The sequence below is a fragment of the Pseudoalteromonas sp. LC2018020214 genome (genome assembly GCF_016598755.1).
GTDB classification, from domain to species: Bacteria; Pseudomonadota; Gammaproteobacteria; order Enterobacterales; family Alteromonadaceae; genus Pseudoalteromonas; species Pseudoalteromonas distincta.
The window spans coordinates 115,344-173,014 of sequence record NZ_CP066805.1 but is presented as its reverse complement, the minus strand read 5'-3'; the positions used below and the strand labels follow the sequence as shown (position 1 = coordinate 173,014).

Below are 57,671 nucleotides of genomic sequence, written 5' to 3'. Positions count from 1 at the left end.
TAGTACCTTTAGAAAAAAAAGTGAACTTTAAAAAGGTTTTTTCCGTATCACCTTTTATGAATCTAGATATGAACTATCATTGGCATGTTAAGCAATCGCTTGATAAAACATTGATACACATTGAAAATAAGCGAAATGAAGAGCTATTATTTGATGCTACACTTCGCTTAAAACGTAAAGAGCTTACTAAAGAAGAAGTTAATAAGTTATTTAAACGTTTTCCGGCCATGACATGGTCTATTTTCAAAGGTATTTATTATCAAGCGTTAAAGTTGTTTATAAAACGAGTTCCTTTTTTAGGTCACTCAGGCAAGCCATAAAGCACATAGATAGTCAGGACAATTAATAGGTATTTCAATGGATAAAGTGTCGAGCTTAAATTGCGAACAAAGCACAAACTGGTTAACTAACATATATAAAAAATTAGTGACTAAAGCCTTTTCGTCAATTGAAACAGGCCAAGTTGTTTTAGTAGATGCAAACGAGCGTACAGTTTTTGGTGACCCATCTTCAGTGCTAAAAGCAACGATTATAGTAAACGATAAAGCTATGTATAAGGCATTTGCATTATCTGGGAGCGTTGGCGCTGGTGAAGCCTATATTTTGGGGCATTGGTCTTGTGACAACTTAACCTCTTTCATTGAGATATTTGCTATAAATGAGAAGCAACTTGATGAGTTTGAGAAGAAATTCGCATTTTTTAGTAATATCGCGCACCGGTTTAATCACATAAAAAACAAAAATTCTGAATCGGGCTCTAAGAAAAACATCGTTGCTCATTACGACCTAGGTAATGATTTGTACGAATCATTTTTGAGTAAAGAAATGCTTTACTCCAGTGCTGTATATCCTACAAAAGAAGCCACACTTGAAGAGGCTCAACAATACAAGCTTAAACGCATTTGTGAGCAAGTTGAGCTTCAAAAAAATGATTCAGTAATTGAAATTGGTACAGGGTGGGGGGCTTTTGCTATATATGCAGCCACACATTACGATTGCCATGTAACAACAACAACCATATCTGATGAGCAACATGATTATGTCGCTAATAAAATTTCAGAGCTTGGTCTTGAAAGTAAAATTACATTACTTAAGCTTGATTACAGACAATTGAAAGGAAAATACGACAAGCTTGTTTCTATCGAAATGATAGAAGCGGTGGGCCATGAGTACTTACCTAGCTTTTTTAGCCAATGTGGTGAATTGTTAAAAGACGACGGTGCAATGCTCATACAAGCTATAACTATTGGCGATCAGCGTTATAAGCACTACTTAAAAAACTCTGACTTTATCCAGCAGTATATTTTTCCAGGCGGGTGTTTGCCATCACTTAATGAGATGAGTGAGCAGATTAAAAATAATACCGACATGGTAATTCATACTGTTAATGATATTGGTGCTCACTACGCAAGAACATTAGCAGACTGGCGAAGCCGTTTTATAAAAAGCTGGCCTGATTTGGACCGCTCAAAATTTGATGAACGTTTTTATCGTTTATGGTTGTTTTATTTTGCTTACTGCGAAGGTGCGTTTAGAGCTAGAGCAACAAGTACGGTGCATTTAATGGCGCGTAAACCACGTTTTGTTAGCGATAACGATGATATTGCGCTCGGTTACTAATTTTGTTTTATTTCAAGCAGTGTGGTTTTTATCCTTGCTGCTTGAAGCTGATTCGCTACTTTTTAGCGGATTGATTATTGTTTTAATGTTTTGGTTGTCAAAACAAAAAAAACAAGACACCTTACTTCTAATTAAAGCCCTACCTTTAGCACTATTGTTAGAATTCATAGCAGTAAAGTCAGGCTTGTTAGAATTTAAAGTTTATCCCTTCCCTCTATGGCTCGTCTTTTTATGGGCTGCGTTATTACTTTCTTTAAATACTTCTATGGTTTTTTTGAGTAAATTAAAGCTTTGGCAGGCCTTTTTAGTATGCATGGCTTTTGCGCCAGCAAGTTATTGGGCTGGGGCGCGCTTTGAAGTAATAAGCTTAGGCTTACCTTTATGGCAGTTTTGGCTCGTTTACGGTGCGCTTTGGTCTACAGTGTTTACTGTTATTCTTTTTATAAACCAAAAAATCAAGTTATTCATCAATCGCTGATCGCCCACAATTCCCATTTCGTAACATTACCCATTGACTCGAGGGAGCTTATTTTGAAATTTTTACTAAAGGCAGTTACTTTTTATTTGCTTACAACTTCAATTGTTTTAGCTGACACACAATTTAATAAAGTAGGCGAAGCACGAATGGAGTATTTATTTTGGGATGTATATGACGCGGTTTTATTTACCCCTTCAGGTAATTACAGCGCAGGAACGCATCCTATTAAATTTAAACTTACCTATTTACGTGACTTTGAAGCTAAAGAAATCGTAAAAGCAACAAATGAGCAGTGGGAGCATATTGGAAAAAAAGAGCTAGCAGACAAATACGACAGTAAATTATTGTCTATTTGGCCTGATATTAGACAAGGTGATTCGCTAACGTTAGTCACAAATGAGCAGGGTATGAGTACTTTTTATCATAATGATGAAAAAATTGGCGAAATAAATGAACCTCAATTTTCGAGTGATTTTTTAGCCATTTGGCTGGATGAAAAAACGTCTGAGCCGAAACTACGAAAGCAACTATTAGGGAATTAATATGAATGTATTTAACGCGTTTAAAACAGCTCTTGTAAGCTTATCTGCTTTGTTGCTGATAAGCTGTTCGGCACCAAATGTAGAGCATTATAAAAATACATCGCCAAACTTTGACTTTAAAACATTTTTTAGTGGAAATTTGAAAGCCTACGGTGTTGTACAAGACTTTAAGGGTGAATTGACCCGCAAGCTTGTCGTAGATATGAATGCGAGCTGGGAAGGTAACCAGGGCGTTATTGAAGAAGACTTTGTTTATGACGATGGCGAAACTCAAAAGCGTATTTGGAAAATAACGTTAAATGAAGACAATAGTTTAACGGGTGTGGCAGATGATGTTATAGGTACAGCAAAAGGTAGAAGTGATGGCAGCGTATTTCATTGGAATTACGATGTAGAGCTTCCATACGATGGCAGTACTTTAAAAGTGAATTTTGATGATTGGATGTACCTGGTTACACAATCGCGCTTGATAAACCGCACATCTATTGTTAAGTTTGGAGTCGAGGTCGGGGAAGTGACCTTAGTGATCGAAAAAATATAGCTTATTTACCCAGTTGCTTAACTTGCGCCAAAATTGTACTCAAATTAAGTCTTTGTTAACCCAACACGCTGTATTTTACAGAGAATTATTTAAATTTTACTCATTTTTTAAGAATTTAAGCAAAAAATGCAATTTGCTGTTGCTAACTCTTTAAAAATGCATAAAGATAGGTTTTGCGAAGGCAAAATAATAACGAATAGGAATCTAACAATGAATAAAGCTCAATTAGTTGAAAAAATTGCTACTGATGCAGAAATCTCTAAAGCCGCTGCTACTCGTGCTCTTGACGCGTTTACAGGTGCTGTAACTTCTTCTTTAAAAGAAGGTGATTCAGTAGCATTAGTTGGTTTTGGTACTTTCTCAGTAAAAGAACGTGCAGCTCGCACTGGCCGTAACCCACAAACGGGTGCTGAGATCCAAATCGCAGCGGCAACTATCCCAAGCTTTAAAGCAGGTAAAGGTCTTAAAGACCAAGTAAACCCTTAATAGGTTTAACGAATTAAATTAAAAAAAGAGCTATTTAGCTCTTTTTTTTTATGTTTAATAAAGACATCAGTTGATGCCTTTATATTATAAATTTACGCTTTTAAGGCTTTATCGCCTCGACCAATGCCAACAGCGCCAGAACGTACAACTTCAATAATATCGGTTTCATGACGAAGAGTGTCTAAAAACGACTCTATTTTGTCTGTGCTGCTCACTAATTGTAGACTATAGCTTTGTCGGCCCATATCTAAAATAGCACCTTGGAACACATCAACTACTCGCGTAACCGCTGCACGAGTCGTCTCGTCTTGAGCAAATACCTTAACAAGCAATAGCTCACGTTCAATGTGACTCATTTCTGTTAAATCGATAATTTTAAGCACGTCGACTAATTTGTTAACCTGCTTTGTAATTTGCTCTACAACTCTGTCATCACCCATTGTGGTAATGGTAATACGCGACAATGATTGATCGTCTGTTGTGCCCACAGTTAGGCTGTCGATGTTATATGCACGTTGTGAAAAAAGCCCAACAATACGTGATAGGGCACCTGGTTCGTTTTCTAATAAAATAGATAAAATACGACGCATTATGCTTTTACTCCTTTACGTAACCACATCTCATCAATGCCGCCTAACTTAATTTGCATTGGGTATACATGTTCTTTTTCATCAACGTTTATATCTAAAAAGACTAATCGGTCGTTAATTGACATTGCTTTATCGATAGCAGGTTGTAACTCATCTAGTGTGTTTACTTGTATGCCTACATGGCCGTAGCTTTCAACTAACTTAACAAAATCAGGTAGTGAATCCATATAAGATGATGAATGACGTCCACCGTAAACCATGTCTTGCCATTGGCGTACCATACCTAAAGAGCGGTTATTAAGTGATACAACTTTTACCGCTAGGTTGTACTGTAAACAGGTTGATAGTTCTTGAATATTCATTTGAATAGAGCCATCACCCGTAATACACACAGACTCTTTATCAGGAAAGGCTAGCTTTACGCCCATTGCAGCAGGTAAACCAAAGCCCATGGTGCCTAAGCCGCCTGAGTTGATCCATTGACGAGGATGCTTAAATGGATAATATTGCGCTGCAAACATTTGATGCTGACCAACGTCAGAACTTACGTAAGCGTCGCCATTAGTAGCTTTATAAACCGCTTCAATTACAGCTTGTGGCTTAATTTTGTCGCCATCAGTGTTGTAGCTTAAGCACTTTTGTTCGCGCCAGCTGATAATTTGTCGCCACCAATCTTCTTGCGCGCTGCGGTCTATTTTAATTGGGCTTTTATCAATACCCGCTTGTAGTTGTTCAAGTACGGTTGCTAAACAACCTACAACTGGTATGTGTGCTTTAATTGTTTTAGAAATTGAAGTTGGGTCAACATCAACATGAACAATTGTGGCATTAGGGCAAAACTTTTGAACATTATTAGTTACCCTGTCATCAAATCGGGCACCAAGCGCTAAAATTACATCGGCGTTAGCCATTGCTTTGTTTGCCTCAAGCGTGCCGTGCATGCCTAACATACCTACAAAGTTTGGATGCACACCTGAAATACCACCCAATCCCATTAGTGTATTTGTAATGGGGGCATTTAATGATTCAACTAAATGCGTTAATTGCTCTGATGTATTTGAAATAACAATACCACCACCAGAGTAGATAACCAGTTTTTTGGCCTCTAAAATAGCTGTTACGGCTTTGCGAATTTGTTTTGAGTGCCCTTTAGTATTAGGGCTGTAAGTTCTCAGCTCGGTGGTTTTAGGAAATTCGTATTCAAACTTAATAGCAGGGTTAAGCATATCTTTTGGAAGCTCAACAACGACAGGACCTGGGCGACCAGTGCTAGCAATATAAAAAGCTTTAGCTAAGATTGTAGGGATGTCTTTAGCACTTCTACAGTTAAAACTGTGTTTAACTACAGGGCGAGAACAACCCACAATATCGGTTTCTTGGAATGCGTCGTCGCCAATCAAATTTGTAGGCACTTGGCCTGATAACACAACCATAGGAATTGAATCCATGTAGGCCGTTGCAATACCTGTAATACAGTTTGTAGCGCCAGGGCCTGAGGTTGCAAGTACAACACCAACATCTCCAGTAGCGCGGGCATAGCCGTCAGCCATATGTGTTGCAGCTTGTTCGTGACGTACTAATATATGTTCAATGTCATCTTGCTGAAAAAGTGCATCATATAAGTCTAAAACCGAACCACCGGGATAGCCAAATATGTATTTTACCTTTAACTCTTTTAATGCCTGAACTACTAGTTCAGAACCATTATATTCTTGTTTGCTCATCCTCATTCCTCTGTGCGCTTTTTTATGCATAAAAAAACCCCCGCGTATTGCGAGGGTTTTTAAAAAGCAGTATCACCTTTTAATACATCCCCGCTGGGCTTATAACTAAGACCAGTACGAGTACGACTAAAAGATTAATGTGTGTGTTCATAGTTTTTACTCTACTTAGCAAAACACTGCTTTTAAATTAAAGATTTTGTATAGGTTTATTTTTAAGGGTTTTAAGCCCTCATGTCAACCTTGAAAGCTGCTTTTTGCATTTTAAATTCGTTTTATGGCTTTTTTTAATTTAAACCTGCAGAAAACCTATGTTTAATTGAGTTTACTGGCAGAGATTATGCATTTTAGGTTGTAAGTTCGATTTTAGATATAAAAGAGTGTGAGAGACCATTAGCTTTAATTGCATATGTTAACTATATGTTTTTATCGCATGTTTAAATTTCTATTATTAGGTATGATTGCTACATAATTATGTTTGAGGAAAACACAGTGAAAAAAGTGACGTTAATTGCGCTTTTAACTACGCTATTAAGCCCTATGGTGGCGGCTAATAACTTAAGTCCGCATGATGTTGGTATAACTAACGAAGAGCGTATTTTATATTGGCTAAAAAAAAGAGACCAAATATCTTCAAGTGAGTTAGATAGTTCATTTAAGTCATATATGAGTAACAAAGACGTTGCCAATCACTCTATTAAAAATGGCTTTAGGCAATTTAAATCCTCTTCCAACGTTTTTTCAAACACAAATAAAAAACAGGTCGCTTTTTCAACGTCGCTAGTGCCAGATCAAAGCGTTAATGATGTAAAAGTGTTAGCTATTTTAATTGATTTTCCTGATCTTAAACATGACGACAATCAACTTGTAGAGCAAGACACCGATATGTTTTACGCTGATTATTCAACTGAGCACTATCAGCAAATGCTTTTTAATACTCAAGGTTATACAGGCCCTGATGGACAAAGCTTAAAAACGGCTGCTGATTATTATAAAGCGGCTTCGGGGAACAGCTTAAACTTTAGCGGGCAGGTATATGGCTGGGTAACCGCTAATAGCAATGCAAAAATATATGGTGAGCGCCAAGGCAGTACACGGGATATAAATGCACCTGCTTTAATTAAAGAGGCAGTGGAGAAGGCGGTTGCAAAGTTTAATATTAATTTAGCCGATTACGATTTAACTGATTTAGATGATATTGATGGCGACGGTATCCTTAATGAACCTAATGGCATTATTGACCATGTAATGGTATTTCATTCAAGTATTGGCGAAGAAGCGGGTGGCGGTTACCTAAGCACCGATGCTATTTGGTCGCACCGCTACTATGTATTTGATGAAAATAGCGGGCCGAGCGAGATTGCAGGCAGTAACATTAAGCTATTTGGTTATACCATTAACCCTATTGATGCCGGGATTGGTGTGGTTGTGCATGAGTTTGGGCATGATTTAGGATTATTAGATGAATACGACTTACAATCTAACACGGTAGGTGAGCCTGTCGCGTCTTGGTCAGTTATGTCGACAGGAAGTTGGGCTGGTTCGCCAAGAGGCTCAGAGCCAGTTATGTTTAGCCCTTATGCGCTTGAATATTTACAAAAGCGGTACCAGGGTAACTGGGTTAACCAGCTTACGCTTGATATGGATGAGATAGAGGCTAATTCACAGCAAACATTAATTAATACTGCGAGTACTTCACAACAGCAAAATCAAATAAAAATAACACTACCACCAAGGCTCGAAAAATTTAGGGCTCCAGTTGAAGGTGATTTTCAATACTATTCAAATACGGGCGACAATATTAGCAACAGCTTAGCTAATACAATAGCGCTACCAAGCACAACTGAGACACTTACTTTAAGCTTTATTGCTTATTACAGTATTGAGCGCGATTACGATTTAGTTCAAGTAAAAGTAAATGGCGAGCCAATCGCGAGTAATTATACGCAAGCGCTTAATCCATACTACGGTGATATTGGTCCGTATATCTCAGGTGATTCATTTCTTAATAGTGATGCTAAGCAACCTAACGGCTATTTGACCCATAAGTTTGATTTATCAGCTTATGCTGGGCAAACAATTGATTTAAAAATTGAATACATAACAGATGCGAACACACATTATTATGGTTTTGTTGTTGATGATATGCGCATTGAGCAAAGTGATACTTTAATTTGGCAAAATAATGCACAAGATCAAGTTAACACTGAGTTTAATGGCTTTGAAAAAGTAGGTAGTTACACATATGCATCGCCATCACATTACTATTTACAACTGCGTTCATACACAGGCGTTGACAGTAGTTTGCAAGCAGAGCAGTACTCACCGGGGTTATTATTGTGGTACAGCAATGAATCTCAAGCAGATAATAACACTACCGAGCATCCAGGCAGTGGTTTTGCATTAGTGGTAGATGCTGATCAGCGCTCGATAAATAAAGGCAGTACGCAAACTCCGGCTGCTTCAGCAATTCAAATACGTGATGCTGCTTTTAGCCTATATCAACAAAGGGCAGGGTTAGGTGATGATGATTTATCAGCTATCACCGGGTTTACTGATAAAACCGATTATAGCTTTGCAGCGCAAAAACCATCGGGTGTTGTGCTTCCACAGGTTGGTTTTGGGTTTAGTATTATAAGCCAGTCAGCAGACAGTGAAGATATAGAAGTAGAGCTTACTTACGATGTTACTAAGGGTATTAATTTTACTAAAAACGGCTTAACCGTTAATTTTAATGTAGAAGGCTTTGCACTTACTCCTGCGGACAAATTTACGTGGAGTTTTGACGATGGAAGCTCCAGCACAGAGTTAACGCCTACTCATGAATACCAAGACTATGGCACTTATAACGTTGAGTTTATGGCAGATAATGGTACTTCACAGCAAGTCGCTGTAGCACAAGTTACATTAGTTGAACCATTAACTGTAAATGAAATTGAATATGTAATAAACCAAGGAACTTTAACAGCTGACGCATCGCTTACAGGTGGAGTCGCACCGTATACTTATAATTGGCAGCTAGGAGATGGAAGTACTTTAGCGACTCAATCGCTCTCGTATAATTATTTGTACTCTGGTGATTACCAAGTAACGCTTACAGTGACAGATAACGAAGGCACTGAACAATCAAAAGAGATTGATGTAACTGCTAATGTTCCGCTTAGCATAAACGCAAACGCTACAGTTAGTGATTTAAGCGCACAATTTAATGCCCAAGTAACCGGCGGCTTTAATAGTTATACTTACAGTTGGGATTTTGGTGATGGCAGTGCGTTATCAAATTTACAAAACCCAAGGCATACTTATCAAGCTGACGGGACTTATAACGTAACGTTGAATGTTACTGATACTCAAACCAATGATACTTTTACTCAAGAGTTATCTGCTACTGTACAAAAACAACAAAGTAGTTCGGGTTCAAGTGGGGGATCTCTGGCGGGTTTATTAGGATTACTACTGTTAAGTTTATTTAGGTTTAATACTAATACCAATCCGCAATAATACTTAATCATTTTGCGGGGCTAAACGTGTCGCTACCTGTGTTAAAAAATTCTCATATAGAACAACTAAATAGCGAATTTTTTGCCTGGCTATCAACACGTTTTTCCATCCTCAAAATAGATCACTTAATTAAGCGAATTGGTATAACTTGCATAAATACATTAGGTAGTAAACGCAGTTAGCAAACACAAAAAAGCCCGCTAAATTAGCGGGCTATTTAAATTAATAACAAATATTAATTATAAACGGTCAATTACTGATTGAGTGAAATCAGTTGTACCGTGGCTGCCACCTAAATCGCGAGTTGTACGGTCGCCTGATTTAATTACATCAGCAACAGCACTACGAATACGCTCTGCAGTATCGCCCATATTTAAATGCTCAAGCATTTGAATAGACGCTAAAATTACAGATGTTGGGTTAGCAAGGTTTTTGCCAGCAATATCTGGTGCACTACCGTGTACAGCTTCAAAAATTGCTGCGTCTTCACCAATGTTAGCACCAGGTGCCATACCTAAACCGCCAACTAAACCAGCACAAAGGTCAGATAAAATATCACCAAATAAGTTAGTCGTAACAATTACGTCAAACTCTTCAGGTGTCATTACCAGTTTCATACATGTTGCATCAACAATCATTTCATTTGATTCAATTTGTGGGTAACGCTCAGCTACTTCACGTGCTACTTTTAAAAACAAACCAGATGTTGATTTTAAAATGTTAGCTTTATGAACTGCAGTTACTTTTTTACGACCTTCGCGTACGGCTAGCTCGTATGCAAAAGTTACGATTTTTTCTGCGCCTTCACGCGTAATGATCGATTTTGCTTGTGCTTCATTACCGTCTTCACTTACTACTTGGCCAGCACCTGAGTACATACCTTGCGTATTTTCACGAATAGTAATGATATCAATATCGTCGTAACGTGCTTTAGTACCAACAAATGATTTAACTGGACGTACGTTAGCGTATAAACCAAATTGCTTACGAAGTGTTACGTTAATAGATGTAAAACCTTCACCTACAGGCGTAGTTAATGGGCCTTTAAGAGTGATTTTGTTTTTAGCAATTGTATCAACTGTTTCTTGCGGTAATAACTCACCTGTTTTTTCAAGTGCAGCTAGGCCAGCATCAACAAATTCATAATCAAAGTCGCAACCTGCGGCTTTTAATATTTCAAGTGCTGAGTCGATAATGCTCGGACCGATGCCGTCGCCTTTGATCACTGTGATGGTTTGTTTGGCCATTGACTTTTCCTTTAAAGAGTTTGATTTGCACATAAATTATTACTCTGAGAGAGTAACCGCTTGTTAGAACATTTATGTGAACGTGCTTGAAAATTTAAGGGCGCATTTATACCAATTTATTACCCATTTTGCTAGTTTATACAAAAAATACTGGGTATACACGAAAGTTATAATGGGTATAAAGACATAAAATAGCTTCTAATATACTAAATACTATTAAACAACTCGAGAGATTCTAATTGTTGATAAAAATCAGCTTGGTTATGCCACTTGAGTATTTTTAGCTGTTCATTTAACGTTTGCTGCTGCCACGGAGTTAGCGAAAGTTCTGGTTTAAACACATTTTGAGCAACAATTTTAAGTGTAATCCAAAGTTTATGGGCATCAGTTAAGTGCTTTTTAGGTGTTTGCTCTGCCTCTAAGAGTGCTGCAGTCCATGGGTTATCACTCAATAAATGAGTAAGCTGTTGTGTTAGTTGTTCAGTGTTAATTGAATTTACCCCAAAATAGGAGCAGATAGGGGCACTCAATGTTTTATTTGGTGTGTCGTCAATCAGCGTTTTACGAGAAAGTTGTGTACTGCATTGCGTTAATAAAAAATGGGCGTAAGCGTATAAAGGTAAAGTGATGTGCTCAAACTGGTCGTGATCATTTTTACTAACCAATAAAGCTATTATTTTTACTAATCCATTTAATCTGTTAGTCACGTAGGCTTGCAATGGATGTGGGGTAACATTAACTAATTGTTCAAAAACAACCCGTTGAATTATTGCAGGTGCATTATAATAACCGACCATAGATAAACTATGTTTTAAGTCTTTTGCGGGCTGATGTTCTTTATTATATGGTTTTACAGCCTCGCATAAATTAGCAATTACGAGAGGGTGAGGCGCCATCAGCAGGCTTAATCCTTTATAGCTGTATTCGTGCTGTAACTTAATATTACTTATTAGCTCAAGTAAAGATTGTGCCTTATCAACCTCAAGCTCACTTTGTGGTTTTACATGTTCACTGTTAAATACTTTGAAGCTAATGGTTTTATCAGTGCAATGCCATTGTTTTGGATTATCGTTAAGCGTTGCTTTTACTCTGTACCAAGTTAATTTATTTGGATTTGCTGTACTAATTAAAACATGCCGTTGTTGTGCATCAGTTGCTAAATAAATCATGGTTTGCTCAGCGTATAAAACGCGGCTTCCCGGTAATAATGGCCCTAAATGCGCTATTAGTGATTTAATTAATTGCAGTGCGAACAAGTTAGGTGTGCGAATGTACAAATCGGTAAGTGCTTTATATAAGCTAATATGTTTATTAGCCGTGTTGCTCGTAATGTTCATGCTAATAATATTTGCTAAAGCAATTAGCGTTATGCCTCCATCGTAAAGCATTATTTTAGGAGTACTTACCAATGCTTGTTTATACTTATTTAATTTAGCTAGTAACTGCGTAACAGGTTTGGCTGAATCACCACTAGCTAACATTACTTTTGCTGCTAACTGATGACGCATTTTCCAAATTTTTTTATCAGAATCTTGAAAAGGTGTTTGCTCGCAAAGCTTGTTTAATTGCGCTCCAACACATAAATGCTCAATGAGAGTAGCGGTTATGTATAGCTCACTTAAGGCACTATTATAATTTTGAGATTTACACAGGGCAGCAGTTATGACGCTCTGACTAACGACTAAATTTGTTGCATAAGAATAACTTGGGTTATAAAGCGTCAATCGAGATTGTAATGCGAATGGCTGTTTGCTGTAGAGCACTCTATATTGCTCAGCTAGCTTACTTGCCATTGGATATAGAGCTGTCCATTTTTGTTTATTGTTATAATAGCTTAAAAACAGCTGCGTATTATTAAGCAGCTGCTCTAAGGTAGTTGAAACAGCTTCATCCATTAAACCTTCACCTAATTTTGTTCTTGGTATTTATTGTATGCACTCGGACCCCATAAAAACAGCTGCCCATTTTTAAATAATAGGCCAGTACATTCATCCATAGTGGTAATACCGTCAGATGTTTTATGTTGTGTACGATAAAAAACTATCTGAAATACTTGTTCACCATCTCGTTTGGCATAAGTAAGATCGGGGCTGCCTAAGTAATCAAGAACACTATTTAGTGTTGTTGGCTGCTCAAGTGATAGTTTTTCGATGTAACGTTTATTGAAAGCCTCTCGGTCTTGCCAAATCATAGCTTGAGGATCGTCTTTATAAAAGGTAATCACCAATGCAGCTATCAGTGCATATAGCCCTAAACCTAAAATTAAATATCGGATAAATTTTTTCAATATGGCTTACTCTGACTCCGGTAACTAATATCAGTATACGTTTTGTAATGTTTAGAGGCTATTAACTTGCGACTAATTAAGTCTTAACTGCTTTAAACTAAAACCTAAATTTATATCGGTGCGTAAACTAACCAAGTGCTTTGAAATTACGTACATATCCATATTAGCGGCTAACTTTGTTTTAATACTCGGGCTTAGAGACTCATCTTCGGCTGCTTGTTCAATTGAATTATAGTTATTAACTATTTGCTGCGCAGACTTAGTACCTATTCCTTTAACTCCCGGAATATCATTTGTTTTATCGCCCGCTAATGCCCAAAAATCAACGAGTTTATTTTGCTCAACACCAAAACGCTCTTTTATACTTGTCTCATCTAGATAGAGCTTTTTAAAGTAATCGTAAACTGTAATGTAAGGGCCAATATAAGGTAAAAAGCCTTTATCAGTAGAAACAACAGTGCTCGTTATTTGATTATTTGATGCCTTAAAGGCAAGCGTTGCAATAATATCATCAGCTTCATCGTTAATAGGCTCAAATACTACAATACCTGTTTCTTCAATTGCGGCTTTAAAATGCAATAGAGCATCTTTTAATACTTGGGGCATTGGCGCGCGTGAGTGTTTGTAGTCTTTATAAAAATGATAACGCCAGCTTTTGTCACCATCGAACACAGCAATGGCATGGGTTGCATTACTCGTATCTAAAAGCTTTTTACAGGCGTGGGCTACACGTGCACAGCACGTTTGTATCATTTGCTCGTCGCTATGATGTTTTTGATTCGCGTCAACGGCGTAAATGCGCCTAATTAAATTAAGCGCATCAATAAGAAGTAAATGGGGTTTCAAACTATAAAACTCATGCTTTTATTTTGTAACATGGAACATATTTACTACCAGGGAGCTTCATGCGACCTTGAAGAACAAATGCCTGTAATAATTTATCCATATTTGTCATAAGGGCAGGTTCGCCACTTAAAATGTATGGACCGTTTTGTTTAATGGCTCTAACGCCTTCGTCTTTTACATTACCAGCAACAATACCAGAGAAAGCTCTACGCAAATTAGCCGCGAGTAGCTGTTTAGGCTGATCAAGGTGTAAATCTAGACTTGCCATATTTTCATGTGTTGGTGCAAAGGGTTGTTGAAAGTCGTTATCTATTTTTAATGTCCAGTTAAAGTAGTAGGCATCACCTTCACTTTTACGGTAATCACGAACATTAGCCATCGATGACTTTAGTTTTTGACCGACTAATTCAGGATTATCGATAATTACTTCAAACTTATCCAACGCTTCCTTACCAAGTGTCATTTCAACGAACTCGCATAGCTCTTTAAAGTACGCCTCGCTTTGTTTGGGGCCAGTTAAAATAACAGGTAAACATTGTTTAGTATTATCTGGGTGCAACAATATGCCTAATAAATATAACAACTCTTCAGCAGTGCCTGCGCCACCAGGAAAAATGATAATAGCGTGAGCTGTTCTAATAAAAGCTTCAAGGCGTTTTTCAATATCAGGTAAAATAACGAGTTCGTTTACAATAGGATTTGGTGGCTCGGCAGCAATAATGCTTGGCTCTGTTAAACCTAAGTAGCGATTATCGGAGTTACGTTGCTTTGCGTGGCCAATAGTTGCGCCTTTCATTGGGCCTTTCATGGCACCAGGACCACAACCGGTACAAATATTTAATCCACGTAAACCAAGTTCGTAACCTACTTGTTTTGTGTACTTATATTCAACCTCGTTTATTGAATGTCCGCCCCAGCAAACAACCATGTTAGGCTCGCTTTTAACATGTAGTGCACCTGCATTTCTGAGCATATCGAACACCATATGGGTTATGGCTTTTTGCTCTTTTAAATCTTTTTCGTATTTTTGACAAATAAACAAAATATCACGAATAACAGAAAATATATGTTCGTGAATACCGGTAATTATTTCGCCATCAACAAATGCGGTTTCGGGTGGGTTTTCAAGCTCAATTTTAATACCTCGTTCGCGGCTTACTAAACGAATATCAAAATCTTTGTATTTGTCGTATATATCGTTACTGTCGTCGGTATGGCTACCTACATTAAGCACTGCTAGTACGCAGTTTCTAAATAATTTATAACGCTCACTAGCAGACGATTGCTCTAATAAATCAACTTCTAATTGCGACAGTAAATCTAAAACACCAGTTGGGTTTAACTGTATTAACATAGACGTGCTCCTACTACTAAATCGTAAAACTACTTGTCATAAAAGTTATAATAGCTATGACATTATTTACTGGTACAAAGTCTATCTCGCCCTGAATTTTTGGCTTCGTAAAGTGCATCATCAGCTCTATCAAATGCCTTTAATAGGGTATCGCCTTTTTTAAATTGAGTTGCACCTACCGAAATAGTGATCTCAATTTGTTTTTCTCTAAATTTAAAAGGTATATTTTTAATTACCTTTCTTACTTTATCCAGGGGTAATGTTGCGTTTTCTAGCGACACACCTGGCATTAATAGTACAAATTCTTCACCGCCATAACGCGCTATAAAATCAGACTTTCTTACCGATTTTTGCAACGCTTTTGATATAACTTGTAAGGTAATATCACCTGCGGTGTGGCCAAATCTATCATTGATAGATTTAAAGTGGTCAACATCAATAACTGCAAGCGTAACATCTGATGGCTGCACATTAAACAAATGCATTTCGTGATTGTAACGTTCGTCAAATGCAGCCCGGTTAGGCAGTTTTGTAAGCCCATCTAGTAAGCTTTTAAAGCGCTGTTCATTTAAGCGTTTTTTATACGTTGTTAACTTATCTTCTAAAGTAACAATTCGAGTATTTATTTCATTAAAGCTAGCGCTAAGCATTTCTCTGTCTTTTCGTTCTAACTTTTCTTTTGCTATAAAATCTTCGTTTATTGATTTTAATTCGTTATCTACGAGTTCTTTTAAAGATGAGATTGATGTAGCTTTTTGCGTTTGCTCATTAAGATTTTTTATTTTTAGTTCAATGCTTTTATTAAGTGAGTCAAACTCAACCTCCATAGACTCAGAGTGCTTGCTAGTTGAGACGATAGAGTTATGAAGATCTTCGAGGGTTTGATTTAATGAAACTAAAAAGCTTTGCGCGGATTTACGCTCTTTACTTATATTTTTTACCACTACATCAATAATACTAATTGCAACATCGAGTAATGTATCGATTGAGTCACTTTCTGTAATATTATTTTTTATATTATTAATTTGTAGCGTAGCTTCTTCTTCAAGTATAAGTTCATTAGCGAGCTCAAGCAGTTTTTTTGCACGCGCCTGTTTTACTGGGCGCTGCTGATCAACTTGAGGGTCTTGTTTGGTAAGCAATGCTTCATGATAAAAGCTAATAAGTTGATCAAGTAGCGGAATGTAACCATGAGTTGAATGAACGTTATTAATCTCTTGATCGAGTAAATTTCTTAGAGTCCTACGAGTATCGTCAGGTAAACCTTTGGTTTTTTGTAATTGTTTACCGGCACTTTGCACAGTGTTGTATAAATTACGTTGCTGAGCTTGTTGAATCGATTCTTGCTTTTTAAGTAGGACTAAAGTTTCACTAATAAGGGGAGCAAGGTTTTCAAAACTCATGCCTTTATTAAGCGCACTTCTAAATTTGGCGAGGCGATTATCTAACTCGATATCTAGTCCTTTACAGCTCAACGATAGTTTAGCTGTAAAGTCACATAGAACATCTACTTGATGTTTACGAGCACTCTCAACAGCCATACGCGCATCAATTGCTTGTTTTAGCTTTTTATCTGTTGCGTTAGATCTTTGTGACACCTAAGCATACCGCCATCAAATTAATTTCATTATCTTCAGTTTACAACAAATTTTTATTATGTGTAGTTATCTAGTAAAAAACTTAGAAATTTTAATAAGCTACTACTTATAAACTCGTATATAGGGTCATTTATCGTATTTAATTCACTTTTAAATAGGGGCTTGTTAGTCTTGTAAGCAATTAAGTTTCCACTAAGAGTCTCTATGAAAAAGTTATTAGCCCTTTCAATTTTAGCTGCATGTTCTGCACCTGTATTTGCCGATGTAAATTATTCTTTAGAAATTTCGCAGCCACAGCATCATTTAGGTGATGTAAGTGTTGAATTTCCAAAAACAGCGCAAGCACATCTTGATATAAAACTTCCTGCATGGCGAACGGGTCGCTATGAAATGCTAAACCTTGCCAATGGCATTCGTTACTTCAAAGCTAAAGATGAAGATGGCAAAGAGTTAAAATGGGAAAAAATTGATCACAGTACATGGCGTGTACACCTTAATGAGCCAACCGAAGTTAATATTGACTACCAGGTGTATGCAAATGAGCTTGGTAAGCGCGCTCGCCACATTGACGACAGCCATGCATTTATAGATGCATCCGGCTTTTTTATGTTTAGTGAATCATTTCGCCAAGAGCCAGTAACCGTTAATTTAGAGGTGCCTAAAAAGTGGCGCTCTGTATCGGGTATGGATAATTTAAAAGGCAAAAATTCATTTAAAGCAGCAGATTACGACGTGCTTGTTGATTCACCAATTGAAACGGGTATTAACCAACTACACACATTTGAAGTAGATGGCCGTGAATACGATTTAGTTATATGGGGCGACGGTAACTACGATGTAGAGCAAATGCTTACCGATCTTAAAAAATTAGTTGCTACTGGTAATGTAATTTGGGATGGCTATCCATATGAACGTTATGTATTTATGGTTCATGCTACGTCGGGTGCTGGTGGTGCAACAGAGCATTTAAACTCAACAATTATTCAACGTCCACGCGATAGATTTGGTAGCCGCGAAGATTACCTAGCCTTTATTAGCACCGCTGCGCATGAGTTTGTTCATACGTGGAATGTTAAAGCATACCGCCCTCAAGGTTTAGTGCCGTACGATTACACTAATATGAATTACTCTAAACTGCTTTGGATTGCAGAGGGTTCAACAAGTTATTTTGAAGATCATTTAATGGTTCGCTCTGGTATTGAAACCACAGATGAATTTTTTAAAGTGATGAGTAAAACCATTAATCGTCATTTACAAACACCGGGCCGTGAAGTGCAAAGCGCAAGCGAAACAAGCTTTGATAAATGGATTAACCAAGGTGGCGATCATGCACGTAACTACAGCACTAATATTTATTCAGAAGGTTCATTACTTTCATTAGTTTTAGATATCGACTTGCTAGAAAAAAGCCAAGGTAAAATAAGCTATCGCGACGTGCACAAAGCACTTTATAACAATCATAAAATGCCAGCTGGTTTTACAGATATAGATGTACTTAATATCTTAAAAGATTTAACAGGGCGTGATTACTCAAGCTGGTGGCAAGAAAATGTTGAGTCGCCTGCAAGTATTAACTTTGACGACTTACTTACTAAAGTAGGCTTGAAATTTGAACGTCCTGAAAAAGCAAAAGCGCTTGCAAGTATTGATGCTACTGCTAAAAACACAGGCGAGTTACTTACGTTAAGTTACGTTCGCCGTGGTGGCAGTGCGTGGAAAGCAGGTTTAACTACCGATGATAAAATTGTCGCTATAAACAAACATCACGTAGGTAAAGATTTAAAAACCAGCTTAGAAACGTTTAAAGCAGGCGATAAAGTAACCATTGACTATCTTCGTCGCGATGCTCTTGAAAGCTTAACATTAATATTATCAGAAGATTTTGATAAGCCTAAAAAAGTAGTTGCTGATAAAGAGGCAACGCCTGAGCAAAAAGCACTATTCAAAGCATGGATTGGCGTGGAACATCCAAATGATGTGACAAAAAAATAAATTCAGTTTTTATAGCGTTTAAATATAGTTAACAATTATTAAAAAAGAGCTTCGGCTCTTTTTTTGTTTTGTATAATGGCGTATATAATGTACATGGAAATTTAATATTAAAATTAAATTTAATTATTATTTAGTATTTCTCTATTATTAAATAAAATTATTTATGGATATAGCCTCAAAATGAAATTAGATAACCCGACTTCAAACTTAACCCATCAATTTGTAATTAACGACTATTTGCATCAGTTATTTGATGCGGTAAATGTTATTTCTGTTCAAGGTTATGACAATGAACGTCGTGTTATTTATTGGAATGAAGGCAGTGAGCGACTTTATGGATATACCAAAGAAGAAGCCATAGGACAAAAAATAGAAGACCTTATAATTCCAGAGCCAATGTGTGAGTTAGTTATTAACGCACATAGTGATTGGGTAAAAAAAGATATAGAAATTCCAGCATCTGAAATTATCTTACAAGACAAAGATGGAAACAATGTATCGGTTTTTTCCAGCCATGTTATGTTTACAAATCAATATAATACAAAACAAATGTACTGTATTGATATTGATTTATCTGAGGTTAAAAAGGCACAAGCAGATGCGTCATTTAATGAGCATATGCTAAAAACTATTTTTGGAGCAATTCCTGACTTATTTTTCTTGATGGAAAATGATGGAACTATCCTAGAGTATCATGCGAGCAATGAAACCGATCTCTACACCAAGCCAAAGCAATTTATTGGTAAAAAAATGGGTGATGTACTCCCTCAAGATGTAGCCAAAAAATTTGAAACCTATATCAGCCTTGTATTAGAAAAAGAGCAGATGATGAGCTTTAAATACGAGCTAGCTTTGCCCCATGGGCTCGTTTTTTTTGAAGCAAGAATAAATAAAATACCAGAACATAACCAGTTAATGGTTATTATTCGAGATATTACAGAACAGCATAAATCAGATGAAATAATTAGACATCAAGCGTATTACGATAGTCTAACTTTACTCCCAAATCGTTTTTTAGCACTTGATCGTTTGTCGCAATTACTTATTGAAGCACAAAGAAATAACGAGAAAGCGGCAGTACTGTTTTTGGATTTAGATGATTTTAAAAAAATAAATGACTCTTTAGGTCATGAAACAGGAGACAAACTTTTAATTGAATCAGCGCAAAGGCTGCAAGAGGCACTGCGAAAAGACGACACGGTAGGGCGCCTAGGTGGAGATGAGTTTATCGTGTTACTACGAGGTATAACTGATCACCATGCAGCGCTAAAAATTACTGAAAAACTGGTCAATAACTTTAGAGCCCCTTTTAAGATTGAGGGCCGGGAACACATACTAACAGCAAGTATTGGTGTAGCCATATACCCAGAAAATGGTACAACCGTTGCTGATTTATTACGAAATGCTGACACTGCAATGTATCAAGCAAAATCATATGGTCGTAATACTTATTCATTTTTTACTAAAAAGATGAACGTAATTATTCAGCGCCGACTAGTAATAGAAGAGCAGATGCGTGGCGCCCTTGAGCGTAATGAATTTGAGTTATTCTACCAGCCCCAATTTGACGCCAAAAATAAACACATAATTGGCGCAGAAGCGTTATTACGCTGGCATAACCCTGTGCTAGGTAATGTAACACCCGATGAGTTTATACCTATTGCCGAAAATACAGGATTAATTGTACCTATTGGTAAGTTTGTAATTAGCCAAGCATTACACTTTTTAGACACATGGCAAAGTACCTGTAAACGCCAACAAAAATACACCATGGCTGTTAACTTATCTCCTCGCCAATTTAGAGACGTAGGGTTGCTCAGTTTTATTCAAAACTCATTGAGTGAAGCAAACGTAAACCCCGAAAGTTTAGAGCTTGAAATAACTGAGGGAGTATTGATGAGTTGCCACACTAATGTTGTTGATATACTGACTGAAATTACTGCATTAGGCATTAACTTATCAATGGATGACTTTGGTACAGGTTATTCATCATTAAGTTATTTGAGAGAATACCCTTTTAATGTACTTAAAATAGATAGAAGTTTTATTGACGGTATTGTACTAAACAATGAAGATTGTAATCTCGTAAAGGCAATTATTGCTATGTCGCACAGCTTAGGACTGACAGTGGTAGCCGAAGGTGTAGAAACAAAAGAGCAGCATACTTTATTGAACGAATTGGGTTGTGATTTTATGCAAGGCTTCTATTTTAGTAAACCAATACCAGCAAAACAGTTTCTTGATTTTTCGATGAATTTTGATAAAAAGTAAGATTAAACACTCGATTGTAACAATTCATTGCACGGCTATTGACCTTATTGTCCCATCGCGAGTAACCTGTTATAGAAACAAATAAAAAGGATTCTATAATGCGTTTAAAACCTCTTGTAGCTACATTAGTAGCCACATTTTCTTTATCACTTTCAAGTAGTGCCATAGCCGACGAAGGCATGTGGCAACCACACCAACTTCCAGAGTTAGAATCAATTTTAAAAGCCAAAGGGCTTGAAATTGATGTTGAATCTATTTCTAAATTAACCGAATTCCCAATGAATGCGGTAATTAGCCTAGGTGGTTGTACAGCATCGTTTGTATCGCCTAAGGGTTTAGTTGTGTCAAACCATCACTGTGTTTATGGCTCGGTACAATACAACTCAACGCCTGAGAACAATATTTTAGAAAATGGCTTTTTAGCTAAAAGTCCTGCTGAGGATTTACCTGCAGCGCCGGGCTCACGCGTCTATGTAACAAAAACGGTTACCAACGTAACAGATGAAGTAATTAAAGGTACTAACGAGCTAACAGCAAAAGCACGCTACGACGCACTCGAAAAAAATGAAAAAGCGCTAGTAGCCCAATGTGAAGCCGACGAAAGCTATCGTTGTAACGTGTATTCGTTTCATGGTGGTTTAGAGTTTTACCTAATTAAGTCACTTGAAATTAAAGACGTACGCTTAACTTATGCTCCGGCAATGGGCGTAGGTAAATACGGCGGCGATATAGATAACTGGATGTGGCCGCGCCATACTGGCGACTTTGGTTTTTACCGCGCTTATGTAGGCAAAGATGGAAAACCTGCAGAGTACAGCGAAGACAACGTACCTTACGTACCTGACTCTTACCTAAAAGTAAGTGCCAAAGGCGTGCAAGAAGGCGACTTTGTAATGGTTACAGGCTACCCAGGGCGTACTAACCGCTACCGCATTGCAACAGAGGTAGATAACGTATTTAATGACAGCTACCCTAAAGCACGCGTTCATAACTCAAAATACGTGTCGCTTATTGAAGAAAACTCAGAAGACGGCAGTAAAGCGCGTATTGCTTACGAAAGCACCATTGCAGGTTATAACAACTATATTAAAAACTATGGTTCGATGATCGAAAGCTTCAAAAAAGGCACTATGCTTGAGCGCAAAAAACAGTTTGAGCAAGAGTTAACACAATGGATCAATAGTGATGGTGAGCGTAAAGAACAATACGGAAGCGTATTAGGTGAGCTATCTGAGCTAATTGCGCAATCACAAGAGCACAGTGAACGCGACCGCATGTTAGGTTATGTACATCGCTCACAAATGATCAGTACAGCACGACGTTTATACCGCCTAGCTTACGAAAAACAACAGCCAAATAGCGAACGTGAATCTGGTTATCAAGAACGTGACTTACCTCGCATTAAAGCAGGGCTTGAGCGCATGACGCGCCGTTATGATAGCAAAGTAGATAAAGCTATTTTACTGCACTTTTTAGAGCTGTATGCAGCACTTCCAAAAGAAGAGCGCTTTAGCGAGGTTGATAACGTATTTAAAGTACAAAATGGGTTTGATAAAGCAACCCAAAGCGCGTTACTTGATAGCATGTATGAACAGTCAAGACTCGATAATGCCACTGTTCGCAATTCATTATTTGAACAATCGTTTAGCCAGCTAAATCAAAGCCAAGACCCATTTGTGCAGTACGCTAAAGCAATATTTAAAATAATGAAAGCAGAGGAAGATAAATCAAAAGCACTTGCAGGTAAATTACAAGCCGCTCGCCCAGAGCTAATGAGCGCAATCATTGCGTTTAACAAAGCTAAAAACAAACCTGTATACGCCGATGCCAATAGCACATTACGAGTAACCTATGGCACCGTAGGCGGCTACTCACCTCAAGATGGCTTGGTAGCAACACCGTTTACATCGCTTGAAGGATTACTAGCTAAAAATACTGATGTTGACCCATTTAATGCACCTAAAAAGCTACAAGAGCAAATTAAAGCCAAGCTTTACGGTGATTACACGGGTGGCATGAATACAGTACCAGTAAACTTTTTATCAAATGTAGACACTACCGGTGGTAACTCAGGTTCGCCAACACTTAACGGTAAAGCAGAGCTTGTAGGCTTACTGTTCGACGGTGTTTACGAAAGTATTATTGGTGACTGGGATTACAACCCTGAGCTTAATCGCTCAATCCACGTTGATTCGCGCTACATGCTGTGGGTAATGGATAAAGTAGATAATGCACAAAACTTGTTATACGAAATGACAATCGTAAAATAAGTAATTAGTTGGATAAGAGAAGGGCGCTTACCGTAAAGGAAGCGCCTTTTTTGTTGATGTTTGATTCGTTTATTTATGACTGCTAAGTGCCAATTGCGGACACTCATAACCTTAGTCACTTGTATGGTTGTATTTTATAGGAAGTGTAAGATTAACCTCCCAATTGAGTTCACTAAATCTCGGCTATAACTTGCTAGCCATTTATTGGACTCATTATCAAAATGTGAATCACTAAAACCATTTCTTGAGTTGCCAATGGCACTTGTAAGCGTTGATATGCTTGTAACCATATTCTGAGGAAATGGACCAATCGCATTTAGTTTTACAGTGATATCATCTCGCACAACTTTTGATAAAGGAATTAATTCACTTAAGTGAGAGCTTTGCGGTAAATGCTTGTGCACATAAGCTTTATATAAACCCTCTAGGCACGTATACGATAATGTCATCGAGTGATTATAATTTTTCTGGTCAATAACACTATCTATTTTTTTTAGGAGGGTATTTAACTTTTCAGAATTCCAGTTATCTTGAGGCAACACCACTTGAGGTACAGGATTACCAGAACCAAAAAGATATGATTTGAGCTCATCAGTTTCAAAAGGGAAATGAGGAGAAATAATATCTATAAACGTTCTAAATACCTCTAATCTAACAGAGTCATCTAAACCGTCTAAAATATCCCAATAAAAGTCTTTTCTAGAAGTACTGAGACCTCGATTGTTTCTTTCTTTGATATATAGAGAATAACCAGGCTGTCCTTGGTCATACTGCTGAATAACTTTAATGAAGTCACCACCACTATGATACGCAGGTGTGTCTTTTTTATCTAAAAGTAAGAAAAGCCGACTAAATGCGGCGAGCCAATTCATGATGATACATCCTTATACAACTAACAGCTTATTGAACGCCATTTTGGTGGTTTATAACACACCACAATGGCGTATATTACATACCATGATAATTTCACCAATAATTACCTTTGTAAACAAGTAATTAAAATAGCTAGGAATTAAGCATGTTATTTTGCCCAAAACGGCGTTTAATAATCTTATCGGATAAAATTAGGTTCCTACTCAAAAAAGCGGGAATAAATTTAACTTTTCCAGTGTCCGGTTATCGCTCTTATCCGCCTTCAACTTAAATCAAATCACCTCAACATCTTTTAATATATTTCATGTGCATTTTATAACCAAGAAATGCTAGGTTAGTGGTAAATTAATTGAAGGAAATAATTATGAAATTAGAGTCATTAGCACTGCACCACGGTTACGAATCTGAGGCTACGACCAAATCGGCAGCCGTGCCTATTTATCACACTTCTTCTTATACATTTGACAATACGCAGCATGGCGCTGATTTATTCGATTTAAAAGTACCTGGAAATATTTACACCCGCATAATGAACCCAACAAATGCCGTACTTGAACAACGTATTGCTGCAATGGAAGGGGGTATTGGTGGGCTGGCTGTTGCCTCTGGGATGGCCGCTATTACGTATGCTATTCAATGATTGTGTGAAGTCGGTACTAATATTGTAAGCACCAGCCAAGTATATGGTGGCACGTATAACTTATTTGCTCATACACTACCTAGGCAAGGTATTGAAGCGCGCATGATTAAAGCCGATGACTTTACCGCGTTCGAGAATGCAATTGACGACAACACCCGTGCTGTTTTTTGTGAATCTATTGGTAACCCGGCAGGTAATATTGTTGATATTGAACGTTTAGCACGTATTGCACACAGCAAAGGTGTGCCGCTTATTGTTGATAATACCGTGGCTACGCCGTATTTATGCCGCCCATTTGAGCTAGGCGCCGATATAGTGGTTCACTCGCTGACAAAGTATATAAACGGGCACGGTACTGCCATTGGCGGCATGATTGTCGACTCAGGAAAATTTGATTGGAAAGCGAATGCCACGCGCTTTGCAATGATGAACGAGCCCGATCCGTCGTATCACAATGTGGTTTATACCGAAGCTTTTGCTGAAGCTGCATTTATTGGACGTTGTAGAGTAGTGCCACTTAGAAATACTGGCGCAGCGCTTGCGCCTAAAAACGCATCTGACATTTTAATTGGCCTTGAAACGTTAGGCTTAAGAATGGATCGCCACTGCGAAAATGCACAGCAGCTAGCTGAGTATTTAGAAAATCATCCAAAAGTGCTTTGGGTTAATTACGCAGGGCTTAAATCAAGCCCGTATAACGAAATGAGCCAAAAAATTACCAGTGGTAAAGCATCGGGTATTTTAAGCTTTGGTATTGCTGGTGGCCTAGAAGCAGGTACTCGTTTTATTGATGCGCTAAACATGATTTTACGCTTAGTTAATATTGGCGATGCCAAGTCGCTTGCGTGTCATCCTGCGTCAACTACACACCGCCAATTAAATGATGAAGAGCTTGCTAATGCGGGTGTAAGTCGCGATTTAATCCGTTTGTCAGTCGGTATTGAAAACATTGCTGACATAATTGCCGATGTAAGCCAAGCGCTCGATAAGGCTTAAAATTAAATTATTTAGAAATGCTTGTTCAACTTTACTGTAAATACAGTATCGTTGGTTAAAAAGGTTTAGGTTTTCTAAACCTTTTTAACCAATCATTTAGCAACAGTTTAAATACAGGCGGTAGGCTAAATATTTATTATTTTAACTTAAATAAAAATGGCTAAAAGTAGTGATTTTTCACAATAGTTGGTATGTTACAAGTAACATTTTATTTAATTGTGTGTGATGAAAAAAAACAAACGTTCTTCTCTTCAAGATATTGCCGATGCGGTTGGTGTAACCAAAATGACGGTGAGTCGTTATTTACGTAATCCTGAAAAAGTATCAGAGTCTACTCGCACTAAAATTAGTGCAGCTATTGATACGCTAGGTTACATTGCAAATAAAGCCCCTGATTTACTCTCTAATGCTAAAAGCTACTCTATTGGTGTACTAGTTCCATCGTTAACGAATCACGTGTTTGCTCAAGTTATAAGAGGTATTGAAGATGTAACAGGGCCTGCAGGATATCAAACAATGTTGGCCCATTATGGTTACAACCCTGAAATTGAAGAAAAACGGGTTGAGTATTTATTGTCGTACCACGTTGATGGTTTAATTTTATCAGAAACCACACACACGGACAGAACGCTAAAAATGATTGAAATGTCAGGTGTACCTGTGATTGAAATAATGGATACTCATCACTCTCCTATGCAGCAAGCGGTTGGTTTTGATAACGTTAAAGCCGCTTTTGATATGACGACGGCACTTTTAAATAAAGGCTATCGCAATATTGTTTATATAGGTGCAAGGCTCGATGTACGAACACGCCTAAAATTTCAAGGTTATTCAGATGCTATGTTAGCTAAAGGCTTTACGCCTAAAAGTGTGATGACTGATCAAGCTTCATCTTATAGTTTAGGCGCTGAACTTTTACAAAAAGCGCGTACTGACTACCCAAATACTGACTGTTTGTTTTGTACTAATGATGATTTAGCAATTGGGGCTATTTTTGAGTGCCAGCGAAATAATATTTTAGTGCCTAGCCAAATGGGGGTTGTGGGTTTTCATGGTCATGATATTGGCCAAGCAATGGTGCCTCAATTAGCAAGTGTGATCACCCCTCGTTATCAGATAGGTAATGTTGCGGGAAGAGAGTTGTTGAGCCGGATTAATTCCGATTTGGATACTAGCATGAATTATAAGCAAGTAATTGATACTGGTTATATAGTTCATCTAGGTGAGAGTGTTTAAATACTTAAATTACCTGAGCCTAATTACCTGAGCCTAATTACCTGAGCCTAAATAACAAAAGGCTCAGGTAATTTTTATATGTGTGATGATAACTCTACATACTGTAATTTTACAAAAACAGAGAAATAATCATAGCGACAAGTGCGCCAACAGTACCAATAATGGTTTCCATAATTGTCCATGTTTTAAGAGTTTGCATTTCGCTCAAACCGAGATAGCGACTCGCTAACCAAAATCCTGAGTCGTTTACATGGGAGAGCACAATAGAGCCCCCACCAATAGCGATGGTAACAGCGGCAAGCTGCGCTCCATCAAGGCCTAAAGGCTGAAGCATTGGAATAATTAAGCCACACGCTGTAAGCATAGCTACTGTCGCAGAGCCTTGAATGACCCGCACAGCGGCTGATAATACAAAAGCGAGTATTACAATCGGTAAGCCTGAGCCAGCTAAGTAATTACCCAGTGCCGTACCTACTCCTGAATCAACTAATACTTGTTTAAATACCCCACCGGCACCAGTGACAAGAATAATAATTCCCGCAGGTTGTAAGGCACTACCACAAATTTCCATGATTCTAGCATTAGGGACACCGCGCCTTGCGCCGAGCAAATAAAATGCCATTAGGCAGGCAACTAAAATTGCAGTAAATGGATGACCTATAAAGGCTAACCAATTATATAAATCAGAGTCTTTTTCAACAAAGCGACTACCAATAGTATTCAAACTAATCATAATTAATGGCAAAGCAATCAAACCTAATGCTAATCCAAAACTAGGTGTGCCTTTACCAACTCTTTGGTTATCGTCGATTTGTTCGTGCTGTGGGAGTTCTACATGAATAGATTTAGAAATAATAGAGCCCCAAATTGGACCTCCTATAATCATTGCCGGTATGGCAGCAATAAGGCCAAATAAAATCATATAACCATAGTCAGCGCCTAATTGAGAGGCAACCAAAATCGGCCCTGGCGCAGGAATAAGAAACGCCTGACAAGACGCTATACCAGCAAGTAGCCCAATACCAATTTTAACAACGCTACCACCGCCTTTTCGTACCACAGCAAAAACAATACCGATTAAAAGTACAACGGCTACATCAAAAAAGAGGGGGAGGGCACAAATAAAGCCCGTAAAGGTAAGCGCCCAATTAGCGTTCTTTTCTCCAAAACGGTGTAAAAGTGTGTGGGCAATGCGATCCAGCGCGCCGGTTTCTTCCATTACTTTGCCGAACATGGCGCCTAAAGCGACCACCACCGCTACAAAGCCTAGTGTTCCGGCCATTCCTTTTTGAATTGTAGCGGCAATCATTTCAGGGTTCATTCCTGAGAATAATCCTGCAATCATAGAAACAAGGATTAAAGAGACGACAGCATGTAGTCGTACTTTCATTACTAAAAAAAGCAATAAAAATATGGAGCCTACCGCTGTTAGTATTAATGATAAATCTGACATTTTTCCCTACTTATATTCAGTGTGAATTATGATGTTTAGTGTGTGTTTAACTTCACTTTCGTATTTGTTACGCGTAACATGTTACCCGTAACTCAATATAATATATACATTGAAAATAATTAATTATTAAATTAAGGCGAGGGTAAATACATGAGTAACACAAATGTAGGTCGTATTTATATTGTAATGGGGGTTTCAAGCACAGGAAAGTCAAGTGTGGGTGATGCATTAGCAAAGCGCATTGGCGCTAAATTTATCGACGGAGACGACTTACATCCCAAGGCTAATATATTAAAGATGTCATCTGGGCAGCCTTTAAATGATGCTGATCGTGTGCCTTGGCTAGAAAGAATACGTGATGCTGCATTTAGCATTGAAAAGAAAAATGAAGTTGCGGTAATAGTCTGCTCAGCATTAAAAAAGAAATACCGAGAACAAATATGTGATGGAAATACAGGCATTACCTTTTTACATCTTTTTGGTGATTTTGAGCTGGTTAAAAGCCGTATGCAGGACAGAAAAGGGCATTTTATGCCTGTTGATTTACTCAAAAGCCAATTTGAAGCGCTAGAAGTTCCAAAAGAAGATGAGCCCAATGTTATAAATATAGATATTAATAACTCATTTGAGCAAGTAGTCGAAAGCTGTATTAGCGCAACTAAAATGAATAGCAACAACAAGCAAAAAGTTTTTAGTTAATCAGTTAACTGTTACTTTTAACATTTAGGGGCTTTATTTGTTATGAGTTAGCGTCTGCTCGCGGTGTTTCTAAAATCGCTTTTTTTTCATCTTCAGATAATATTATCCAATCAAAAATTTCTTCGTTGGTACGCCCACAACCGGTGCAGTAACCGCTGCGCCTTTCGCATATTCCTAGGCAATCAGTTTTAAATTTAGACGGTTTTTTGTTTTGATTTAATTGGCGCATATTAAAGTCCTAATGGTGGTGCAATTTCAAAGCGAGAAGAAAACCCAATACCTTCTTGATTAGTAGCAAGTGTAATGACAGGGGTTTTAGTATCAAGTACAAAGGTGCTGTAAATTGAACTTGCTGTTTCTTTTTGGCTTTCCAACCAACCTGTTTTGGTTAAGCATTGGCGTAATTGCTTAGCCAGTTTTTGATGAGACTTTATTGTTTGCGTTTGTGTTTTAACAGGTGTTTGGCATTGGTAGCTTGCTTGCTCTGACTTATTTAAAGTAACCGTACAGTTTGCTCCAATTATATGAGTATTAGTACGCCATTGATTAGTAAACTGGTTATTTACTTTATCTGTTTTGATTGAATTAAAACCAGAATCATAACTGCTTATAAGGTTATTTATGGTGCTGCATTCATCGGGTGTTACTGTGGTTTTTACAGACTGATTCTTTGTAGTAGTGGTTGTTGTAGTCTGATTAGTTTTGCTGGTACAGCCTGCTAAAATAAATGCGACAATAGAAGGAATAATATAGTTTTTCATAGTTCACAGTAACCGATTAATTTAGCCACGCACTATATCACACGTGATTTACTGTAAAAATAAAAAGGCCCATATAAATATGAGCCTCTTTGTTAGTCACAACTAATGCTATTTATGGCGACCTTGCAAGCATTTAACTACATCTTCAAGGGCTAAGCCTTGGCGTTGTAGCAATACTGTAAGGTGATAAATTAAATCAGCAGATTCGTTTGTTAGCTCATCGTTATCGTGTTTCATAGCGGCAAGGGCAACTTCAACGCCTTCTTCACCTACTTTTTGACAACTACGGCTTAAGTCTTTTGCAAATAATGACGCTGTGTAGCTTTTTTCAGGGTCGTCGTTTTTACGCGCAACAATCACATCTTCTAACTGTGCTAAAAAGCTTAAACTTGGTTTTGCTTCATCACCAAAACAGCTTTGTGTGCCTAAGTGGCACGTTGGGCCTTCTGGGTTGGCAAGTACTAAAATTGAATCGTAGTCACAATCGGTATGTACAGATACTACGTTTAAGTAGTTTTCTGATGACTCGCCTTTAGTCCATAAACGCGATTTTGAACGCGAGTAAAACGTTACCTTATTGGTATCAAGCGTGACAGCGAGTGCTTCGCTGTTCATAAAGCCTTGCATTAAAATAACACCAGAGCGGGCATCTTGAATAATAGCAGGGATCATGTCACTTTTAGCGAAATCGACCTGAGCTTGGTTTTGTTGTGTTACTTGCATAATCTTGCTGCCACTTGGTTATCGGTTAAAAATTGTTTTAGTTCGCCAATGTTAATCACATTTTTATGAAAAACGCTGGCGGCTAATGCACCATCTACTTTGCTTTGTTTAAATACATCAACAAAATCTTGCATACTACCCGCACCGCCAGAGGCGATTAAAGGAATGTCACACAGCTCGCGAATTTTACTTAGTTGCTCGTTGTCGTAACCGTTACGAACGCCATCTTGGTTCATACAGTTTAATACAATTTCGCCTGCGCCTAAGTCTTGTACGCGTTTAACCCATTCTTGTGTTTTATAACGTGTACGGCTTGATGCATTAGGATCGCCGGTTAATTGATACACTAAATACTCGCCGGTAATTTCATCAAAAAAGCTGTCAATGCCGACTACAACACATTGCTTACCAAACTCATCGTGTAATTCTTTAATAAGTTCAGGACGCGCAATAGCAGGGCTGTTAATACTTATTTTATCAGCACCGCGCTCAAGTACACGCGCTGCATCAGCCACTGATTTAATACCGCCCGCTACACAAAATGGAATATCGATATTACGTGCAATGCTCTCTACCCAATTCACATCGAGTAGGCGTTTTTCAACGCTTGCACTGATTTCGTAAAAAACCAGTTCATCGGCACCAGCTTCGCTATAGGCTTTAGCCATTGTTAAAATATCGCCAACTATTTCATGGCCTTTAAACTTAACGCCTTTAACTACTTGGCCGTCTTTAACGTCTAAACACGGGATTATGCGTTTTGATAACATGCCAGTGCCTCCTCAACGCTAAATGCGCCATCAAGCAATGATTTACCTAAAATAACGCCGCCCACACCCAGCTCTTTAAGCTTTTTAATGTCATCTAGTGAGCTTACGCCACCTGAAGCTTGCACTTTGATTGTGCTGTTATGGCGAGTTAGGTCTTCGTAAAGCTCAAATGATGGGCCCGTCATGGTGCCGTCTTTACTGATGTCCGTACATAAAAAGTCGATAACACCTAAGCCCACGTAAAAATCTACCAGCTCAAGTAAACCAAATTCAGATTCACTTAACCAACCGTGTGTAGCAGGTGCCCAGCCCGTGGCTGTTTTATTTACATCAAGGGCAATTACAAAGTGCTCTGCGCCAAATTGTTCAATCCAGGCTTTTACTTGTTCGCGTTGTTCTACTGCCATTGAACCAATAACAACTTGGTTTGCGCCGGCTTTTAGCCAATCACTTACATCTTGCTCTGAGCGAATACCGCCGCCCACTTGGTAAGGTACGTTAAGTGCTTTGGTTGCAGCTTGAATATGTTTCCACTGTTTTTTACTTGGATCGCGTGCACCTTCTAAATCAACAAGGTGTAGTTTACCTGCGCCACTGTCGGCGTATTCTTTTAAACGCGCGCCAAGTTCGAAAGGGTAAAACTGTGCTGTGTCGTATTTACCTTGGTACAAGCGCACAATTTGATTTTGTAATACGTCTAATGCTGGAATAATCACAAATAATCTCTTTTTTGTTAGTTAATGGGCAGCTTATAACTGCCAATCAACAAAATTTTGTAATAAACGTGCGCCAACTTTTGCGCTGCGCTCTGGGTGAAATTGCATGCCTGCATAATTGTCTTTAGCAACAATGGCTGAAAAGGTTTGACCGTACTCGCCGCTCACTAATGTGGCGTCGTTTACGGTGTGCGCAAAGCTGTGAACAAAATACACTTGCTCATCAAGCGTTAGCCCTTTAGTTAATGCATGCTCTTTGTTAACGCTTAAGTTATTCCAACCCATATGCGGCGACGTTAAATTGCCTACATCAAGCGCTTTTACTTGCCCTGGTATTTTACCTAGGCACTGTACGTTACCTTCTTCGGTGCTTTCGCACAGTAACTGCATACCTAAACAAATACCCATAAGCGGGCGCTGGTATTCATTTATAGCTTGTTGCCAGCCGTTATCTACTAGGCGTTTCATAGCAACCGACGCGTGACCTACACCTGGCAATATAGCGCGCTCAAAACCCGCTAATTGCTCTGGTGAAGTAATAACTGTTGGCGTTTGGCCTAAGCGTTCAAACGCAAAGCGTACTGAATTTATATTGGCACAACCGGTATTAATTATGGCAATCATAAACATCCCTTAGAGCTGGCTGTTTGTTGGGTCGTGTCTTGTGCAACTGCCATACGAAGAGCACGTGAAAACGCTTTAAATAAGCCTTCTACTTGGTGATGACAGTTACCGTCGCTTACCGATAAAATAAGGCTAATAGCGGCGTTATCACTCAAGCTTTTGAAAAAGTGCTCAACCATTTGCACGTCTAAGTCGCCTGCTTTTTCGCGGCTAAAGTTAGCGTTTAATACAAATGATGCACGGCCCGATAAATCAATTTGTGCTTCGGCTTTACACTCGTCCATAGGAAGCGCAAAACCATAGCGTGCAATTTGCGATTTAGTGCCAAGCGCTTGTTTAAGTGCAACACCAAGAGCAATACCAATGTCTTCAACAAGGTGGTGCTCATCTATGTGTAAATCGCCTTTGGCTTTAATGTTTAAACCAATGTTTGCGTGCGTGCGAATTTGATCAAGCATGTGATCAAAAAAGCCAAGTCCGGTGTCTATGCTGCCATTTTTAGTTTGATCTAAGTTTATGGCTACATCAATTTGGGTTTCTTTAGTGTTGCGTGTAACACGACCTTCGCGGTTTGCGGTAGTCAATTTTGTCACTATCGCACTCCAATCGCCGTCGTATAAAATACCTTCACAACATAAGTTTTGAGCAAGGCCAATATCGGTCTGGCGATCGCCAATAACAAAAGAGCGCGCTAAGTCTACTTTGCCAGAGCGCATAAGCTCGGTAAGTAAGCCCGTTTTAGGTTTACGGCAATCACAGTTTTGCTCATCAAAGTGTGGGCAAATTAATACTTCGTCAAAGCTAATGCCTTGGCTTTGCATTATGTCCATCATTTTGTCTTGTGCAATATCAAAATCAGCAGTAGGAAAGCTATCTGTGCCTAAACCATCTTGGTTAGACACCATTACTAAACGGTAACCTGCGGCTTGTAATTGTAATAACGCAGGAATAACACCAGGTAAAAATGCTAGCTTTTCAAGGCTATCTACCTGTTTGTCGGTAATTGGCTCTTCAATAATAGTGCCGTCGCGGTCTATAAATAAATAGGGGTTACTCATGATACTTCGTTTCCTGCTAAAGATGCTGCGGTAGCCGGCGTTTGTAAGCCATCTAACCAAATTTTTACTTGTTCAAGTTCTTGTTCACTGCCAATTGAAATTCGTAGCCAGTCGTCTTCACCGTATAGTGTAAAAGCGCGCATAACTAAACCTTGCTCAAGTGCAATTTTAAAGTAGTTTTTATCGGCTAATTTTAAAGTAACAAAGTTACCTTCACCAGTGAGAATTTTTAATGCAGCAGGGGAGGCGTTTAGCCAATCTACCAACTTAGCTTTTAAGCTATTTAAAATAGTCACTTGGCGGCGCATTGATGTAATTGCATCGGGTGCAATTGCTTGCGCTGCAATACTTGCTACAACACCTGATACCGGATACGGCGCAATGACTTTACGAATTGGCGCTAGTACGCTCACTTGTGCAAGCGTAAAGCCCGTTCTGAGCCCCGCTAGCGCAAAGGCTTTAGAAAGCGTGCGCAGAACCACTACATTACTAAACTCATTAATAAGTTTTGTGGCACTTTGCTCTGGGCAAAACTCTATATAGGCTTCGTCAACAATAACCAGTGCTTTACCCATAAGTGCTGTTGCAATCGCTTTTACTTTATCAAGTGGTGTTAGGCTGCCCGTTGGATTATTTGGGTTACAAATAAATACCAGTTTTGAGCTGCCAACAGCTGCAACTATTTCGTCAGCACTGCCACTTAATAATAATTCTTGGGTAAGCGCGTTAATACCAACGTTGTGTGTATCGGCGGTAACTTTGTACATACCGTAGGTTGGTAAAAATAGCGCAATACTATCTTTTGCTGGCTCACAGTATGTGCGCACTAAAAGCTCAATGCCTTCATCTGCGCCGCGCGTCATTAATACATTTTCGCTTTCAAGTTCTGTATAAGCGGCGTAACGGTCAATAACCAGTTGCGGTTGTGGGTCGGGGTAGCGATTTAAATCCTCAATACTCAGTTCAAGATTTTTAGCATACGGGCTTTCGTTAGCATTTAGCCACGTAGTACCGGTTAGCTTTTCACTTTTTGCAGAGCTGTATGCAGCAAGGGCTGCAATATTCTTAGGTAATAAGCTAGACGCTTGTGCGCTCTCATTGCTCATTTTTAATTGCCTCTAAACGAATTGAAACCGCATTAGCGTGGGCATCAAGGCCTTCTGCATCTGCAAGTGGTAAAATTGCTTTTGAAAGCTGCGTTAAACCACTTTTAGTAATTGTTTGCACTGTGTATGTACGGAAAAAATCAAGCAAGTTTAAACTCGAGTAAGTTGCACTGTAACCATATGTTGGTAACACGTGGTTAGTACCCGATGCGTAATCGCCTGCAGATTCTGGTGTGTAGTCACCTACAAATACTGAGCCTGCATTTTTAACTTTATCTAGGTAAGGTGTTGCATCGCCTAGTTGTAAAATTAAGTGCTCTGGGCCGTATTGCGCCGATACGTCAAATGCTTGCTCAACTGAATCAACCAAAATAAGTGAAGAATTAGCGAGCGCTTGCTCGGCTGTTTCTTTACGGCTCAAATTAGCTAACTGGCGTGTAAGTGCCTGCTGAGTTTGTTCTATAATACTTTCGCTGTTACATAATAAAATAACTTGCGAGTCTGCGCCGTGCTCTGCTTGTGAGAGTAAATCGGCGGCTATAAATTCTGGGTTTGCACGTTCATCTGCAATAACTAATACTTCAGAAGGACCTGCTGGCATGTCAATTGCCATACCTGGGATAGTTTGCGCAACGAGCTGTTTAGCCATTGTTACGAAGCTATTACCTGGGCCAAAAATTTTGTTTACTTTAGGAACCGATTCGGTGCCATAAGCCATTGCTGCAATTGCGCCTGCGCCACCACTTTCTATCAAAGTAGTAATGCCACATAACTTAGCTGCATATAAAATAGCAGGGTTAATTGCTTTATCACCTTGTACCGGCGTAGCTAGTACAACGGTTTTAGCGCCGCTTAACTGTGCTAATACACCTTGCATAATAACCGACGATGGCAGTGGTGCACTGCCACCGGGTACATAAATACCGACTGCTTCGATGGCTTGATATTTCAGTTCACATACAACGCCTGGTTGGGTTGATAATTTAATATCTTTTGGCAACTGCGCTTCGTGAAAACGTTTAACATTTGCATAAGCGGTGTCAATTGCGTATTTAAGCTCAGCACTTAGTGCTTGCTCAGATGCGTTAATTTCATCTAGCGGTACGCGCAAACGTGGGTTAGCTCTATTATCAAACTCTTTGGCCATGCTAAGTAAGGCCTCATCGCCTTGCTCTTTTACATTAGCTAAAATAGTTTTGCATATTGCTTCAACCTTTGCGCTTACAGAAACTGCAGGGCGCATTAGCGCCGCTGCTTGTACTTGTGAAGATTCCTCATTCCAACGAAGCATGGTACTTACTCCATCATTTTTTCAATTGGCATAACTAAAATAGAGTTAGCGCCTAGGGCTTTTAACTGCTCCATTGTTTCCCAAAATAATGTTTCGCTGCTTACCATGTGCAGTGCTACGTATTCTTCATTACCCGCAAGGGCAAGTAGAGTCGGTTGACCAGAACCAGGTAAAATTTCACAAATTTCATCAAGTTTGTTTTTTGGTGCGTGTAGCATGATGTATTTGCTTTCTTTAGCTTGTCTAACACCACGTAGGCGCGGCATAAGCTTATTGATTAGTGCTAGTTTGTCAGCGTCTTGCAGATCTTTATTTTGAATTAAACATGCGTTTGATTCTAAAATTGTATCACCTTGAATTAAGCCGTTAGCTTCAAGTGTTGCGCCAGTAGATACTAAATCACAAATTGCATCAGATAAACCTGCACGTGGTGCTACTTCAACAGAGCCTGTAAGCATTACTGTACTTGCGTTGATGCCTTCGCGCTTTAACCACTGAGTTAAAATTTCTGGGTAGGTAGTTGCAATACGTTTGCCTTCAAACCAACTCTTATCGCGAGCGCCTAGCTCTTGTGGCCATGCAAGTGCAAGACGACAGTAACCAAAATCTAGTTTTGAAAGTTTGTTTACTTCGCTTGGAACACCTTGGCGTTCACGTTCTGCTTGAACTTCTACTAGTACGTTTTCGCCAACAATACCTAAATCACATACACCGTCCATTACTAAACCAGGAATATCGTCATCGCGCACACGTAGTACGTCAATTGGCATATTAGTTGAGTGTGCAATTAAGCGTTGTTCACGAAGGTTAAGTTTAACACCTAACTGTTTTAACAGATCTTGACAATCTTTAGATAGGCGGCCGCCTTTTTGGATGGCGATACGTAGACGATTTGTGTTACTCATTATTCATTTTCCTTTAATTTAAAAACTAAAAACCCCGAGGGGAACCTCAGGGCGAAAATGAATCAATGTTTTTTGAATCGCCAGAGGTTCCTTTTAGGAATAACCTCTCAGCGAAAGACCTGACAGGTTATTCCGGTGAATGGTGGTGATGATGTACTGTTGTCAGGTTTAAGCGCATTTTTTATCCTATTTAACTGCTCGTTGTTATAGTAACGTTCAGTTGTTATCTGTTTAAATAAATTTCGCATTCATAAAAACATAAACAGCCATATTATGGCAAGTTTTTTTTAGCTTAATTAAAGCATATCTTATAACTGTCGATAATATTAAGAAGGAAAGTGCAATTTTTGCATATATTTGTTTGTTTATTAGCCAAACCAAGCGTTTAGATAATTTAACAGTAAACTAAGGAAGTGTGTATGGATATCATGATTCCTTATTTAGGAAGAATAACCAGACTAGAAGTTGAGTCAAAAAGTGCTTTTCATATTGCGGGTGTGCAAAGTGGATCGGCCGCTGAAAAAGTTGAGCTAGAGAATAAAAAAAGGCGTGAGCTACAAAAAAAGAAAAAGCTCAATATGCTTGATGATCAAAATAGTAAAAAAAAGTCTAACGTAGACGATGATGAAAACTCCCATTTAGATACATGGGCATAGGTTACAGTTACTGTATATTGCTAGAATTATAAAAGGGAAGCCTATAAATAGACTTCCCTTTTTCTGTTGAACTAATTAGTTCTGACTTTTACTTTTAAATATATAAAAGCTAAATATAGCGAACACACATATTTGAGCCACAATACCTTGCCATGTTGATTTTATACCAAGCCATGCAATATCAAAGCTCATTGGTAGCGGCGCAATACCTATTATATCGGCCTCTTGTAATGCAATAACAGCTTTGCCCATAAGCACAAACGAGAGTGCAAATAATAGGTAAGTGGTAATTGCAAAAAACTTAGCAACCGGTAATTTAATTGAGTACTTAATTAATACCCACGTAATAATAGCCAGTATTGCTACAGCTATCGCAAAACCCGAAGCAATAGATGAATATTGGGCAGGCGAGCTTTGCGTTAATAAAGACTGATAAAACAATACGGTTTCGAATACTTCACGGTATACGGCAATAAAAGAAAGCCCTGCTAAACCCCATAATGTACCCGACTCAAGGCGCTTATCTATATTGTCTTTTATATATTTTTGCCATTGTTGCGCACTGGTTTTACTGTGCATCCATACGCCAACATACAGTAAAATAACAGCGGCAAACAATGCACCAGCACCTTCCATAACTTCGCGACTTGCACCACTTATTTCTATTAATGTTTGCGCCGCAGCCCACGTTAAACCACCTGCAAGAAGTGCGGTTACCCAACCAACATGTACATATTTAAGCGCGTCTTGGCGTTTAGTTTTAATAAGTACGGTCATAAGGGCAATAATAACGAGGAGTGCTTCTAGGCCTTCGCGTAGTAATATAACTAAACTCGCTGAGAGGAGTGCACCATCAGTTAGTTTGGTTTCGTTTAGCATGCTATCTGCTTTAGCGAGTTGAGCTAGCGTTGCACTTACTTTTTCGTCAACGATGGCTGCATCTTTCTCGTTTTTAAATGTTTGGCGCAGGTTCATCAGTTGTACTTCGATGTTTTTACGCAGTGTTTCGTCGTAGGCATTTAAGTTGTTTTCAACAAGCTCAAAGCCATCTAGGTAAGCGCTAATTGCTAAATCACTTGCTTGTGAGTAATTGCCTTTAGCATGCGCGGCTTGTGCTGCAAGTAACTGCGTGCGAGTAACCGTTATCGGATTCTTTTTACCGGTAAATAGTTGCTCTGGATTACCACGAAGCCATTTAACGTAATGAGCTTGTGCTTCACTTTGACCTGCCGATAATTGTGCAGGGTTTAAGTTTACAATCTGCGAAGCGGTAATGTTTTGCTCTAGATTTTGTGGTTTTTGAACATCTTTAAATGCCAAGCTACCTACATAAAAAGCTAAAGACCAACGTTGTTGTTCATTAAATTGAGTAAAAGCAACCATTGGCGTGTCGTTAATACCGTTACTTACAGCGTCAAATAAACCCATTAATGAGCGGTTAGTTGCGCGTTCTTCATCGGTAAAGTTGGTAGGCTCTGGCGATAAGTTTTTTGCAAGCGGGCCGTCGCCTTGACCACTTGGGCCGTGACACATTGAACAGTTAGCAGCAAAAAGCGCTTTAGTTTGCTCAACAGGAAGTAGTGATGTAGGTAACGATAGTTGCGGCATAAAGGTCAGTAGCGACTCACGAAGCGCTGAGCTTGCTGCACGTACATCGGCAACACTCGCTTTATTGGCAATCGCTGTATGCAGGGCTTTAGCTTGTGCTTTTACTGTATCAAACTCATTTGTTTGGCTTGATAGCTGTCCAGCTTGCTCAATAATAACGTGCGAAAATTCAGTCATTTCTTGATATTCGTCAGGATCAAGTATTTCACCATTCCCAACAGCTGCCACGTAATCAACACCTACATACTCTGCAAGCTGTGCAATTTGTTTTATTTTTGTTTGCTCATTAGGCGAGGCTGAAACACTAAAGCTTGCCATGACCATTATAAAAAGCATAAAAAAACATTGAAATTGTCGTTTGCTCAGAGACACCAAATTTAAAAACATGTGAGAATTATTTATGGACATTGAAAAGCCCTGTAGAGGAAAAGTCAAAATTATAATTGTTTTCATTTGCATTTCAAGCGGATTAATTTAAACAAAGCAGATAAATAAAAAGGATAACAATTTATAGAACTTTAAAGTGTTTTTGTAACACGTGAGTAACAGTAACCAAGTGATTTATATAATAACTTGGTTACTGAGTTGATTGCTCACAAAGCATTTATTACTTGGCTTGCTCAGCTGACTTAATGCTACTTTGAATAAGCGGCGAAATAGTTAAGCCTTGTACAATAATAGAAAATATAACCACTACGTAAGTAACAATAACGATTAGGTTATGTAGGTCTGAACCGCCTACAAAAACTTGCTCGCGTGGGATTGCTGCCGCCATTGCCAGAGCAAGACCACCACGTAGTCCACCCCAGGTCAAAATTTTAACACTGTGTTTATCGTAAGTTCTAAAGCGTTTAAAAATTACAAATGGTGCGCCTACACTTATAAAGCGTGCTAGCAGTACAACAGGTACCATTAATAAGCCTAAACCAATTTCTCCAAGCGTGATTGGCATAGTGACTATTAGCATACCTATTATTAAAAACAGTAGAGCATTTAGAAAGCTGTCGGTTGCATGCCAAAAATCTTTTACGTAGCGCGTGTCTTCGGGGCCCGTGCGCTCGGTTGCTTTAGTGCGGGTAATATTACCCATTAATATGCCACTGGTTACCATGGCAAGTGCGCCAGATATTTCCCAAATATTTGCTGCAGCAAAACCTGCTGTTGGGATAGTTAAGGTAATTAATAGGCGAATATTTACATCGCGGCTATTAATAATTAAAAAGTGGCCAACTAATGCAATGACTAAACCAAACGCAATGCCTCCTATTGCATCAACAAAGAATAGCTCTGCTATGTCACCAAATTGTGCATCGGTGCCATAAAAAGCAACAGAAAATATAGTGGTAAATATAACTAAACCAATACCATCGTTAAATAGCGACTCACCTTCTACTTGAACAGAGATGCCTTCTGGCGCTCGCATTTGTTTAATAATAGCAAGTACAGCGATAGGGTCGGTTGGGCTAATAAGCGCACCAAACAGTAAACAATAAATAAAAGGGACATCAAAACCAAAAACTGAAAATAAATAAAAGCTTAAATAACCCACTATAAATGTGGAAGCAATGGTTGAAAACAATACCAGGGCAGTAATTTCCCACCGCTGCTTACGCAGGGCAAGTAGGTTTATTTCGAGCGCACCCGCATAAAGTAAAAACCCCAACATGCCTTTAAGTAGTAACTCGTTAAAGTCAATACTGGAAACAATTTGGGTCATTGCTAATGCGTTCTGATCGCCTAATAATTTTACTGCAATAATCAGTAATAAAGAAATAACCACAGAGCCAGTAGTAATGGCAATGGTAGTTTGCATTTTGAGGATGTACTGGTTTGCAAAGGCTATAAAAATTGCAATTGCAGAGAGAAAACAAATGAGGTACCAAGCATTCATTGATTAACCTTAACTATTTTTTAAACGACACACAAAAAGGAGGATTATAAACCCGCGTATGTTACTCCTGTAATATTTGAGAGTCACAGTATTTATGCCTAAATATAGCTTTTAATGAGGATTGTTTTTAGTAAGAGTTAATAGGAAATTAGGCTTTGTAAATATTGTCATTATTAAATTAAATGTACGTTATAAATACAGTGTTTGTTGTAAACTTTAGTGGTTAATCACATTATTGAAACGTGTGTTGCATCATAAAATAAAAGTCGATTTTGTAATTACTTGCCCTAAATGCTTTGCTTACGTAAAATCCCGCTATTATTTATTTTAAAGTGATTGGTATTATCAAACAGCTGTTTAGTGCAACCGGGCCTTTGGCGTCATCGTTAGATGGATATACGCCTCGCCAACCACAAATTGATATGGCAGTAGCTGTTGCAGATGCATTAAAAAACAGTTCGCAATTAGTTGTTGAAGCAGGCACGGGCACTGGTAAAACATTTGCATATTTAGCCCCTGCACTTAAATCAAAAGGCCGAACGATAATATCGACTGGTTCTAAAGCCTTACAAGAACAGTTATACCACCGCGATTTACCTCAATTAGTGAAAGCGCTTGGTGCTTCTAAAAAAACCGCCTTATTAAAAGGGCGTGCCAATTACTTATGTACCTACCGACTTAATCAGCATGTTGCGCATGTGCCTACTGATGACTCCGACGTAATGCACCAACTAGCGATGGTGGCTAAGTTTGCCAGTGAAACGCAGTCAGGCGATTTAGCCGATTGTATTGGTATAGAAGATGACGCGAAAGTACTGCCTTATGTAAATTCAACAGCCGATAATTGCTTAGGTAAAGAGTGTCCAGATTTTCAAAGCTGTTATATACGCAAAGCACGTTTAACTGCGGCCGATGCCGATGTAGTTGTGATTAATCACCATTTATTTTTTGCCGACATGGCTGTAAAAGAAAGTGGCTTTGCTGAGCTTATGCCAAAAGCCGATGCGTATATATTTGATGAAGCCCACCAGTTAAGCGAAATTGCCAGTGATTATTTTGGTGAGAGTATTAGTACTAAAAAGCTGGTGGATTTAATTAATGATTTACGTGCTATTTATAGAGCCGAAATTCCCGATATGCTGCAGCTAGGTAAAAGCTTAAATAAGCTTGAAACAAGCGTTGCTGATTTACGATTACAGTTTGGTGTTGATGGCAGTAGAGGCGATTGGCGAGAAAAGCTAAGTGATAAACAAATATGCGCGGCACTTCATCGTGTGATCAGTGATTTAGATTTTGTTTATCAAGTACTTAAACTTTGCCTAGATAGAAGCGACAAAATTGAGCACCCGTTTGAGCGTGCACTTGCGTTTAAAGGGCAGTTAGAGCGGGTTTTTGATACAGCCCAAACCGGTTTTAGTTACTGGTATGAAACAACGCGCCGTTATTTAACTATTAATATAACGCCATTAAATGTATCAGCTAAATTTGCTCAAATGATGCAAGACACGGGCGCAGGCTTTGTATTCACATCAGCAACACTTTCGGTCGACAACAAACTAGAGCACTTTAATGCAAGCCTTGGTTTAAAACCAAAGCAAAGCATGATGGTAGATAGCCCATTTGATTACCCTAATCAGGCGCTGCTGTGTTTACCGCGTTACTTACCTGAATCGCATGCTGATAATATGCCGCATGCGATTGTAAAATTAACACTTGAGCTTATAAAGTCAGCGCAAGGGCGTTGTTTTGTGTTATTTACTAGCTATCGAATGATGCACTTAGTGGCCGAAGGGCTCACCACACAAATAGACTACCCAGTTTATATGCAGGGGCAAATGTCTAAGCGTATTATTTTAGAGAAATTTACCCGCCATGGTAATGCTGTATTACTGGGCACGGCTTCATTTTGGGAAGGCGTTGATGTACGCGGCAGTACACTAAGCTGTGTTATTATAGACAAATTGCCATTTGCAGCCCCTGACGATCCATTGCTTCAAGCTAAAATGCAAGATTGCCAAATGCAGGGAAAAGACCCTTTTTCACACATACAATTACCGCAGGCTGTTATTGCGCTAAAACAAGGTGTAGGGCGTTTAATTCGAGATAGTAAAGACAAAGGCGTACTTGTAATATGCGATAATCGCTTAGTTACACGCCAATATGGCCAAGTATTTTTAAAAAGCTTACCGCCGATGCGCCGCACGCGAAGCTTAGAAGATGCCAATACATTTTTAAAACAAATTAATTAGAGTAATAAAATGATCAAAAGTAATATTCTTGCCCTTGATGCTTCAACTGAAGCACTTTCAATTGTTTTACATTTTCAGGGCCAAACATTTCATCATTTTGAAGAATGTCCGCAGCAACATAGCCAAAAAATACTTCCACTTGTGGATGAGCTATTAACTAAAGCAAACTGTAAATTAAAAGACTTAGATGTCATTGGTTTTGGGCAAGGCCCGGGCAGTTTTACTGGTGTGCGTATTAGTGTAGCAATAGCACAAGGTTTAGCGTATTCAACTAACTTGCCGCTTGTAGGTGTGTCTACTTTGGCTATTATGGCGCAACAAGCATTTGAACAAAACGGTAGTCTTAGTGTTTATCCAAGCATAGATGCACGCATGGGTGAGATATACTTTGCACATTACCAAGCGCAAAATAATCTAATGCTTTTAGTTAACCAAGAATGCGTTATAAAACCTGATTTACTAAACAATGATTATATAGCGACCAGTGAGCCATCTGTAGCGGTAGGCACGGGCTTTAAAACCTATCCTGATGCGCTTAATGACTTTGAAAACGTGACAATTAATACTGATATTACATTGCCTGATGCGCGTTATATGTTAGCGCATGTTGAAGCCGCATTTTTAGCGGGTGACGTTGTAAAAGCGAGTGACGCTCAACCTAAATATGTGCGCGATACGGTAACGTGGAAAAAGCTACCAGGACGTGAGTAATCATATTATTTGCAAATTGGTTGTTTTTAAATCATAATTTTATGCGATATTAAGGTTGGAGACGCGTAATGACGCTGCCTATTGGTTCAGGTTTTTTTACCGGAGATATTCCGGGTAGGGTTAGCCCTACTAAAGTTGTTACTAATAAACCACAGAGTTTATTAGACCAGCCGGCTGCTCAAAAAACGAATACCGATTATGTAAAAAGCAGTGTCGAGGGCGTCGAACTGGCTAATCAACTGTTTAAAAGCAGTGCTAAAAGCAATGAATACAGCCAAACAATTTACGACCAACCGACAGCTCAAGTAAGCAAAGCGATTTCTACTTATACTGAATTTGCAAATTTAGAACGCAGAGCCGAAGTACAAAATTTAATAGGCGTTGATATATACGCTTAAAGCTCATTCAAACGTTTAGATAAATACAGTGATAAAATTTAATAAAAAGCCCGAACATGTGTTCGGGCTTTTTGTGTTAAAAACGAGGTGAATTATACCAATTCGCTTAATTAAGTGATCTATTTTGAGGGAAGAAAATCGTGTCGATAACAAGGCAAAAATTTCGTTATTTAGTTGTTCTATATCAGAAATTTTTAACGTAGTTAACGTCAGATTTAACCCCTCAAATTGATTAAGTATTATTGCGGATTGGTATTACTGTTCAATAAAGCCAATTAGCTTATCGGCAATATCAGTATTATTTTGTGAGCCAATAAATTGCTCACTGCCTTTGCCATAGGCAAATACTTGAACGTCTACAGCGGTGTGTCCGCCGGTTGTCCAGCCAGTAAAGCTCGCATCACTAATAATACTTTTAACAGCTAAATTAAGCGCTTTTTCACCCATTTTTTTAGCTTGCTCAAGTTTTATTTGGTTTTCAGTTGTAAATTCAATATTGGTGTTAGCAGTCCATACTGGTTTTAAATCATCAGAATCTAGTAAAAGTTGAGTTAGTTTACCAGCAGTTGCTTTAACACCTTTTACTACATCAGTTTCCCATTTGTATTGACCATGTGCGCCAAGGGTTAAACCTCCTGTAGAGTGATCTGCAGTAATGACTAAAATAGTATCTTTGTTTTTATCTACATAGGCTTTTGCTTTTTCGATTGATTTAGCAAAATCATCCATCTCAGCCATTGCACAGGCTATATCGTTAGAGTGACCACACCAATCAATTTGGCTGCCCTCAATCATCACAAAAAAGCCTTCTTTGTTTTGATTATCTAATAAACCAAGTGCTTTAGACGTTAACTGAGTAAGACGAGTTGGGTTTTCATCTAATGCAAAAGGTAAGCCTTTAGATGCGTATAAACCAATTGCAGGTATTTGTGTAATTTGCCCTAGGTTTTTAATGTCGTCGCCATATTGATAACCAGCGGCTTTAAATTCATCAACTAAATTACGGTCATCACGAATAAAGTATTTAGTACCGCCACCAAGCATTAAATCAACCGGTAATTTACCCGCAATTTTGTTGTCGATGTAATCATTGGCAATGTCATTATAATTATTACGTGATTCATTATGCGCCGCAAAACTTGCTGGGGTTGCGTGGTTAATTTGTGAAGTTGCTACAAGCGCTGTTGTCATACCGCGCTCTTTTGCTATTTCCAGCATGGTTTTAACTGATTTTTTGTCTGTATCTACTGCAATTGCGCCATTGTAACTTTTATGACCGCTACTGAGTGCTGTAGCACCTGCTGCGCTGTCTGTCACATAAGTATGGTCATCAGGGTAGGTACGAGCCATACCCTTTAAAATAGTGTCAAAAACCGTGCCTTCTACTTCTTTTGTTGCAGGGTCATCTTTAAAATAGCGATAAGCCGTGGTGTAAGCCGGACCCATGCCGTCACCAATCATATAAATTACATTTTTAGGTGCTGATTCTGCGTAAGCACCAGAAGCGGTGCATAAAAGCGCTAATAAGCTGATCTGTTTTTTCATGGTTGTGTACCTTATGAGTGTACCTTATTTAATAGCCGCTGATATTGTATACAGATAGTATGATAAATAAATGAATATCTAAGATATTTATAATTTGGGGTTATATAAATAGAATTGTAGTTAACGCTGTTAGTTCTATTTATTTAAATTATACTGGTTATAGCTTAACTACATATAATGTTATCATCTTTTAATTGTTTAAAAGGTATACAAAGCAAACATATTTAAAAAGATCAGCTTATTTTTTTTGTAATTAAACTTATGATATTGTTTAAATTTTATTTTATATTTTTTGCTTTCTTTAGATCATCAAGATAATTAAATAGCGAATTTGGCACTATTTTCTCGGTTAGTGGTCTGACAACTTGTATGCTATAAATAATGATGCTCTAAATTAATAAAGGACTTACCGTGCAGCCATTTAATATTGAAACCAATAATTTAAATATTCATGGCTTAAAAGTAGGTTCAGGGAACGAAATAGTAATAGCGTTGCATGGGTGGTTAGACAACTGCCATAGCTTTATGCCAATGTTAAACAACGTTAACCCAAAACACACTTGGTACTGCATTGACTTTGTTGGGCACGGTTTATCGTCTTGGCGAAGTGATGATGCACACTATTATTTTGTTGATTATATTGACGATGTGTACCAACTTATAAATGCGCTTGGTGTTAAAAAAGTACATTTAGTAGGTCATTCAATGGGGGCTATGGTTGCAGGACTTTTTGCAAGCTGCTTTAGCGATTATGTAAAGTCTGTTACCTTTATTGAGGGAATTGGTTGTGTTACAACCCCGAGTGAAGGTGTGTGTGAACAGTTAAAAAGTGCGGTACTAAATAGAGCACGTTTAAAAAATAAAAAGTCGAGAATTTATAAATCGAAAGAACTTATTTATGAAGCACGCGCTCAAACAACCGATTTAAATAGCGAGCTTATTACGCTATTAATGCAGCGAAATATAAAACAGGTTCGAGATGGTTTTGTGCTAACAACAGATCCAAAGCTCAAAAATCACTCAGGTTTTAGGTTTGATGAGGCGCAATGTATTGGTGCAATAAAAGATTTAATTGCACCATGTCAATTAATTTTAGGTAACGAAGGTTATTCGTTTGTAAAACAAAATTTGGCAAAGTATATTAGTTATTACAATAGCTTGAAGGTCATTAATGTAGATGGTGGGCATCATTGCCACATGCAAAGCAGTGAACTATGTTTTGAGCATATTCAAGACTTTATGCTGCAAAATGGTGCATGTTAATTGTAAGTTTGTGTTAAATGTGGGATTATTCCTGCATTAGAGTATTTGCTCAATTGTTAAAGCGCCTTACTTAGATTAAGGTTAATAAAAATATAATTATAAACAGGGGCTAAGAGTGGAAAAAATCTGGCTTAAGCGCTACCCAAAGGGTATGCCTGAAACAATCGATCCTGAGCATTACAACTCGTTACTCGAAGTGTTCGAAAAAAGTTTTAGTGACTACACCGATTTACCTGCATTTACGAATATGGGTAAAACGATGTCTTACGATGAAATAGACACAGCAACAAAAAAAGTTGCTTCCTATATTCAAAATGATTTGGGTCTTAAAAAAGGCGATAAAGTCGCCGTAATGATGCCTAACTTACTACAAACACCAGTCACAATTTTAGGTGTTTTGCGTGCAGGTTGTGTGGTTGTAAATGTTAACCCACTTTACACGGTACGTGAATTAGAGCATCAGCTAAAAGACTCTGACACTACGGCTATTTTCATCCTAGCAAACTTTGCTGACACACTTGAAAAGTCACTTGCTCATACTGATGTTAAGCATATTGTGGTCACGCAAGTAGGCGATATGGTTGGCGGGCTTAAAAAGCATGTAGTTAACTTTGTTGTGAAGCACATTAAAAAAATGGTGCCAAAGTTCAACTTGCCTAACACAATTAAATTTTCAGACGTTTTAGCTGCAGATGAAGCTAAATACACGCGCCCTGAAATGAGCTTGTCTGATCTTGCATTTTTACAGTACACCGGTGGCACAACAGGTGTATCTAAAGGGGCAATGCTGAGCCATGGCAACATGGTTGGTAACCTTGAACAAGTTTCAGGTTGTTTAGACAAAGTGTTAAACCGTGGTGAAGAAGTGGTTGTGACTGCTTTACCGCTTTATCATATATTTGCCTTAACAGCTAACTGCCTAACATTTATGAAGTACGGTGGTTTAAATATATTAATTACAAACCCACGAGATATGCCTGGGTTTGTTAAAGAGCTGGGTCAACACAATTTCACAGCTATTACCGGTGTTAATACATTATTTAATGGTTTATTAAACACACCAGGTTTTGCTGAACTTGATTTTAGTCATTTAAAAATGTCTTTAGGCGGCGGTATGGCCGTTCAACGTCCTGTTGCTGAAAAATGGCAAAAAGTGACTGGCTCAAAATTAATGGAAGGTTATGGCCTTACAGAATGTTCTCCTTTAGTTACTATTAGTCCTTTTGATTTGAAAGCATACAATGGCTCTATCGGTTTACCTGCGCCTAACACTGATATTAAATTAGTTTTAGATAACGGCGAAGAAGCTGCTAAAGGTGAACCTGGCGAGCTTTGTGTTAAAGGCCCGCAAGTAATGGTGGGCTATTACAAGCGACCAGATGCAACAGCTGAATGTTTAAAAGATGGCTGGTTTGCAACAGGTGATATTGCAACTTATGACGATGAAGGTTTCTTCTTTATTGTAGATCGCAAAAAAGACATGATCATTGTATCTGGCTTTAATGTTTTCCCTAATGAGATAGAAGAGGTAGTGGCTATGCACGAAGGTGTGCTTGAAGTTGCTGCTATTGGTATTCCTCACGATGTAAGTGGTGAACAAGTTAAAGTTTTTGTTGTTAAAAAAGACCCTTCTTTAACTGAAAAAGATATAATAAGTCACTGTCGTGATAATTTAACTAATTACAAGGTCCCAAAACTGGTAGAGTTTAGGGATGAGTTACCTAAAACTAACGTAGGTAAAATACTCCGAAGAGCCTTGAAAGATTAGCAACCTATAAAAAAGCCGACATATGTCGGCTTTTTTATTGTAGGAGATTAAGTGCAATACCAATTGATCGAAACCCAAAATCAACTGAACACTTTTGTTGAACAAATAAAAAATAAGCCTATTTTAGCTATTGATACTGAGTTTATGCGTCGTCGCACTTTGTATCCAGAAGTTGCACTTATCCAAGTTTTTGATGGTGAGCATTTAGCGCTTATCGATCCGTTAGCTGAGCTCTCATTATTCGATTTTTGGGAAATATTAAAAGATCCTAGTGTTTTAAAAGTACTACATTCTCCTTCAGAAGATATTGAGGTTTTTCAAAAATACGCAGGCTTTGTTCCATCCCCACTTTTTGATACTCAATTTGCGTTGCAGTTACTTGGGGAAGGTAACTGTATGGGCTTTGCCCTTATGGTAAAAGAGTTGCAAGGTATTGAAATAGATAAAAGTGAGTCACGGACTAACTGGCTGCAACGTCCGTTAACTAAAAAACAATTAGATTATGCTGCTGCAGATACTTTTTATTTATTGCCATGTTTTGAGCTGATTATAGAACGTATTAATGCCGCTGGGTTCTTTGATATTGTAATAAACGAGAGTGAGCTGATAGCTAAAAAACGTGCATTTCAAACACCAGACGAACTTTTATATAAAGATATTAAAAATGCATGGCAACTCAAACCGCACGAACTCGCGGTTTTAAAAGAACTTGCTGTATGGCGCAGAAACAAAGCCATTAAGAAAAATTTAGCGCTAAATTTTGTGTTAAAAGAACATAACATGACTGAAATTGCCAAACGTGGTCCTTCAAGTTTAAATGCTCTACGTCAAATTCCAGGAGTTGAAGCTATTGAAGTTAATCGCTCTGGTGTAGATATAATCAAGTGTATTGAAGTTGCCAAAGCAATACCAGATGCTGAGCATCCTGATGTACTTAAGCGCTTAATTGATTTTCCTACCTATAAAAAAGTAGCCAAAGATATTAAACAAAAGATCACTAAAGTCGCTAAAGAGCACAATATACCAGAAGACGTTATGGCCTCTAAAAAGCAAATTAATCAATTGATTAGTTGGAATTGGAAGTTAACTAATGAGCAAAAACAAAGCCATATTAAGCCTGATTTATTAAGCTCTTGGCGCTATACCTACGTTAAAGACGCTTTAAAAGAGTGGGATAACTAAACCCTTTAAAAGGTGTCAGATGACAATCCTCGTTCAGCTAAAAACCTAACTAACATTAAAGTTAGGTTTTCTCTTCGCGAGTTATTTGGCCAAACTGCATAATACCCAAGAGGTTTTAAAGTCCAATTAGGTAATACATGCACGAGTTTACCGGTTGCAATATGCTCCAGTGCCAGATGCTCGGGCAAAATAGCAAGGCCAAGGTTTTTTGTAGCAAAATAGCTCATTGCCCAGGCGCTGTTAACGTTAATACGTGAGTTCTCTATAATGCTAACAGTTTCGTTTGTCGCGGAAGTAAACTCAATTGTATTTGACCGCATGCTAAAATGTATCCAGTCCCAATTTTTCAAGTCATGAGGGTGAACAGGTGTTTTATATCTATTTATAAACTCTTTTCCAGCAACTAATAACCTACTACTTTCGCTAATTTTTCTTGCAACCATAGAGCTATCTTCTAGCCAACCTACACGGATGCTCAAATCCAACCCTTCATCCATGATATTCATAATATGATCTGAATAAATTAAGTTCAGGGTTATTTTAGGAAATTTCTTCGCAAACTCTGCAATGGCAGAAGACATATGAGAAGAAGCCAAAAAAGCTGGAAGAGATACTTTTAAAGTCCCCTTAGGCTCTGCTGCCAATGAACTTATATCGTTAAGGCCAGCTTCTGCACTTTTAGATATCTGACAAACATGTTTATAAAATGTGTTGCCCTCTTTTGTGAGTGAAAGCTTTCGGGTCGTTCTATGAAGTAGAGTTACTCCTAAAAAACTTTCTAGATCAGAAATAGTCTGGCTTACACGAGAGGGAGCAAGTCCTAATTCTTTCGCCGTTAATCTAAAAGATCCTAAATCAACAACTTTTGTAAAAACGGCCATATGGCGTAAATGATTTATCATTGTTCTGTTTATTTAAACTGTTAAGTATGTTTATTGTATATATTCATCATAATAACTAAAAGTTATATTACTTCCGAATTAATCAACACTCAATTTGCCATTAACAAAGTCGTAATTGGCAGTATTAATACTTCAGGAACTACAATGAAAAAAATTAACAAAAGCATCTTTTTAGCACTTGCAATTACCTCTGTAACTCCTTTATTAGCACAGGCTGAAGGTTTTTATGGTACGGCACAACTTGGTTACAGCACACAGGCAAATGATTCAAAGGCAATCGGTAATAATATAGCAGTAGATGAAGACTTTCCTTCAGAGTTTGATGCAGGAAACGGGAGTGTTGCAATTATTGGTTTAGGTTATAAATTTAATCAACAATTTAGATTAGAGGCTCGCATTGGTTACCACGATAGTGATTTTAATGAATCAAAAATAGGATCTGGCGCTCGAGATGGTGAGCAGTACTCATTAAATGGCGACTTACAAAGCACGACTTATACGATAGAAGGCTTTTATGACTTTACTAATACAACAGCATTCACTCCTTATATAAAATTAGGCTTAGGGTTAGCTGATAATAGTTATTCCGCTAAACTTGGTGGCGCTGGTATTGCAGGTTTCGATGCTTTTGATGGTGCAGTAGATGGTTATTATGATAATTACGCAGATGATAACTCTACAGATTTTACATGGAACGTGGGTGCTGGTGTTAACTATGAAATTAACAAAACAGTATCTGTTTATACTGAATACCAATATATTGAGTTTGGTGACGTTAAAACAGGGCAAGATGATTTTACCGATGGTTTTAAAATAGATAGTGCAGCAAGTCATGAGTTTATGCTGGGTGTGAAAGTAAAACTATAATTTATAAAAATTATTTTTATAAACAAGCTTACTTATACTTTATAAACAGCTGCTTTGGTTAAAAGAAGAGATTTGGAAAATAAAGAGGGCGCTTATAAAGCGCCCTTTCTTCAATTACTTCTTTTCTTCATCAGGTAGTGTAACGTTTAGCTCAAGTACGGCTAAATCGTCTTCGTTTTGATCAAACTGAACCTGAACTGCATCGGTACTTACGTTCACGTATTTACGGATCACATCTAAAATATCTTGTTTTAATTGTGGTAAGTAATCCGGCGTTCCTCGTTGAGAACGCTCGTGCGCGACAATGATCTGCAATCGCTCTTTTGCTAGTGACGCACTGTTTTTCTTTTCTGAGCGGAAGTAGTCAAGTAAAGACACGTTAACCTCCAAAAATCCGTTTAAATAAGCCTTTTTTCTCAACGTCTAAGAAGCGAAAATCGACGGTTTCACCTAGTAAGCGGTTAATTGCATCAGAATAAGCTTGGCCTGCATCAGATTCTGTATCCAATATAACAGGTTGGCCTGAGTTTGAAGCACTTAATACCGCTTGCGATTCAGGAATAACCCCTAATAATGGGATTGACAGAATATCTTGCACATCTTCTACCGATAGCATTTCACCTTTTTCAACACGACCAGGGTTATAGCGTGTTAATAGTAAGTGTTCTTTAATATTTTCTAGGCCTTCTTCAGCACGTTTTGATTTGCTGTGTAAAATACCTAAAATACGATCTGAATCTCGAACTGACGACACTTCTGGGTTTGTTGTAACAATTGCTTCATCAGCAAAGTACATTGCCATCATAGCGCCAGCTTCGATACCTGCTGGTGAATCACATACTATGTAATCAAAGTCTTCTTTTAGTTCATTTAGTACGCGTTCAACACCTTCACGTGTTAAAGCATCTTTATCACGTGTTTGTGAAGCAGGTAGTAAAAATAATTTATCTACACGTTTATCTTTAATAAGCGCTTGGTTAAGGTTTGCCTCACCATTAATTACATTTACAAAGTCATAAACAACGCGGCGTTCACAACCCATAATTAAATCTAAGTTACGTAAACCAATATCAAAGTCGATAATAACTGTTTTATAGCCTTTTAACGCTAAGCCTGTGCCAATTGCAGCACTTGATGTTGTTTTACCAACACCGCCTTTACCTGAGGTAACGACAATTACTTTTGCCATGAGATTTATCCTTTAACCAAAGCTGAAATTTCTAATGATTCGTCTTTTTGTTGTATTTGCACTGCATTTCCCCAATGTTCACCTTGTAGCGAATCACTGATCCAGTAGTTACCATCTATTGAAACCAGCTCGGCTTCAAGTTTTTGGCAAAAAATGTGTGCTTCTTTAAAACCTTTTGCGCCTGCAATAGCGCGACCGCGTAGCGTGCCATAAATATGCACATTCCCATCGGCAATGACTTCCGCACCATGACTAACTGCGCCAAGTACTATCAAATCTCTATCTTTTGCATAAACTTGTTGTCCAGAGCGAACTGTACCGCTGATAATTTGCGCTGGTAAATGCACCGTTTTTTCTACAATCGATGTATTGGGCTCTTGTTTAACAGGTTCGCTCTTAACGTCTTGTGAATAATTTAAAACAGATAAGCCAGCGGCCTTTGCTTGAGTATGTTGCTCATCTGAGCCATTACACACACCAACCGCATTAAAACTCATTCGCTCGATTAATGATTTTAAGTGAACAAAATCAAGTGAACTGTTTTTAATTTCTATTAAATTAACGACAATAGGCGCACCCTCAAAAAACTTAGGGGCCTGGGCTATTTTTACATACAGTTGTTCTGCTAAAAGGTTTATATCAGTACTATAAAGATGCAAAACTGATAACGTAAAAAGATTCCCTTTTAACTCAAAAATTTGGTCCGACATACACGCTCAATTGATTTGTCTGATTAGAAATTAATTTTAGATAAACGTAGGCTGAATAGGGCCTTTATTGAAATTTCTAATCTAATTTTTCTAACTTATTATTACTCTCATGTTATAGTGTGCGGCATTGTTAAGCAAGAATTTATAGGGCCATAATGCTCACTGCAGTATATAAAAGTAAGAAAAAAGCGGATACGTTCTTATTTGTTGAAAAAAGAGATGATTTTAGTAAAGTTCCGGAACCTTTGATGACCATGTTTGGTCAACCTGTTTATGTGATGATCATCAATTTAGCAAAACGTGAGCATTTAGGTGGGGCAGATTTAGAAACTGTAAAGGCAGCGTTATCAAACCCTGATAAAGGCTACTACTTACAAATTCCACCACCTGAGCAAAATTTGCTAAGCCAATTACGAAAAGACAATGGAGTTGATAGTGATTAAAAAACTTATCGTTATATTATGTGGTGTATGCTTAAGCTCACCTGTTATGGCAAAAACTCAGGCTGAATTTCAAGATTATTTAGCGAATTTAAAGCAAGAAGCTATCGCAAAAGGTTACGAAGCCAAACTTATTGACGATGCGTTTGCAACAGCAACGTATAAAGAAAAAGTGGTTTCGGCTGACAAAAACCAGCCAGAAGTAAAAGAAACCCTTGAAACATATTTACCAAAACGTGTACCACAATGGAAAATTGACCGCGCACGTAAGCTTTACGCAGAAAACAAAGAGGTACTTGAAAAAGTAGCGAAAGAGTTTGGCGTACAAGCACGCTTTATAGTCGCGCTTTGGGGACTTGAAAGTAACTTTGGTACAATTCAAGGCGGTCATAACGTTATTTCATCATTAGTGACACTTGCTTTTGATGGACGCCGAGAAGCACTTTATAAGCGCCAACTTTGGGCTGCACTGGATATTTTAAAGTCGGGCCACATAACGCTTGATAAATTTAAAGGCTCTTGGGCAGGCGCAATGGGGCAAACGCAATTTATGCCTACCTCTTTTAATGCTTATGCGGTTGATTACAATAACGATGGTCGTAAAGATATTTGGACTACAAAAGAAGATGCTTTTGCCTCAATTGCTAATTATCTAAAGCAGGAAGGCTGGAACGACTCTCTTACGTGGGGTCGCCAAGTTCAGTTACCTGAAAACTTTGATAGTAAATACGTGTTAGTGCGTGGTACAAAAACTCGCAAGCAGTGGTTAGAATATTGGAATGACTCAGAGCGCTCATTAGCTGATTGGCAAGCACTGGGTGTTCGTAAAGCTGATGGTTCTGATTTACCTAATGTAGACGTACGTGCTGCGCTGGTTATGCCTGATGATATAAATGGCCGTATGTACTTAGCGTACGATAACTACAAAGTGTTTATGCATTGGAATCGCTCGTATTACTTTGCTACTAGTGTAGGTTATTTGTCGGATAGAATTGGTTACCCAAAAATCTAATTTTTAAAATATACCTATAAATAAAGCCGCAATTGCGGCTTTATTCTTTTTTGAATATCTTTTCTTTTAGGTCAATAACTTTACCAATTCCAGAACCTAGCTTCATTAGCTTATTAAGTTGCTCTGGCGTTAAACGCTGTAGTTCTGATGACCATTTAGTGACGGTTTCAAGTAGGTTGTGAATCTCACCCATTTGTTTTTGTGCGTAAAGTTCATCGTCGTTACTGGCTTCGTCTAATAAGTTATCGCGTAGTAGCGTTAAGGTGGGCTCAATTTCGCGTTTTTTACGTTCTTCAAATACGCGATTTGCCATATCCCAAATATCGCCAGCAGGGGCGTAGTACTCTTTACGATCGCCAGGAATATGCTGTACTTTAATTAACTGCCACGATTGCAGCTCTTTAATGCCCATACTTACATTACCGCGAGAAATACTAAGCGCATCTGCAATCTCATTAGCTGTCATTGGGTTTTTAGTAATAATCAGCAAACCACACATTTGTCCGATCGTACGATTGAATCCCCAGCGGCTGCCCATCTCACCACAATGCATTACAAAGGCAAAATTCTTTTCGGATAAACTCATAGCTTAGTAACTTTCAGTAATTTCAGAAAGTAAATGCTAGCACGCTCATTATGGATAGCAAGTTCTTAGCAGGCTTATAGGTTAATTTAAATGACTAAAACATGATTTAGATTAATATTTATACATCTATATTAGGATATGTTGTACACAACAATACGTAAATAAATCCTTATTTTTAATTTTTTTTCACATACGATGGAATGACTATGAAAGCTGCAATTAATACTCAATACAAAGGTAAATTAGAAATAACAGACCAACCAATTCCTGAGGTGGGAATAAACGATGTTTTAGTAAAAATAGCGGCCTGTGGTGTTTGCCATACAGATTTACATGCCTGTCATGGGGATTGGCCAGTAAAACCAAAAATGCCATTAGTACCAGGGCATGAAGGTGTCGGTGTTATCGAAAAAGTCGGAAGCAATATAAAACACTTAGAAGTTGGCGATAGAGTGGGTATTCCTTGGCTCTATAGTGCATGTGGGCACTGTGAGTTTTGCCTAGATGGCAAAGAAACACTGTGTTTATCGCAGCACAATACTGGCTATTCTATTGACGGTAGTTATGCAGAATATTGTTTAGCGCATGGCGACTACGTTGTAAAAATACCAGAAGAACTCGGTTTTTCTGAGGCTGCTCCATTATTTTGTGCAGGTGTTACAACCTATAAAGCATTAAAAGTATCCGGTGCTAAACCAGGGCAGTGGGTTGCTATTGTTGGTGTGGGCGGGCTTGGTCATTTAGCAGTACAGTACGCTAAAGCAATGGGTTTTAATGTAATAGCTGTTGATACAGGTAAAGAAAAACTCGCGCTTGCTAAAGAGCTAGGCGCAGATATAACACTCGATTTTAAAGAGGTGGTTCCAAGCGAAGCTATTTTTGAACAAGTAGGTGGCGCGCATGGTGTTGTGTGTACTGCGGTGTCTAAAGCGGGGTTTGAACAAGCCTATAAAAGTGTACGCCGTGGCGGTAAATGCGTATTAGTGGGATTACCTGCAGAGGATATGCCACTTCCTATTTTTGATACTGTCCTTAATGGTGTGTCAGTAGTTGGCTCTATTGTTGGTACACGTAAAGATTTGCAAGAATGCTTGGAATTTGCCGCTCAAGGTAAAGTAAAAGCAATTATTGAAGAAAAGCGTTTAGAGGACATTAACGAAATTTTTGATGATATGCTCAAAGGTGAAATTAACGGTCGCATAGTGGTTACTATTTAATTTAGATTAAGCGTTTATAAAACACAAAAAAGCACGGCTTCTAAATTAGAAAACCGTGCTTTTTAAGTATTTAACTAACCAGAGCTCTGCTTGAGATAGATTTATTATCCAAAGTTCAGGTTAACAAGTTAAAGAGTGTAACTAAAACTTAGTTTTGCATTACGCTCTTCCCCTGGCATACCACCTAAAAACATCGCTTTTGAATAATACTTTTTGTTGAACAAGTTATTTAAGTTTAACTGCATATGCCATTTATCAGTTGTATACGATACAGCTGTATCG

52 protein-coding genes and 1 pseudogene (2 of these 53 cut by a window edge) are annotated in these 57,671 nt (G+C 38.3%); 24 read left to right on the top strand and 29 right to left on the bottom strand.

Annotated features, from left to right (window positions below):
• The 6 genes from JG479_RS17265 to JG479_RS17240 form a co-directional block, all read left to right on the top strand.
• A protein-coding gene (locus tag JG479_RS17265; protein ID WP_149603676.1) for a DUF1365 domain-containing protein crosses the window boundary here: on the top strand, positions 1-320 show its final stretch. 418 nt of this gene lie to the left of the window's left edge; the window shows 320 of its 738 coding nt (coding positions 419-738); the start codon falls outside the window, past its left edge; its stop codon occupies positions 318-320.
• Positions 321-357: 37 nt separating this feature from the next.
• Positions 358-1,620, top strand: coding sequence for an SAM-dependent methyltransferase (locus tag JG479_RS17260; RefSeq protein ID WP_200220575.1), 1,263 nt, complete (start codon positions 358-360; stop codon positions 1,618-1,620).
• A complete protein-coding gene (locus JG479_RS17255) occupies positions 1,598-2,098 on the top strand; it encodes a DUF2878 domain-containing protein (protein WP_033021926.1) in 501 nt (166 codons plus the stop codon). The genes JG479_RS17260 and JG479_RS17255 overlap by 23 nt, the downstream gene beginning before the upstream one ends.
• A 53-nt stretch (positions 2,099-2,151) precedes the next feature.
• Positions 2,152-2,640, top strand: coding sequence for a chalcone isomerase family protein (locus JG479_RS17250; protein WP_002962471.1), 489 nt, complete (start codon positions 2,152-2,154; stop codon positions 2,638-2,640).
• Between the two features lies 1 nt (position 2,641).
• Positions 2,642-3,181 (top strand): DUF3833 domain-containing protein, encoded by a 540-nt coding sequence (locus JG479_RS17245; RefSeq protein ID WP_039487661.1) that lies wholly within the window; start codon positions 2,642-2,644, stop codon positions 3,179-3,181.
• A gap of 210 nt (positions 3,182-3,391) precedes the next feature.
• The gene (locus JG479_RS17240) at positions 3,392-3,667 is read left to right on the top strand and encodes an HU family DNA-binding protein (protein ID WP_002962474.1); all 276 of its coding nucleotides are present in this window, start codon (positions 3,392-3,394) and stop codon (positions 3,665-3,667) included.
• A gap of 92 nt (positions 3,668-3,759) precedes the next feature.
• On the opposite strand, the gene ilvN is transcribed toward JG479_RS17240, so the two are convergent.
• Together ilvN and JG479_RS17230 are read right to left on the bottom strand one after the other, a co-directional pair.
• Complete coding sequence (gene ilvN / locus JG479_RS17235; protein ID WP_002960314.1) at positions 3,760-4,257, bottom strand: acetolactate synthase small subunit; 498 nt, start codon at positions 4,255-4,257, stop codon at positions 3,760-3,762.
• Positions 4,257-5,981 (bottom strand): acetolactate synthase 3 large subunit, encoded by a 1,725-nt coding sequence (locus JG479_RS17230; RefSeq protein WP_024596926.1) that lies wholly within the window; start codon positions 5,979-5,981, stop codon positions 4,257-4,259. Before JG479_RS17230 ends, ilvN begins: the two co-directional genes overlap by 1 nt.
• 489 nt (positions 5,982-6,470) lie before the next feature.
• Between JG479_RS17230 and JG479_RS17225 the strand changes: the two genes are divergently transcribed.
• Positions 6,471-9,479 carry an immune inhibitor A domain-containing protein gene (locus JG479_RS17225; RefSeq protein ID WP_200220574.1) on the top strand — a complete coding sequence of 1,003 codons (3,009 nt, stop codon included), beginning with the start codon at positions 6,471-6,473 and terminating at the stop codon, positions 9,477-9,479.
• A 239-nt stretch (positions 9,480-9,718) separates the two neighbouring features.
• Here the strand turns inward: JG479_RS17225 and JG479_RS17220 are convergent, their stop codons facing one another.
• The 6 genes from JG479_RS17220 to JG479_RS17195 all read right to left on the bottom strand — a co-directional run bounded on the left by JG479_RS17220 (position 9,719) and on the right by JG479_RS17195 (position 16,811).
• Entirely contained in the window at positions 9,719-10,726 is a 1,008-nt protein-coding gene (locus JG479_RS17220; RefSeq protein WP_002960311.1) for an isocitrate dehydrogenase, read from the bottom strand.
• Between the two features lie 206 nt (positions 10,727-10,932).
• The gene (locus tag JG479_RS17215) at positions 10,933-12,621 is read right to left on the bottom strand and encodes a hypothetical protein (protein ID WP_200220573.1); all 1,689 of its coding nucleotides are present in this window, start codon (positions 12,619-12,621) and stop codon (positions 10,933-10,935) included.
• 11 nt (positions 12,622-12,632) lie between these two features.
• Positions 12,633-13,016 (bottom strand): DUF3192 domain-containing protein, encoded by a 384-nt coding sequence (locus JG479_RS17210; RefSeq protein ID WP_024596929.1) that lies wholly within the window; start codon positions 13,014-13,016, stop codon positions 12,633-12,635.
• Positions 13,017-13,085: 69 nt separating this feature from the next.
• A complete protein-coding gene (gene xni / locus JG479_RS17205; RefSeq protein WP_002960308.1) occupies positions 13,086-13,859 on the bottom strand; it encodes a flap endonuclease Xni in 774 nt (257 codons plus the stop codon).
• Between the two features lie 10 nt (positions 13,860-13,869).
• Positions 13,870-15,213 (bottom strand): nucleotide 5'-monophosphate nucleosidase PpnN, encoded by a 1,344-nt coding sequence (gene ppnN / locus JG479_RS17200; RefSeq protein WP_200220572.1) that lies wholly within the window; start codon positions 15,211-15,213, stop codon positions 13,870-13,872.
• Positions 15,214-15,275: 62 nt separating this feature from the next.
• Positions 15,276-16,811, bottom strand: a complete 1,536-nt coding sequence (locus JG479_RS17195) for a GGDEF domain-containing protein (protein ID WP_200220571.1) — start codon at positions 16,809-16,811, stop codon at positions 15,276-15,278.
• Positions 16,812-17,015: 204 nt separating this feature from the next.
• On the opposite strand from JG479_RS17195, the gene JG479_RS17190 reads away from it, so the two are divergent.
• From JG479_RS17190 to JG479_RS17180, 3 genes are all read left to right on the top strand, one after another.
• Positions 17,016-18,803: a M61 family metallopeptidase gene (locus JG479_RS17190; RefSeq protein ID WP_200220570.1), complete on the top strand. Its 1,788-nt coding sequence runs from the start codon at positions 17,016-17,018 to the stop codon at positions 18,801-18,803.
• Positions 18,804-18,983: 180 nt separating this feature from the next.
• Positions 18,984-21,074, top strand: coding sequence for a bifunctional diguanylate cyclase/phosphodiesterase (locus JG479_RS17185; RefSeq protein ID WP_200220569.1), 2,091 nt, complete (start codon positions 18,984-18,986; stop codon positions 21,072-21,074).
• 98 nt (positions 21,075-21,172) lie between these two features.
• Complete coding sequence (locus tag JG479_RS17180; protein ID WP_200220568.1) at positions 21,173-23,344, top strand: S46 family peptidase; 2,172 nt, start codon at positions 21,173-21,175, stop codon at positions 23,342-23,344.
• 134 nt (positions 23,345-23,478) lie between these two features.
• Here the strand turns inward: JG479_RS17180 and JG479_RS17175 are convergent, their stop codons facing one another.
• Positions 23,479-24,216 (bottom strand): hypothetical protein, encoded by a 738-nt coding sequence (locus tag JG479_RS17175; protein ID WP_002962282.1) that lies wholly within the window; start codon positions 24,214-24,216, stop codon positions 23,479-23,481.
• Positions 24,217-24,581: 365 nt separating this feature from the next.
• On the opposite strand from JG479_RS17175, the pseudogene JG479_RS17170 reads away from it, so the two are divergent.
• Together JG479_RS17170 and gntR are read left to right on the top strand one after the other, a co-directional pair.
• Positions 24,582-25,853, top strand: a pseudogene (locus JG479_RS17170) (O-acetylhomoserine aminocarboxypropyltransferase/cysteine synthase family protein).
• Positions 25,854-26,078: 225 nt separating this feature from the next.
• Complete coding sequence (gene gntR, locus JG479_RS17165) at positions 26,079-27,089, top strand: gluconate operon transcriptional repressor GntR (protein ID WP_076924709.1); 1,011 nt, start codon at positions 26,079-26,081, stop codon at positions 27,087-27,089.
• Positions 27,090-27,198: 109 nt separating this feature from the next.
• Here the strand turns inward: gntR and gntU are convergent, their stop codons facing one another.
• Positions 27,199-28,542, bottom strand: coding sequence for a gluconate transporter (gntU, locus tag JG479_RS17160; protein WP_200220567.1), 1,344 nt, complete (start codon positions 28,540-28,542; stop codon positions 27,199-27,201).
• Positions 28,543-28,692: 150 nt separating this feature from the next.
• Here gntU and JG479_RS17155 point away from each other — a divergent pair, with 150 nt between their 5' ends.
• Positions 28,693-29,241: a gluconokinase gene (locus tag JG479_RS17155; RefSeq protein WP_200220566.1), complete on the top strand. Its 549-nt coding sequence runs from the start codon at positions 28,693-28,695 to the stop codon at positions 29,239-29,241.
• Positions 29,242-29,281: 40 nt separating this feature from the next.
• On the opposite strand, the gene JG479_RS17150 is transcribed toward JG479_RS17155, so the two are convergent.
• From JG479_RS17150 to hisG, 10 genes are all read right to left on the bottom strand, one after another.
• Entirely contained in the window at positions 29,282-29,470 is a 189-nt protein-coding gene (locus JG479_RS17150; protein ID WP_002960277.1) for a DUF1289 domain-containing protein, read from the bottom strand.
• Between the two features lies 1 nt (position 29,471).
• Positions 29,472-30,002: a hypothetical protein gene (locus JG479_RS17145; protein ID WP_200220565.1), complete on the bottom strand. Its 531-nt coding sequence runs from the start codon at positions 30,000-30,002 to the stop codon at positions 29,472-29,474.
• 108 nt (positions 30,003-30,110) lie between these two features.
• Positions 30,111-30,725: a bifunctional phosphoribosyl-AMP cyclohydrolase/phosphoribosyl-ATP diphosphatase HisIE gene (gene hisIE, locus JG479_RS17140; protein WP_007376299.1), complete on the bottom strand. Its 615-nt coding sequence runs from the start codon at positions 30,723-30,725 to the stop codon at positions 30,111-30,113.
• Positions 30,716-31,495, bottom strand: coding sequence for an imidazole glycerol phosphate synthase subunit HisF (hisF, locus tag JG479_RS17135; protein ID WP_002960269.1), 780 nt, complete (start codon positions 31,493-31,495; stop codon positions 30,716-30,718). The genes hisIE and hisF overlap by 10 nt, the downstream gene beginning before the upstream one ends.
• A complete protein-coding gene (locus tag JG479_RS17130) occupies positions 31,477-32,211 on the bottom strand; it encodes a 1-(5-phosphoribosyl)-5-[(5-phosphoribosylamino)methylideneamino] imidazole-4-carboxamide isomerase (protein WP_200220564.1) in 735 nt (244 codons plus the stop codon). The genes hisF and JG479_RS17130 overlap by 19 nt, the downstream gene beginning before the upstream one ends.
• Positions 32,212-32,244: 33 nt before the next feature.
• The gene (hisH, locus tag JG479_RS17125; protein WP_002960265.1) at positions 32,245-32,835 is read right to left on the bottom strand and encodes an imidazole glycerol phosphate synthase subunit HisH; all 591 of its coding nucleotides are present in this window, start codon (positions 32,833-32,835) and stop codon (positions 32,245-32,247) included.
• On the bottom strand, positions 32,832-33,893 hold the full coding sequence (gene hisB, locus JG479_RS17120) for a bifunctional histidinol-phosphatase/imidazoleglycerol-phosphate dehydratase HisB (protein WP_008138596.1): 1,062 nt from the start codon (positions 33,891-33,893) through the stop codon (positions 32,832-32,834). The genes hisH and hisB overlap by 4 nt, the downstream gene beginning before the upstream one ends.
• Entirely contained in the window at positions 33,890-34,999 is a 1,110-nt protein-coding gene (gene hisC, locus JG479_RS17115; RefSeq protein ID WP_200220563.1) for a histidinol-phosphate transaminase, read from the bottom strand. The genes hisB and hisC overlap by 4 nt, the downstream gene beginning before the upstream one ends.
• Positions 34,989-36,290: a histidinol dehydrogenase gene (hisD, locus tag JG479_RS17110; RefSeq protein WP_024597350.1), complete on the bottom strand. Its 1,302-nt coding sequence runs from the start codon at positions 36,288-36,290 to the stop codon at positions 34,989-34,991. Before hisD ends, hisC begins: the two co-directional genes overlap by 11 nt.
• A gap of 5 nt (positions 36,291-36,295) precedes the next feature.
• A complete protein-coding gene (gene hisG, locus JG479_RS17105; RefSeq protein WP_002960257.1) occupies positions 36,296-37,195 on the bottom strand; it encodes an ATP phosphoribosyltransferase in 900 nt (299 codons plus the stop codon).
• A gap of 419 nt (positions 37,196-37,614) precedes the next feature.
• Here hisG and JG479_RS17100 point away from each other — a divergent pair, with 419 nt between their 5' ends.
• Positions 37,615-37,851, top strand: coding sequence for a hypothetical protein (locus tag JG479_RS17100; RefSeq protein ID WP_149603697.1), 237 nt, complete (start codon positions 37,615-37,617; stop codon positions 37,849-37,851).
• Positions 37,852-37,926: 75 nt separating this feature from the next.
• Here the strand turns inward: JG479_RS17100 and JG479_RS17095 are convergent, their stop codons facing one another.
• Together JG479_RS17095 and JG479_RS17090 are read right to left on the bottom strand one after the other, a co-directional pair.
• The gene (locus tag JG479_RS17095; protein WP_200220741.1) at positions 37,927-39,783 is read right to left on the bottom strand and encodes an FTR1 family protein; all 1,857 of its coding nucleotides are present in this window, start codon (positions 39,781-39,783) and stop codon (positions 37,927-37,929) included.
• Between the two features lie 283 nt (positions 39,784-40,066).
• Positions 40,067-41,350, bottom strand: a complete 1,284-nt coding sequence (locus tag JG479_RS17090; protein ID WP_007580638.1) for a cation:proton antiporter — start codon at positions 41,348-41,350, stop codon at positions 40,067-40,069.
• A gap of 332 nt (positions 41,351-41,682) precedes the next feature.
• Here JG479_RS17090 and JG479_RS17085 point away from each other — a divergent pair, with 332 nt between their 5' ends.
• The 3 genes from JG479_RS17085 to JG479_RS17075 all read left to right on the top strand — a co-directional run bounded on the left by JG479_RS17085 (position 41,683) and on the right by JG479_RS17075 (position 44,708).
• A complete protein-coding gene (locus JG479_RS17085; protein WP_101163490.1) occupies positions 41,683-43,599 on the top strand; it encodes an ATP-dependent DNA helicase in 1,917 nt (638 codons plus the stop codon).
• A gap of 9 nt (positions 43,600-43,608) precedes the next feature.
• Positions 43,609-44,310, top strand: a complete 702-nt coding sequence (gene tsaB, locus JG479_RS17080) for a tRNA (adenosine(37)-N6)-threonylcarbamoyltransferase complex dimerization subunit type 1 TsaB (RefSeq protein WP_024591060.1) — start codon at positions 43,609-43,611, stop codon at positions 44,308-44,310.
• A 68-nt stretch (positions 44,311-44,378) separates the two neighbouring features.
• A complete protein-coding gene (locus JG479_RS17075; RefSeq protein WP_007580633.1) occupies positions 44,379-44,708 on the top strand; it encodes a hypothetical protein in 330 nt (109 codons plus the stop codon).
• A gap of 255 nt (positions 44,709-44,963) precedes the next feature.
• On the opposite strand, the gene JG479_RS17070 is transcribed toward JG479_RS17075, so the two are convergent.
• Entirely contained in the window at positions 44,964-46,253 is a 1,290-nt protein-coding gene (locus JG479_RS17070) for an alkaline phosphatase (protein ID WP_182720319.1), read from the bottom strand.
• 411 nt (positions 46,254-46,664) lie between these two features.
• Here JG479_RS17070 and JG479_RS17065 point away from each other — a divergent pair, with 411 nt between their 5' ends.
• The 3 genes from JG479_RS17065 to rnd all read left to right on the top strand — a co-directional run bounded on the left by JG479_RS17065 (position 46,665) and on the right by rnd (position 50,466).
• Positions 46,665-47,516: an alpha/beta hydrolase gene (locus tag JG479_RS17065; RefSeq protein WP_200220562.1), complete on the top strand. Its 852-nt coding sequence runs from the start codon at positions 46,665-46,667 to the stop codon at positions 47,514-47,516.
• A 115-nt stretch (positions 47,517-47,631) separates the two neighbouring features.
• Positions 47,632-49,284 carry a long-chain-fatty-acid--CoA ligase FadD gene (gene fadD / locus JG479_RS17060; RefSeq protein WP_200220561.1) on the top strand — a complete coding sequence of 551 codons (1,653 nt, stop codon included), beginning with the start codon at positions 47,632-47,634 and terminating at the stop codon, positions 49,282-49,284.
• 51 nt (positions 49,285-49,335) lie between these two features.
• On the top strand, positions 49,336-50,466 hold the full coding sequence (gene rnd / locus JG479_RS17055; protein ID WP_138490078.1) for a ribonuclease D: 1,131 nt from the start codon (positions 49,336-49,338) through the stop codon (positions 50,464-50,466).
• A 5-nt stretch (positions 50,467-50,471) separates the two neighbouring features.
• On the opposite strand, the gene JG479_RS17050 is transcribed toward rnd, so the two are convergent.
• Positions 50,472-51,368 (bottom strand): LysR family transcriptional regulator, encoded by an 897-nt coding sequence (locus JG479_RS17050; protein WP_200220560.1) that lies wholly within the window; start codon positions 51,366-51,368, stop codon positions 50,472-50,474.
• Positions 51,369-51,512: 144 nt separating this feature from the next.
• On the opposite strand from JG479_RS17050, the gene JG479_RS17045 reads away from it, so the two are divergent.
• Positions 51,513-52,235 carry an outer membrane protein gene (locus JG479_RS17045; protein ID WP_039487716.1) on the top strand — a complete coding sequence of 241 codons (723 nt, stop codon included), beginning with the start codon at positions 51,513-51,515 and terminating at the stop codon, positions 52,233-52,235.
• A 114-nt stretch (positions 52,236-52,349) separates the two neighbouring features.
• On the opposite strand, the gene minE is transcribed toward JG479_RS17045, so the two are convergent.
• From minE to minC, 3 genes are read right to left on the bottom strand one after another with little or no spacing between them, the layout of a single operon-like run.
• Positions 52,350-52,613, bottom strand: a complete 264-nt coding sequence (gene minE, locus JG479_RS17040; RefSeq protein WP_004334706.1) for a cell division topological specificity factor MinE — start codon at positions 52,611-52,613, stop codon at positions 52,350-52,352.
• Between the two features lies 1 nt (position 52,614).
• The gene (gene minD, locus JG479_RS17035) at positions 52,615-53,424 is read right to left on the bottom strand and encodes a septum site-determining protein MinD (protein WP_004334708.1); all 810 of its coding nucleotides are present in this window, start codon (positions 53,422-53,424) and stop codon (positions 52,615-52,617) included.
• A 5-nt stretch (positions 53,425-53,429) separates the two neighbouring features.
• A complete protein-coding gene (gene minC / locus JG479_RS17030) occupies positions 53,430-54,134 on the bottom strand; it encodes a septum site-determining protein MinC (RefSeq protein WP_024596847.1) in 705 nt (234 codons plus the stop codon).
• Between the two features lie 155 nt (positions 54,135-54,289).
• Between minC and JG479_RS17025 the strand changes: the two genes are divergently transcribed.
• Positions 54,290-54,577: a YcgL domain-containing protein gene (locus JG479_RS17025; RefSeq protein ID WP_008134235.1), complete on the top strand. Its 288-nt coding sequence runs from the start codon at positions 54,290-54,292 to the stop codon at positions 54,575-54,577.
• Positions 54,570-55,586: a lytic murein transglycosylase gene (locus JG479_RS17020; RefSeq protein ID WP_004334714.1), complete on the top strand. Its 1,017-nt coding sequence runs from the start codon at positions 54,570-54,572 to the stop codon at positions 55,584-55,586. Before JG479_RS17025 ends, JG479_RS17020 begins: the two co-directional genes overlap by 8 nt.
• A 40-nt stretch (positions 55,587-55,626) precedes the next feature.
• On the opposite strand, the gene JG479_RS17015 is transcribed toward JG479_RS17020, so the two are convergent.
• Entirely contained in the window at positions 55,627-56,172 is a 546-nt protein-coding gene (locus tag JG479_RS17015; RefSeq protein ID WP_024596846.1) for a GbsR/MarR family transcriptional regulator, read from the bottom strand.
• Positions 56,173-56,378: 206 nt separating this feature from the next.
• Between JG479_RS17015 and adhP the strand changes: the two genes are divergently transcribed.
• Entirely contained in the window at positions 56,379-57,389 is a 1,011-nt protein-coding gene (adhP, locus tag JG479_RS17010; RefSeq protein WP_200220559.1) for an alcohol dehydrogenase AdhP, read from the top strand.
• A 128-nt stretch (positions 57,390-57,517) separates the two neighbouring features.
• Here the strand turns inward: adhP and JG479_RS17005 are convergent, their stop codons facing one another.
• A protein-coding gene (locus tag JG479_RS17005) for a TonB-dependent receptor (protein WP_138490081.1) crosses the window boundary here: on the bottom strand, positions 57,518-57,671 show its 3' end. It continues 2,267 nt past the right edge of the window; the window shows 154 of its 2,421 coding nt (coding positions 2,268-2,421); its start codon lies off the right edge, out of view; the stop codon is at positions 57,518-57,520.

What these genes read in the sequence shown, in the direction of transcription:
- JG479_RS17260 (WP_200220575.1), top strand. Translation starts at nt 358, where the DNA reads ATGGATAAAGTGTCGAGCTTAAATTGCGAACAAAGCACAAACTGGTTA.
- JG479_RS17255 (WP_033021926.1), top strand. Translation starts at nt 1,598, where the DNA reads ATGATATTGCGCTCGGTTACTAATTTTGTTTTATTTCAAGCAGTGTGG.
- JG479_RS17245 (WP_039487661.1), top strand. Translation starts at nt 2,642, where the DNA reads ATGAATGTATTTAACGCGTTTAAAACAGCTCTTGTAAGCTTATCTGCT.
- JG479_RS17240 (WP_002962474.1), top strand. Translation starts at nt 3,392, where the DNA reads ATGAATAAAGCTCAATTAGTTGAAAAAATTGCTACTGATGCAGAAATC.
- ilvN (WP_002960314.1), bottom strand. Translation starts at nt 4,257, where the DNA reads ATGCGTCGTATTTTATCTATTTTATTAGAAAACGAACCAGGTGCCCTA.
- JG479_RS17230 (WP_024596926.1), bottom strand. Translation starts at nt 5,981, where the DNA reads ATGAGCAAACAAGAATATAATGGTTCTGAACTAGTAGTTCAGGCATTA.
- JG479_RS17220 (WP_002960311.1), bottom strand. Translation starts at nt 10,726, where the DNA reads ATGGCCAAACAAACCATCACAGTGATCAAAGGCGACGGCATCGGTCCG.
- JG479_RS17215 (WP_200220573.1), bottom strand. Translation starts at nt 12,621, where the DNA reads ATGGATGAAGCTGTTTCAACTACCTTAGAGCAGCTGCTTAATAATACG.
- ppnN (WP_200220572.1), bottom strand. Translation starts at nt 15,213, where the DNA reads ATGTTAATACAGTTAAACCCAACTGGTGTTTTAGATTTACTGTCGCAA.
- JG479_RS17190 (WP_200220570.1), top strand. Translation starts at nt 17,016, where the DNA reads ATGAAAAAGTTATTAGCCCTTTCAATTTTAGCTGCATGTTCTGCACCT.
- JG479_RS17185 (WP_200220569.1), top strand. Translation starts at nt 18,984, where the DNA reads ATGAAATTAGATAACCCGACTTCAAACTTAACCCATCAATTTGTAATT.
- JG479_RS17180 (WP_200220568.1), top strand. Translation starts at nt 21,173, where the DNA reads ATGCGTTTAAAACCTCTTGTAGCTACATTAGTAGCCACATTTTCTTTA.
- JG479_RS17175 (WP_002962282.1), bottom strand. Translation starts at nt 24,216, where the DNA reads ATGAATTGGCTCGCCGCATTTAGTCGGCTTTTCTTACTTTTAGATAAA.
- gntR (WP_076924709.1), top strand. Translation starts at nt 26,079, where the DNA reads ATGAAAAAAAACAAACGTTCTTCTCTTCAAGATATTGCCGATGCGGTT.
- gntU (WP_200220567.1), bottom strand. Translation starts at nt 28,542, where the DNA reads ATGTCAGATTTATCATTAATACTAACAGCGGTAGGCTCCATATTTTTA.
- JG479_RS17155 (WP_200220566.1), top strand. Translation starts at nt 28,693, where the DNA reads ATGAGTAACACAAATGTAGGTCGTATTTATATTGTAATGGGGGTTTCA.
- JG479_RS17150 (WP_002960277.1), bottom strand. Translation starts at nt 29,470, where the DNA reads ATGCGCCAATTAAATCAAAACAAAAAACCGTCTAAATTTAAAACTGAT.
- JG479_RS17145 (WP_200220565.1), bottom strand. Translation starts at nt 30,002, where the DNA reads ATGAAAAACTATATTATTCCTTCTATTGTCGCATTTATTTTAGCAGGC.
- hisIE (WP_007376299.1), bottom strand. Translation starts at nt 30,725, where the DNA reads ATGCAAGTAACACAACAAAACCAAGCTCAGGTCGATTTCGCTAAAAGT.
- hisF (WP_002960269.1), bottom strand. Translation starts at nt 31,495, where the DNA reads ATGTTATCAAAACGCATAATCCCGTGTTTAGACGTTAAAGACGGCCAA.
- hisH (WP_002960265.1), bottom strand. Translation starts at nt 32,835, where the DNA reads ATGATTGCCATAATTAATACCGGTTGTGCCAATATAAATTCAGTACGC.
- hisB (WP_008138596.1), bottom strand. Translation starts at nt 33,893, where the DNA reads ATGAGTAACCCCTATTTATTTATAGACCGCGACGGCACTATTATTGAA.
- hisC (WP_200220563.1), bottom strand. Translation starts at nt 34,999, where the DNA reads ATGAGCAATGAGAGCGCACAAGCGTCTAGCTTATTACCTAAGAATATT.
- hisD (WP_024597350.1), bottom strand. Translation starts at nt 36,290, where the DNA reads ATGCTTCGTTGGAATGAGGAATCTTCACAAGTACAAGCAGCGGCGCTA.
- hisG (WP_002960257.1), bottom strand. Translation starts at nt 37,195, where the DNA reads ATGAGTAACACAAATCGTCTACGTATCGCCATCCAAAAAGGCGGCCGC.
- JG479_RS17100 (WP_149603697.1), top strand. Translation starts at nt 37,615, where the DNA reads ATGGATATCATGATTCCTTATTTAGGAAGAATAACCAGACTAGAAGTT.
- JG479_RS17095 (WP_200220741.1), bottom strand. Translation starts at nt 39,783, where the DNA reads ATGGTCATGGCAAGCTTTAGTGTTTCAGCCTCGCCTAATGAGCAAACA.
- JG479_RS17090 (WP_007580638.1), bottom strand. Translation starts at nt 41,350, where the DNA reads ATGAATGCTTGGTACCTCATTTGTTTTCTCTCTGCAATTGCAATTTTT.
- tsaB (WP_024591060.1), top strand. Translation starts at nt 43,609, where the DNA reads ATGATCAAAAGTAATATTCTTGCCCTTGATGCTTCAACTGAAGCACTT.
- JG479_RS17075 (WP_007580633.1), top strand. Translation starts at nt 44,379, where the DNA reads ATGACGCTGCCTATTGGTTCAGGTTTTTTTACCGGAGATATTCCGGGT.
- JG479_RS17070 (WP_182720319.1), bottom strand. Translation starts at nt 46,253, where the DNA reads ATGAAAAAACAGATCAGCTTATTAGCGCTTTTATGCACCGCTTCTGGT.
- JG479_RS17050 (WP_200220560.1), bottom strand. Translation starts at nt 51,368, where the DNA reads ATGATAAATCATTTACGCCATATGGCCGTTTTTACAAAAGTTGTTGAT.
- JG479_RS17045 (WP_039487716.1), top strand. Translation starts at nt 51,513, where the DNA reads ATGAAAAAAATTAACAAAAGCATCTTTTTAGCACTTGCAATTACCTCT.
- minD (WP_004334708.1), bottom strand. Translation starts at nt 53,424, where the DNA reads ATGGCAAAAGTAATTGTCGTTACCTCAGGTAAAGGCGGTGTTGGTAAA.
- minC (WP_024596847.1), bottom strand. Translation starts at nt 54,134, where the DNA reads ATGTCGGACCAAATTTTTGAGTTAAAAGGGAATCTTTTTACGTTATCA.
- JG479_RS17025 (WP_008134235.1), top strand. Translation starts at nt 54,290, where the DNA reads ATGCTCACTGCAGTATATAAAAGTAAGAAAAAAGCGGATACGTTCTTA.
- JG479_RS17015 (WP_024596846.1), bottom strand. Translation starts at nt 56,172, where the DNA reads ATGAGTTTATCCGAAAAGAATTTTGCCTTTGTAATGCATTGTGGTGAG.
- adhP (WP_200220559.1), top strand. Translation starts at nt 56,379, where the DNA reads ATGAAAGCTGCAATTAATACTCAATACAAAGGTAAATTAGAAATAACA.